This is a genomic window from Pseudomonas sp. 05L36 (assembly GCF_056398125.1).
On the sequence record NZ_JBFTOU010000030.1, the window covers coordinates 1 to 56,096 of the forward strand.

Below are 56,096 nucleotides of genomic sequence, written 5' to 3' on the forward strand. Positions count from 1 at the left end.
TTGGGCGTTGTATATTTTCATCTTATCGCCTGCTGCGTGGCAATCGGGCTGGTTTTGACCAGTGACATTGCAATGGTCAAGCAACTCCTGAAGGGCGATGCATCAGGTCACCATGATGACGCGCACATGGACAGTCTTCAAAAAACCGTATCGCTTGCACTTGTYGCGCTCTGGATTACAGGCATTGGTATTGTCGGGATCGATTATGCCGGCAAGGGGATGGAGTATTTCCTCAATCCAAAAWTRCAAGCCAAAATCGGCATCGTTGTRCTGTTGACCGTTAACGGCTTCGTGTTGCATCGCGCTGTATTGCCGGCGCTGAAAAAAGCCGGTTCGTTACTGARACTCTCCTTCAGCCTGCGCATGCTGGCGCTGTTCTCGGGGGCGTTCTCTGGCGTGTCGTGGTTCTATGCCGCCATGYTGGGYGTTGGTCGTCCGCTGGCCTGGAAGTACTCGCTGGTGGAGTTGCTGGCAGCCTATCCGGTGCTCATCGTCGCTGGGTTCGGGATGATGGTAYTGCTCACTGCCTGGGCCAAAAACAGAGACACCGAAGCGCACATGGAGCAAGGCACCAGGACTCCAGGAAACGCCGCCCTGGCTGGCTGGTAATTCCAGGTTGAACAAGGACGTTCAGCGCTAGCCAATGAATCCCGCTTTAACTGTTAATAAAGTCTCACTTGAGGATATCCAAATGAAATCCATGAAAGTTCTCTTCGTAGTCGCCACTCTGACCGCTTCTTCTCTGGCGATGGCCACAGGTGGCGGTGATCGGACCTTCGCACGCATGGAGTCGGCCCGGACAGTCTCGATGAAAGCCTTCCAGGTTGCCCAGAAACAGAAGGCTGAAGCCGCTGTAGCTGAAAGCAAAGCCAAGGCAGCCGACCGCACCAACAGCTGATCTGTGGTGCGGCCTCAAGCCTCGAATGCAGCACCCAAGCCAGCTGACCTTCACGACAGGGTCATAACGGCAAGGCAAGCCTTGCAGCTTGAAGAATGCCCGTATCGTGAGATACGGGCATTTTTTATGGGGCCAGTATTTTTCGCTCTTGACGCGTGACCGCCCGGGCTTTCCTGAAGAAAATACCGTAGACAATCGACAGCACCAGCAGAAACGGCACACCGAACACCAGGGTCATCTTGAAGGCTTCAGTGAAGTAGGTGGTGATCATCACCGCCCCCATCAGCACCAGCCCCAGCAATGTGCTGTAGGGAAACAGACGCATGCGGAACGACAGTTTGCGGTTGCCATTGCGTTCGTGAAAACGACGGAAACAGAAGTGCGTGAGGAAGATCATGAACCAGGTAAAGATCGCGCCGAACATCGAGATCGCCATCATCAGGGTGAACGAACTTTCCGGGTACAGGATGTTGAGCAACGTCGCCAGGGCGATACCTGAACTGGAGAGCAACAGCGCGTTCAACGGGATCCCGGTCTTGCTCAATACACCCATGGATTTTGGCGCGTAGCCGGCACGGGACAGGCTGAACATCATGCGCGTGGTGATGTACAGCTGACTGTTCATCGCCGACAACGCCGCAATCAGGATCACGAAATTCATCACGCCGGTGGCGCCGGGAATGCCGATGGCTTGCATCACCGTGACGAACGGACTCTGGGCATGGCCAGCCTGGACCCAAGGAACGATTGCCAGCATCAATGCCAGGGTCAGCAGGTAGAACACCACCAGGCGCACGATAGTCCCGCGAAAAGCTTTCTTCACCGCTTGTTCCGGGTCTTTTGCCTCTCCGGCAGCCACCGCGATCATCTCCACGCTCAGGTAGCTGAAGATCGACACGATCACCGCGATCCACATCCCTTGCAGTCCATTGGGGAAGAAGCCGCCGTGAGCGGTGTAATTGTGCACGCCGTAGTCCGGATTGCCGGAACCGAACACCACATACACCGCCAGGATGATGAAGCCGACAATCGCGCCGATCTTGATGGTCGAGAACCAGTATTCGAAAGTGCCGAAGGTCTTCACGCTGATGGCATTGAGCACGATCAGCACGCTGGAGAACGAGACGATCCATATCCACTCCGGCACGTTGGCAAACCAGTACTTCATGTACATCGCCACCGCCGTCACTTCCGTGCCCACCGCGAGCACAATCGCCGCCCAATAGGCATAGCGCACCAGGAACCCGGCCAGCGGGCTGACATAAAATTCGGCATAGGCACCGAACGAACCCGAGGTCGAATGGGCCACGGTCATTTCCGCCAGGCAGCCCATCAGCAGTAGCGTGATAATGGCGCCAATCCCATAGCTGAGCAACACGCTCGGCCCGGCATAACCGATGGCATAGGCGCTGCCCATGAACAGCCCGGTGCCGATTGCACCGCCAATGGCGATCATGCTCATCTGCCCCGACGTCAGCTGACGCCGCAGGCCGTGTTCACGGTTGGATATCGTTTCGAAACCGGAGTTATCGGTCATTTTTATGTCCTCTGGATTTTGTCTTTCTTGAAGAGCACGTCGTGGGTTTAACGGTGGGGATCAGCCACGCACAGCAGGACACGGATCAGAAAACACTCAGTGGATACTCGATGATCACCCGGACTTCGTTGTTGTCCGTGGTGTCGGCACGGGCGACCTGCGCGGTGGAACGCACACTGGCCTGACGCACGCGTATTGAAAGATCCCTGGCCTTGCCCGACTGCACGACATAGCGTGCCTCGAGGTCGCGCTCCCAGCGCTTGCCGTCATCGCCGTAACGTCCATAGGCACCATTGGGTCCGCCGTCGTAATGGCTGTCATCGATATGGTCACCACTGACGTAACGCGACATGAAGCTCAGGCCCGGCACGCCGAAAGGTGCCATGTCCAGGTCATAACGCAGTTGCCAGGAGCGTTCGTTGGGGGCGTTGAAGTCGAGGACCTGAATCGAGTTGGCGAGGAAAATCGAAGTGCCCGGTTGCTGATCGAACCCCAGGTAATCGAACGGCTCGTCGCCATCGACCCGCTGGTACGCCAGGGTCAACCGATGGGCACCGAATTTGTACGCGGAGGACAGCGACCAGGTGGTGTTGTCGATCTTGCCGGCCAGGCTCTGGCCGCTGTCGTTGGTGCGATAGAGATTGAAATCCAGGTTCAGCGACTGGCCTTCGCCAAGGGCAAAGGTGTAGTTGGTATTGGCGTAGTACTGGCGCCAGATGTCGGTGAACTGCGAACCGTACAGGCTGACACTCAGTTGATCGCTCAGGGCATAACTGCCGCCCAGATAATCGACGCTGCGGGTTTCCACGCCGGCGTACAGCGCTTTGAGCGCGCCATTGGCATTGGTCGAATTACTGTCGTTGCCAGCGGTGAAGTGACCGATGTCCAGTTGCAATGCCTTGAGTTCATTGCTGGTCAACTGAAAGCCGGTGGCAACACTGGTGAACAGTCGCGCATTGCCGGTGCCGAACACCGGGTTGAGCGGGGTCAGGTTGCCGTACTTGAGTTCGGTCTGCGAAATCCGTGCCTTCACCGCACCGCCCGCTTCGCAATACTCATCCTCAGGGCGGCCATCGGAATCGACCGGCAACAACCCCGTACCCGTGCGTCCCTTGCCACTGTCGAGCTTGAGGCCCAACTGCGCATAGGCATCGACCCCGAACCCCACCGTTCCCTGGGTGTAGCCGGAGCGGTAATCGAGCATGATCCCGTGGGCCCACTCGTCCCGATAGTTCTGACCGCCCGGGTTGTTGAGGTTATTGCGGTAGAAATAGAAGTTACGGTTGGTCAGGGTCAGGCTGCTGTCTTCGACAAATCCGTTGTCGGTTGCGGCACAGGCCATTTGGCCCAGGCAAATGGAGATGGCGAGCGGCAAGGCAGGCCAGAGGGACAGTTTCATTCTGCGTGCTCCTTATTATTGTGATTGCAGAACTGATGATTGGGCGAGAGAAACCCCGCCGCGGGGAAATTCCCGCAGCAGGAAACGGACGCCGCAGGGTTCAGGTCACGCTGTGACGAACCTGGAATTGCGCTTGCGACCAGGTGTTCTGGTCGAGGATCTCGCCGAGAATCTGTACCGCATCCCAGACTTCGGTGAAGGTCGTGTACAGCGGGGTGAAACCGAAACGCATGATGCGTGGCTCGCGGTAATCACCAATCACGCCACGCTCGATCAGGGCCTGGATCACCGCATAACCTTCGGGGTGTTCGAAGCTGACATGGCTGCCACGCCGGGCGTGCTCACGCGGCGTGATCAACTTCAGTTCATGAGCCGCGCAACGCTGCTCGACCAATTCGATGAACAAGTCGGTCAGGGCCAGGGATTTGCGGCGCAGGCTGGCCATGTCGGTCTGGGCGAACACGTCCAGGCCGCACTCGACCATCGCCAAAGAGGTAATCGGCTGGGTGCCGCACAGGTAGCGCGCGATGCCGCTGCTCGGCTCGTAATGCGACTCCATGGCGAACTGCCGCGAGTGGCCGAACCAGCCGGACAGTGGCTGCGGCACCAGATCGCACAACTGTGGCGAAACCCAGACAAAGGCCTGCGAGCCCGGCCCGCCATTGAGGTACTTGTAGGTGCAGCCGATGGCGTAATCGGCACCCGCCCGATGCAGGTCGACCGGTACCGCGCCCGCGGAATGGGCCAGGTCCCAGATCGCCAGCGCGCCACATTCGTGAGTCAGCGCGGTCAGGGCCTGCATATCGTGCATGTAGCCGGTCTTGTAATTGACGTGGGTGAGCATGACCACTGCCGTGTCCTGGTCAATCGCTTGCGGCAGCTCTTCAGGACTGTCCACCAGGCGCAGGGTGTAACCCTGTTGCAGCATTTGCGCGAGGCCTTCGGCGATGTACAGGTCGGTGGGGAAATTGCTCGATTCGCTAACAATCACTCGCCGCTGCGGCGACCTGGTGGCCTGTACGCGCAAAGCGGCGCTCAGCACTTTGAACAGGTTGATCGAAGTGGTATCGGTCACCACGACTTCACCCTCCCCCGCACCGATCAAGCCCGCCAGGCGGTTGCCCAGACGCTCGGACAGCTCGCGCCAGCCTGCGCTGTTCCAGCTGCGGATCAAGCCATTGCCCCACTCCTCGGCGACCACCGCTTGCGCCCGCGCCAATGCAGCGACCGGCCGCGCGCCCAGGGAATTGCCATCGAGATAAATAACGCCCTCGGGGAGCGCAAACTGCTGGCGCAGGGGTGCCAGCGCGTCCTGGGCATCAAGTGCCAGGCAACTGTTTCTTGTCGTCATCGGGTGTCCTGTTTTTTGTTATGCGACGCCATCCGGGCAGGTTGCATCAGCCGGTTCAGGCGCCCTGATTCAAGGCGCTTCACTTGCCTTTCGGTGGAGAGATAATGAACGAACCTTTGAAGAATTTTCGTGCAAAGTAACCGGTCATGTAGTAGTTATTTCGCAGAATATTCGAATCAAACCCCAATAAACGCGGATTTATTCAAACCATGAATCTTGACTCGACAGACCTGCGAATCCTGCATCAATTGCAACAGGATGGCCGCATCAGCAATCAGGAATTGGCGGAGAAAGTCGCCTTGTCACCGTCGGCTTGCCTGCGTCGTTTGCGCCTGCTGGAAAGCGAAGGAATCATCACCGGCTATCGCGCGGTGCTGAACGCCGAACGGCTGGGCATTGAACTGGAAGCCATCGTTCATGTGTCGCTGCGACAGGACGTCGAGGACTGGCACGAGACCTTCATCAAGAAGGTTCAGGAGTGGCCGGAAGTGGTCACCGCCTATGTGGTTACCGGGGCGAGCAACTATGTGTTGCGGGTTCAGGCCCGCAACCTCAAACACTTCTCGGATTTCATCGTCAATCACCTCAACCGTACCGCCGGCGTCACCGATATACGTTCGGAAATCGTCCTGCAGAAAATCAAGGAGCGCGAGCAATTGCTCGATCTGGTAGTACGCAAGTAAGGCCGGGGCGCCCTTCAGAGCCCGTGCTGGCGCCGGGCTTCGTTGCGCTGCAAGGTCATGCTCGGGGTTTCGTCGAACAGCTTGCGGTACTCGGTGGAAAACCGCCCCAGGTGCATGAACCCCCAGCCCATGGCGATCCCGGAAATATTGCGTGCCGAACCGTGTTCAAGAATCTCCTGGCGCACGGCGTTCAAGCGGTATTTTTTCAGGTAGACCATCGGCGACACGGCGAAGTACTTCTTGAACGCATCGAACAACTTGAAGCGCGAAACACCGGCTGCGGCCTCGATGTCCTCCAGGTGCAACGCTTCGCGGGCGTTGTCGTGGATGAACTGTCGAGCCCTGATCAGGTAGTGCGGCAACTTCACGCCCAGCACATCCCGCAGCTCCTGCGAATAGTTGTTGGGCTGGGCGAGGATCAAGCCTTTGATCAGCGAGCTTTCAATGTCCCGGGTGAAAGCCACCTGTTCGAAGAGTTCGCTGCTGCGCTCCAGTTCGTCGATGAAGTAACGCGCCATGCGCCACCACGATGCCGATGCGCCATCGATTGCATCCATGACCGGCTCAAAGCGCAGCGGTGCGTCCAGAGGACGTTGCAACATGCCCTCCAGCGCTTCGCTCATCGCCACTCGGGTAATCACCACCTGAACCTTGCGACAGTCACCGGAGATCGCCAGCAGCTGGTTTTCATTGGGCGACACGATGACCCCTTGATCGCGGTCGGACCTGAGCACGCTGCCATCCTTGCTCAGCTCCTGTTGGCCCACCAACGGCAGGCTCAGGCTGTAGCTGCTGAAGTGCTCGGCGTCTTCGATATCAATGGTGACATCGGTACCGTATTCGATAGTGCCCAGGGTGGTGGCCATCGATTTGAACATGTTGGCGTTGTGATGAAAGCGGATCCGTTCGGGGGTCGCGCTCACCAGTCGATGGGGTCCGCAGATACCGGACATCCAGTTTCTGGCGGCCTCGAGGTCATCGCTGTCGACACGAATGTCGCGAAACTGCGGATCCACTTTGCTGCTCATCACGGTGCACTCACAGGCAATTTTTTCGGCGCGCTCTGACGGCGCGTACCAGGCTGGAAAGGAGCAACTTCCACGCCATAAAACGCCGGCGGCCACTCAACGGATAGTGATCGGCAACTAAACGGATAAGGCATGGCTGGCGAAGCCGGAAAAACCCTCGATCCGCACTCGACGTAGTGCAAAACAGTATCCGATTGCCGCAATCAGGTGCAGCCGTTTATCACTTGGTGCGGAATTTGTGTCATCGCTGCCCAACCGACTGTTACCCGCCCCCCAATTTTACGGACTGCCTTCGCCAACTTATCGGATAGACCGCCACCCGCCCCGCTCCTCTAATGAGCGCACCGATTAGCCCAATAAAAAAGGTGCACACCATGAGTGGCGAAAAAAACGTCGAGCAGTGGAAAACGTTTATCGAAAGCTGCCTGGATTTCCGCCCGGCAGAAGGTGTATTCCGCATCGCCCGGGACATCTTCACCGAGCCGCAGTTGTTCGATCTGGAGATGGAACTGATCTTCGAAAAGAACTGGATCTACGCCTGCCACGAAAGCGAGCTGGCCAACAACCACGACTTCGTGACTATGCGCGCCGGCCGCCAGCCAATGATCATCACTCGCGACGGTGACGGTCAGCTCAATGCGCTGATCAATGCCTGCCAGCATCGCGGTACGACGCTGACCCGCGTCGGCAAGGGCAATCAGTCGACCTTCACCTGCCCGTTCCATGCCTGGTGCTACAAAAGCGATGGCCGCCTGGTCAAGGTCAAGGCACCGGGCGAGTATCCGGAAGGCTTCGACAAAGCCACACGCGGCCTGAAAAAGGCGCGTATCCAGAGCTACAAGGGTTTCGTTTTCATCAGCCTCGACGTCACCGCGGACAACAGCCTGGAAGACTTCCTCGGCGATGCCAAAGTGTTCTTCGACATGATGGTCGCCCAGTCGCCGACCGGTGAGCTGGAGGTACTGCCCGGCAAGTCGGCCTACACCTACGACGGCAACTGGAAACTGCAGAACGAAAACGGCCTCGATGGGTATCACGTCAGCACGGTCCACTACAACTACGTGGCCACGGTGCAGCACCGCCAGCAGGTCAACAGCGAGAACGGCACCGCCGCCAGCGGCACCCTCGACTACAGCAAGCTCGGCGCCGGTGATGCCAATACCGATGACGGCTGGTTCGCCTTCAACAATGGCCACAGCCTGCTGTTCAGCGACATGCCCAACCCGTCGGTGCGCTCCGGCTACGCGACGATCATGCCGCGCCTGATCGAAGAACACGGCCAGCAAAAGGCCGAGTGGATGATGCATCGCCTGCGTAACCTGAATATCTATCCGAGCCTGTTTTTCCTCGATCAGATCAGCTCGCAATTGCGCATCATCCGCCCGGTGGCATGGAACAAGACCGAAATCGTCAGCCAATGCATCGGCGTCAAGGGCGAGTCCGATGCCGATCGCGAAAACCGCATTCGCCAGTTCGAGGACTTCTTCAACGTCTCGGGCCTGGGCACACCGGATGACCTGGTGGAGTTCCGTGAAGCCCAGCGTGGTTTCCAGGCGCGCCTGGAGCGCTGGAGCGATATTTCCCGCGGCAGTCACCGCTGGGCCACTGGCGCCACGCCCAACAGCGAGGCGATCGGCATTGCCCCGGCCATGACCGGCACCGAATTCACCCACGAAGGGCTTTACGTCAACCAGCACCGCAACTGGCAGCAATTCCTGCTCGATGGCCTGGACGCGAAATCCCTGAAACTCCGTGAGGTGCAATGATGAATGCGCAATTGCAGTACCAGATCGAACAGTTTTTCTATCGCAAATCCGAACTGTGCGACGCTCAGGACTGGGATGCCTACATCCAGCTGTTCGCCGAGCACAGCGAGTTCCACGTGCCGCAATGGGACTCCGAACACGTCTACACCCGCGACCCCAAACGCGAAATGTCGCTGATCTATTACCCCAATCGTTCAGGCCTGGAAGACCGCGTGTTCCGCCTGCGCACCGGCAAGTCCGCGTCCTCGACGCCAATGCCGCGCACCTTGCATCAGATCAACAACGTGCGGATCGGCGAGCTTGCAAACGGCGAGCTGGAGGTGCGGCTGAACTGGCACACGTTGTACTACCGCCTGGCGACATCCGAGCAGTTTTTCGGCCGCGCGACCTATCACCTCACGCCACACGCCGATAGCTGGCTGATCACTCGCAAGCATGTGCTGCTGCTCAACGACACCATCAACTCGGTACTCGATTTCTACCACATCTGAATCCAAGGAGACCGGGGCATGAACCATAAGGTCGCGTTCAGCTTTGCCGACGGCAAAACGCTGTTCTTTCCCGTACAACCCAACGAAATCCTGCTCGACGCCGCCCTGCGCAATGGCATCAACATTCCCCTGGATTGCCGCGAAGGCGTCTGCGGAACCTGCCAGGGGCGTTGCGAGTCGGGCGATTACAGCCAGGACTATGTGGATGAGGAAGCCCTCTCCAGCCAGGACCTGCAACAACGCAAAATGCTTACCTGCCAGACACGGGTCAAATCCGACGCGGCGTTCTATTTCGACTTCGCCTCCAGCCTGTGCAATGCCGCCGGCCCCGACCGACTCACGGCAACGGTCAGCGACGTCAAACAAGTCTCGGCCAGTACCGCGATCCTGCATCTGGATCTGGGTCAGGTCGGGCAATCACTGGATTTCCTGCCGGGACAATACGCCCGGTTGCGGATCCCGGGCACCGAGAACAAGCGCTCTTATTCGTTCGCCAATCGGCCGAGCGCCAGCAATCAGCCGCAGTTTCTGATTCGCCTGCTTCCCGACGGGGTAATGAGCAACTACATCCGCGAACGCTGTCAGGTGGGCGACCAAATCGTTCTGGAGGCACCGCTGGGGGCTTTTTATCTGCGACACGTCGCCAGGCCGCTGATCCTGGTGGCCGGTGGCACCGGTCTTTCTGCATTGCTGGGCATGCTCGACGAGCTCGCCGAACGCGGCTGCGAGCAACCCGTGCATTTGTACTACGGTGTGCGCGATGCAACCGACCTGTGCGAGCAGGCGCGCATCCACGCGTATGCGCAACGCATCCCGGGGTTGCGCTACACCGAGGTGGTCAGCGAGCCGTCACCGCACTGGACCGGCAAGCGCGGCTACATTGCCGAGCACTTCGACGCCGCTGAACTGCGCGATGGCGAGGTTGATATGTACGTCTGCGGGCCACCGCCGATGGTTGAGTCGATCAAAACCTGGTTACAGGCCCAGGCACTGGACAGCGTGCACCTGTACTACGAAAAATTCACCGAGAGTAATGCCTGACATCGCTCACCCGAATGGGGCGCCGGAACCGAGCGCCGGAACCGGGAGCCAGGTTGGTGCCCGGCTCCGGCGTCCACTTCGGATCTGTTGAATGGGTTACCCGCGTTGCGACGTACTCAGCGGCCGCAGAATCGCCCTGACCGGACTGGCGTCCAGATGAGCAAAGCGCAGCGGCAAGGCGATCAATTCATAATCGCCTTCCGGGACATCGTCCAGCACGATGCCTTCAAGAATCGCCATGTGATGGCGGGCCACGGCACCGTGTGAATCCATGGTCCTGGATTGCTGGGGGTCCAGTGACGGCGTATCGATGCCAATCAACCGCACACCCAGGCTCGCCAGCAAGTCGATGGTTTCCCTGGCAACGGCCGTGAACCCTGAATCCCAGGCTGTCAGCGGCGCTTGTCGATAGGTGCGCAGCAGCACGCGCTCGGGCACGTCGTGCAAACGTCCTTGCAATTGCCCGGGCTGCACCAGTTCGCCGCTGTCCAGACAATGCAAAACGCGGCAAGGCCCGATATAGACGTCCAACGCCACATCGCCAATCGGCGCACCATCAGCGCTGTAATGCAGCGGTGCATCGACGTGGGCGCCGGTATGCGGCGACAGGGTGATGCGTCCGACATTCACCGGACACTCGGGACCGTAGGTCCAGACGCGTTCCTCCTGGAACGGCGTGTCACCCGGCCAGGTCGGCGTTTCGGTACTCAAGGGTGGACTGATGTCCCACAACGTTGTTTTTTTTGTCATCGCAATGCTCACCGGATTTACCGAGTGAAATGATACGAGCGACAGCGGTGAAGATTCGTGCAAAAACCTTGGGTAACCGTGTGGGCTTTCGCACAAACCGCCGTGGATGAGCGGGATTGCGGCAGGAAATTTCAACGCGTGTCGCTTTCACAAAGTTCGGTGCAGGGCTCTCTCAAACGCCATACCCGCCCTTCTTGTGGCGAACGACGATATGGATCAGCTCTCAGCGCAAATGCTGGAGTCCTGACTGGACTCAGCAGCCAGTTTCAATCGGTCCGCTTTACTGATGTATTTTGACTTGCTTTTCGGTGCCAATTTGGCACTGGCTTTTTTGGCGTTAGCCTTTAACAACTGGTTTATTTTTTTACGACGGTTCATGTTTTCCTACTCCTTTTGCAAGTGCTTGAATGATATCAGCTTAAAGTGCCTGGCCAGTTCCCTGTTCAGGTCCAGGCTGCGTGAAAACGCATGCACCGTTTTAAAGTCTGCGTTACTACATGAAATCTGTCAGCGTTTGGTCAGGCAGCCGAGCAATCGCGATCTGGGCAGCTTCAACAAGACTGAACTAGTTTTACCTGCAGGCTTCGAGTGCCTGGAGTTCTTCCTGCACCGGCATCGCAGTGAGTGGTGCGTAAGCCCATTTGTACGCGTAATGCTGTTCAGTTGAGGAAACTGTAGGAGCGAGCTTGCTCGCGATGGACTCAAGAGCGCCGCGTATAGCCAGTAAATACGCGTTATCGTTAACGACCATCGCGAGCAAGCTCGCTCCTACAGAGGACCACAATAGCGATCCACTGCCTGCCGGCAAGGAGTTGTGATGCGCGCCACAGCCTTTTCAATCGGTGGACCTGCCCCTTGGTTCCATTGCCGCACTCAACAAAGAGAGCGCTTTTGTTTCGACACTATTGCCGGTCGGTATGTCGTGCTTTGTTTTTTTGGTTCCGCGGCTGATCCCGCATCAATTAAAATTCTGGAGGGTGTTCGGGCCCATCGCCAGCGGTTCAATGACGATCACGTCTGCTTCTTTGGTGTTTCCGTAGATCCCGAGGATGAAAAGCTGAAGCGGGTAGAAAGTGCGATACCTGGCATGCGCTTCATCTGGGACTTCGATCGGTCAGTCAGTCAGCTCTACGGTACATTGCAGCCAGACGGCAGCATCAGGCAAATGACCTGCGTGCTGGATCCTGCGCTGCGTTTCCTGGCCATCATCCCGATAGAGGCACCGGTTGATAACCATATACCCTCGTTAATGCGCTTTCTGGATAGATTACCCGCACTGGCTGCGCCACATGCCGCCACACCACACGCCCCTGTCCTGGTGATTCCCCGTATATTTGAGCCCAAGCTGTGTAAAGCACTAATACGTTATTACGACGAACGTGGCGGAGAGGAATCCGGGTTTATGATGGAGCAGTCGGGTAAAACCGTCTACATCACCGACCATGGCCACAAGCAACGTCGTGACTGCGTTATTGAAGACAAGGCTCTATCCAAAGCATGCTCGCTGCGTATAGCCGACCGTTTGCTTCCAGAGCTACACAAAGCGTTCCAGTTCAATGCCACTCGAATGGAGCGCTATCTGGTGGCCTGCTACAACAGCGATGAAGGCGGGCATTTCCGGCCCCATAGGGATAACACCACGAAGGGTACAGCGCATCGCCGTTTTGCCGTTTCCCTGTTTCTTAATTCCGGAGAGTACGAAGGCGGTTTTCTGCATTTTCCAGAGTTTGGAAAAGCGCTTTACAGCGCTCCAACAGGAGGGGCTGTGGTGTTTTCGTGTTCACTTTTGCACGAAGCCACGCCTGTAACCCAAGGTCGCCGCTATATGTTTCTCCCGTTTCTATACGATGATGCCGCTCGCGTCATTCGAGAAGAGAATCTCCCATTTATTGGAAGCTGACTCGTGTGCAACACAACTCAGCTGTCATTACAGACGGCCTTGAATGCCAGCTCGTTGTCAGTGCAGTCGGTACATCGAGGGCGACCCGAGTATCGATCCGGAATTTGAGCGAAACCGGGGCGATGCATCAGGCAGAAATCGGCCATCAAGCGCCTTTCAAATCTCTCCACCTGAGGAGTGCATCAGGGTAACGGGTGCCCGCAAGTGCTAAGCACTTAGCTGCTTGATCCAGTCCAGGCTCGCAACGGTAGAGCCGCAAGGACGGTATTCACACCCGATCCATCCTGGGTAGCCACGCTGCTCCAGCGCTGCGAACAAGGCAGCAAAGTCGATGCTCCCCGTTCCCGGTTCGTGACGACCCGGACAGTCAGCAATTTGCACATGGACGGTTCGGTCATAAAATCGAGCCAGAACATCTGCTGCGTCTGCGGTCAAAAGCTGGGCATGGTAAAGATCGAGAATCAGCCCGACACTCGGGAAGGTCTCCAGCACCTGTTGCGCTCTGCTGAAGTCAGACATGTAATAGCCCGGCATCTCCTTCGAACTGATCACTTCGATAAGGGGCCGCAACCCCTGATCTTCGAAGTACTTGACTGCATACGCAAGGTTGCTCCCGAAGATAAGCGCAGCCTCATCCTGCGTCGTAACTCCAGACATGATGTGGACATCCGAACAAGCCAGCACCTTTGCATAACGGGCGGCCTGGACCAGGCCAGCGCGAAACTCTTCTTCCTTGCCTTGCAGGGCTGCAATGCCTTTGGTGACGCCCGCCGGTGCGGCGAACTGAATCAGAGGAAGAGCGTATTGAGCCAAGTGGTCGGCCAGGAGACTGGCGTCGAATTCATAGGGCGACGGAAACTCCACCGCCCGAAATCCAGCGGCGGCGGCGGCTTCGATGCGTTGCAGAAAAGGCAATTCATTGAATTGAAAACCGAGATGAGCATTGAACTTGAGCATTGGGTAAACATCCATCCTGGGAAGAAACGAAAAGCCTGGAACATCCTTTGTGGCTCCGACACTACACTATCGTAAGTGGTCCATACAGACAGACCAGAGCTAGCCAGTGCCTACCCTGCGTCGCTCATCATCGAAAACCGGGCGAAACAAATCAGATCGCAGATCTTCGACTGACTGGCTACCGCATTACATCGTGCGTCCACCAGCGGCCACTGGAAAACAGGGGCTTATCGCAATGCATTCCCACGAGAAATAGAAAACCGCGCAGCTTGTTGTCGATTTCACAGCGTCCGGTTCGACTATCTATCAGGGAATGGTCCCAAGGGATCGCAGATTTCCCTGCCTGAACTTTTTCATCCGGATGAATCAGGAGAAGAACATGCGCACACTCACCGTTGCCGCGTTCGTGAGTCTGGACGGCGTCATGCAAGCGCCCGGCGGGCCTGAAGAGGACACCAGTGGTGGATTCCGCTTCGGTGGCTGGATCGTCCCCTACGCCGACAAAACCACCGGTCAGGCCGTACAGGACCTGTTCTCCCAGCCGTTCGAGTTGCTGCTGGGACGTCGTACCTACGACATCTTCGCCGCCTATTGGCCACACATTCAGGCCGACTCCACCCACCACACCATTGCTGATCTATTCAACGGCGTACCCAAGCACGTGGCCACCCATAGCGCCGATTCGCTGGCCTGGCAGAACAGTCATGCGCTGCAGGGCAACCTGGTCGACGCGATCAGCGCGCTCAAGCGCCAGGACGGTCCTCAGCTACTGACCCAAGGCAGCGGCGAACTGGTGCGCCAACTGCTTGCCGCCGGCCTGGTGGACGAGTTGCGGCTGATGATTCATCCCATCCTGCTGGGGCGCGGCAAGCATTTGTTCGACGACAATGCACAAGCGTCGGCCTTCACCTTGCTGAACTCGATCAGCTCGCCCGGGGGCGTGCTGATCGCCCGTTACGTCCGCAGTGGCGAGGTGCGCACTGGCACATTCGAGGGCGTCAGGCAGCGATAGCCTGCGCCCCTGGCAAGCGGCTCAAAACCCTGTGCCCGCCTCGACACCAACGGCCCAGGTGAAATTAAGCCTGGGCTAAGGTTGCCTCTGTTAGTCTTCGACGCTTTTAAGTCGTCGAGCATTTCGAAGATGGATAGTGTCGATACAAACGCCAAGCCACCGTTCAGCATCGTTCTGGTTAATTACAAAACCCTTGATTTGACCAGGATCTGCCTTGACCTGTTGCGCGAGCCTGTACGCAAAGCCGCAATCCCGGTCTGGGTGGTGGATAACGGTTCGGCGGACGCCAGCGTCGAGTATTTGCGCTCACTCGACTGGATCAATCTGGTCGAACGGGATGCCCCGACCAAAGAGCCGGGCCACATCGCCCATGGCAAGGCGCTGGACATGGCACTGACCAGGGTTGATACCGACTATCTGTTCCTGATGCACACCGACACGTTTGTCTTCGATGCAAACGTCTTCGCGATGATGATGGACCACTGCACAAAAGATCGAAACGTCGCAGCGGTCGGTTGCACGGAACAACTCAACCGCGGACTGCCAAGGACCGTGTGGCGCTTCACTTCACGCCTGCTCAAGCACCATTACCGGCGCCTCAAGCAATCGCTCGGCCTGCGATCAAAAGAGCCAAAACCCTACAGGGAAACTTACTTGAAAAGCTTTTGCACGCTATGGAATTGCAGGCTGATGAAGCAGCAAGGTCTGCATTTTCAAATCGACGACCGTGTGCCCGGTTATGAGTTGCAAGACCGGGTGATCGGGCTTGGCTACAAGGTCGTGTTTCTGTCGCCCGGCAAAATCTTCAAGTACCTGGACCACGTCCAGGCCGGCACCGTTGCCGCTGCTGGCGGTTATGGCCAGGATCATCGACGGACCAAGATGTACCAGGACATTCTCAAGCGCTTCAGTGCCAACACCTAGATGCCTTGAACAAACCTGCGCCCCCAAAAAAGCCCACTGACCGTTGCCGGTTCAGTGGGCTTTTTTCTCATCAGGCTAACGCTGATTCACTGCTTCATGATGAACGTCGCCAGGCTCTTCAGGTCGTCCGAACTCAACTGCGCGAACGGTGGCATGGGCACATCCCCCCACTTGCCGCTACCGCCGTGCTGAATGCTCGACATTACCCGGGCCAGTGCCTGCGGGTCATTGGCATACTTGACCGCCACATCGCGATAGGCCGGGCCGACGACCTTGTGGTCGACCGCGTGACAGGACAGGCAGGCGTTGTCCTGGAGCAAGATCGAGGCGACTTTCGCTACCGACACCGTCGGTGGCTGATCCGTCGGCGGGTTCGAGGCCGCCTGAACATCGGCATCGCTCGCCTGGGCACTGCCGTAGGTCACTGCCAGATAGGCGCCGATCACCTTCACCTCCTGGTCGCTGATCGGCGCACCGTACACCTGCTGCATCTTGCCTGCTTCAGCAGTCCATTGCGCCAGGCTCATGCCAGGCGGCTGGAAGTTGATGTAATCGGCCGAATGGCAGATCGAACACTTCTGCTGCGCCAATGGGTAGCCCGGCAACGTACTGGGCTTGAGCGCCGCCGTTTCGGGCGGCAAGGTGATCGACAGTGGCGCTGCACCCGCCATGCTGGCCAGACCAACCTGAACCGCGCACAGCACGGTGCTCATGAGTTTCACAAGTTTCATGCAGTCCTCCTCAGGCGACGGTCACGTGGCTGGTTTCGACGACGTGGCGGCGGTAGCCACCGGGGTTCCAGTCCGCCTGCAGCGGCTGAGTCTCGCCCGCACTGTTGCTGGCCCGTACCATCAACTGCGTGGCGCCCTTGCTGGTAAAGGTGATCGGCAGTGTCCACTCACGGAAGGAGAAACGGCCAAGGTCCTGCCCAAGCGCAGCTTCGCGCCAGATTTTTCCGCCGTCGATCGACACCTCCACCTTGTTGACCCCAACGCCACCGTCGAACGCGATGCCCTTGAGCACCACGCTTTTGTTCAGCGGCAATACATCGCCGTGTTTAACGCTGGTGATGAAACTGCGCACCGGCAGCCTGGAAATCGGCCGGGTTTTCGCCGCCGTGGTGCCGGGGGCAATGCAGAAGCAATCGTTATCCGGAACCCGGTACGCCTTGGCCATGAAGAAACCGTCATAGGTATGGTCGATGACCTCGATCTCACTCAGGTGCTTGACCCAATACGTGCCGAAATAGCCCGGCACCACCAGACGAATCGGGTAACCGTTGAGAAATGGCAGGTCGGTGCCATTCATCGACCAGGCAATCATCGGCTCGCCGTCCATGGCATGGCTGATGTCCAGCGCCTTGATGAACTCCGGCGTGCTCGGCAGCACGGGTTTGTCGAGCCCACGGAAAGTCACTTGCGCGGCACCGGCTTTCACACCGGCCTTTTCCAATACCGCCTTGAGCGGCACCCCCACCCACCGCGCATTGCCCATCGAGCCATTGCCCAACTGGGCACCAAACACCCGCGGCATCGAGAAGCCACGGCTGTTACCCGAACATTGATTGACGGCCACCACTTCCACCGGTTCGGCGAGGGCCTTGAGCTCGGCAAGAGATAGCGACAGCGGCGTATCGACCGAACCCTTGATCGTCAGGCGGTAGCTGTCGGGATCGATGCTGGTTGGGAAACTGGCCAGGTGATAACGCACGAAAAAGGCGTCATTGGGCGTGATCGGCCCTTCGTTGAACACCGGGAACGGCGTCTCCAGGTGCGGCGGTCGAGTGGTCACCAGGGTCAACGGGCGTTTTTGCGGGTATTGCACCAACGGTCGTGGGCCAGCGGCAAAGGTCACTTCTTCAGCGTTTTCGTCTGCTGCCTTGGCGAGGTTTGCCAACGGCGAGGCCGCCAAAGCCAAAGTGAATGCATCGCGTAAAACCCGCCGGCGGCTCGGCTGGTTGCTGTCTACGAAACTGAACTTCATTCTGCGCTCTCTCTGATTGTTTTATTGAGATGCAACTGACAGTCCCCCATCAGAGTAGCGAGGCAGGACTTCATGTGCCAATGCGGTTTCGCTTTACGGTTCGAGGTCGGTAAACAAACCAGTATCGTCACGTGCAAGCGGGTTGCTTCACATTAAGCGTCAGTGACTTGGCAATTGATGACAGGGGCTGCCGAAGCGTGCGGCATAGAGAGCAATGCTGTTCAGTTAAGCGAATGTGGTCCTCTGTAGGAGCGAGCTTGCTCCGGGCGGCGTTCCGACGATGAACGTCAACGATGACGCTGCAAACCTGATACCCCGCGGGGTTCTCAGGTTCATCGCGAGCAAGCTCGCTCCTACAGGTATCGGTGTTCCCCGGGATTGCGTGAAAAACCCAAAAAAAGCCCACTGACCGTCGCCGGTTCAGTGGGCTTTTTCACATCAGGCTAAAACCGCCCTCGCCTGCTACTGCGGATCTACCTGATCCAGCACGCGGTTCACCGATAGTTCCGCCAAGGCAATCATCTGTTGAACCCCCAGTGCCAAATTGCATTTAGGGCCGGAGAGGATAAACGCCAGTTCACTGGCCATGACACTGGCCGAGGCAAGGGTTTCACAGGCGTGAACCAGGAGAGTTTCGTTGTTGACGTTGGGGGCGATGGTGAAGATGGGGTTGGGACGGCGGTCGGTCATTTGGGGCTTGCGAGATGAGGACTCGGAATCGGCGTCTATCTGCGCGTCCGTTTCAGGGGGATTCGGAGTTGGTTTTATCATTGTGAAGCTCCTATGAAGTGAGCCTCTCCCCATCCGCTACCACGCAAAATAGGGAGACGACTGTACACGGGGTGGTAGACCGGTCATAGGAACCCGGCAGGCCGAAGCCTCCCATGCACAGCCGCCACAAAGCAGCCAGCACAAAAAAACGCCCTGAGGCGTTCTGGGTCTATGAAGAAACCGGGCTACCACACCCGTTCGCTGAATTGGCAGCGACGGGCCAAGGTTAGCGAGGTGGGTTGTGAAGTGCAAGCCTAGTTAGCAGGTGAAAGACGCACAGCAAGAACGTAAGCCTAGCACCTCAGAGAAATCTTAAATTGATCCGAATTTGTTCTTTAGGCCGTAAATTTAGAACTCCGATCATTAGAATTAGCGATGGATGGATGTTTGTCTACAATCAGTTCAGCGACGTCCGAAAGCCTAGAAAAATCGATAAAAGGAAAGCCAAAATGCCGGATTGCAGGATTGCAGGATCACCTGTATCACCTTGTCAGACTCAAATAGATTTCACGAACGGATTATTCAGGTTGGTAATGGTTCTGTACCTTGGTTTCTTTCTACCTCTGACACCGCGAGACGCATAGAGGCAGGTACAGACACCTTCTATGTTTTGGACTCGAATGGTCAACGTGCAAATGTCGGAGTTGTTAAGCCTACTAACGGAACACCTTACTTGAGAACGTACGCTGATGGAGTGTGGACCGACAACCTACTAAGTCTAATTAGCTGCTGACAATTAACATACGAACAAAAAACCGACACAACAACAAAGATGCATCACCTGTATTACCTGACCAAGAACGGGGCACTTAAGACTTTAACAAATTACAGCAAAATACTCGATAGCTTCGCCAACTTATCCAAAGAGTAATAAGATCCAATTTTTTGAGAAATTTTGGCGAAGAAACCGAAAATCATGTTGAGTGATCGATCCAGAAGCCAGCCACACAACCCTTCTGTAAGGAGTTCGCATTGAATACTAACTCTCGAGCATGTATTGCTTACACAACTGCCTGTTTATCTGGCAATAACGCCTCATCCGTGTACGACTACTCAGAGTCTAGACACATAAATATTAGTGGCACCATCAATCAAACCAACATTAATATTTACGACCACGACAGGAACTGCTACATAACTGGAACCTCAAGCAGTCTATATGATTACGGCAACAGCGCTTACATCCAACTCAACCTTAATGGGACTCAATTCACAGGTTACGACTATCACACCAGCAGTTACTTTAACGGCAACATAAATGGACGTTCCATATCAATTTATGACTACGAAACCGCAACCTACTACAACTACAGCATTTAAACACCCACTATAAAAACAAAACCGAAAACGCGAAACAATATTGATTACCACCCTAAACTCTAAAAAACAGCCCCACCGGTGATACTTCTCGCTGACAATTTTACTGACACCAAACACAAAAAAACCCACTGACCGTCGCCGGTTCAGTGGGCTTTTTTTGATCCGGTCTCTAATTACAGAGCCATATCACTCGCAGCATTAGCCTTCGGAGCCTTCACAGCAGTATCGACAGTCACTGGCTTCACAGCCGGCGCGATCACCGCTGGTGGCGGAGTCAGCTGCAGCACCTTGGCGGTGTAGGCCCACTCTTCTGCAACTTTCTCAGGGCTGTTGTTCAGCTGAGTGCCGTAGCTCGGTACGATCTGGTGCAGCTTGGCCTGCCACTCAGGGGTCGCGACCTTGTCCTTGAACACTTTCTGCAGCACGCTCAGCATGATCGGTGCGGCAGTCGAAGCGCCTGGGGAGGCGCCCAGCAGGCCGGCGATGCTGCCGTCTTGCGAAGCGACGATTTCGGTGCCCAGTTTCAGCACGCCACCGGCGGCTTCATCACGCTTGATGATCTGCACGCGCTGGCCGGCTTGCCACAGGCGCCAGTCTTCAGCCTTGGCGTTCGGGAAGTATTCTTTCAGGGCGTTCATGCGGTCTTCATCCGACAGCATAAGCTGGCCTGCCAGGTATTCCACCAGCGGGTATTCCTTGATGCCGACCTTGGTCATTGGCCACACGTTGTGGGTGGTCGTGGTGGTCAGCAGGTCCAGGTACGAACCTTCTTTCAGGAACTTGGTGCTGAAGGTCGCGAACGGGCCAAACAGGATCACGCGCTTGCCGTCCAGCACGCGGGTGTCCAGGTGTGGAACCGACATCGGCGGTGCGCCCACCGAAGCCTTGCCGTAGGCCTTGGCCAGGTGTTGCTCGGCGATGGTCGGGTTCTCGGTCACGAGGAACGAGCCGCCTACCGGGAAGCCTGCGTATTCACGGGCTTCAGGAATGCCGGACTTCTGCAGCAGGTGCAGGGCACCGCCGCCGGCGCCGATGAACACGAACTTGGCGTCGGTTTCGGTCTTGCTGCCGTCTTTCAGGTTCTTGTAGCTGACGCGCCAGCTGCCGTCTTCGTTCCTGGTGATGTCCTGTACTTCGCTGGACAGCTTCAAGTCGAACTTCGGCGTGGTTTGCAGGTGCGCAACGAACTGACGGGTGATTTCGCCGAAGTTCATGTCGGTGCCGAGCGGGCTCCAGGTGGCCGCGATCTTCTGGTTCGGGTCACGCCCTTCCATCATCAGCGGCACCCACTGCTTGATCACAGCCGGGTCTTCGGAGTACTGCATGCCGGCGAACAGCGGGCTCGCTTGCAGGGCTTCGTAGCGCTTCTTCAGGAACTTGATGTTGTCATCGCCCCACACGAAGCTCATGTGCGGAGTGGAGTTGATGAACGAACGCGGGTTCTTCAGCACGCCTTGCTGAACCTGCCAGGCCCAGAACTGACGGGAGATCTGGAACGCTTCGTTGATTTCAACGGCCTTCGGGATCGAAACCTTGCCGTTCTCGTCTTCCGGGGTGTAGTTCAGCTCGGCCAGGGCGGAGTGACCGGTACCGGCGTTGTTCCAGCCGTTGGAGCTTTCCTGGGCGACGCCGTCGAGGCGCTCGACCATTTCCATCGACATGCCAGGTTCCAGCTCATTGAGCCACACACCCAGGGTCGCGCTCATGATGCCGCCGCCGATCAGCAGCACATCGACTTTCTTGGCCTCTTGCGCGTGGACGGATGACATCCCCATCGACAAAGCCAGCCCCAGCAGGGCCGTGTTCACTTTCTTAAACATCTGTAGCACCTATGATAAAACGCCATCCGCCCTTCCATCCTCATGCGCACAGCCCCGTGTTTCACGGCAGTCACGGGTGCGGCACTCAAGGATTGCAGGGTGGGCACACAAGGCCGATGAACCGCATCGACCCCACTTTAATGTCCCTTCTGAACTGACTTTTTATCGTTATTGGCTTCAGCTACTTGAGCGACAGTGATTCCGTCGGCACGTCTTGCGGACATGCAAACTGAATAGGTCAAACCAAGTTGGCGCGCAGAATATCACGACAAGGCTTACCCGCGCGTCTGTTCCCGACCGGTTAGTCCGGGCCCGGGCGCCCGGCCTTCTATACTCATCCTGTTTTTCTCACCGAGTGTGTGAGCAACAGCCATGAGTGATAGGAACAGCCATGAGCGAAAGGAGCAGTCATGAGCGACAAAGACGATCTGCGCAAGTACTCCTCTCAAGTGATCGACGGCGTGGAGGCCGCTCCGGCACGCGCCATGTTGCGGGCCGTGGGCTTTACCGATGCCGACTTCCAGAAGCCGCAGATCGGCATCGCCTCGACCTGGGCCATGGTCACGCCCTGCAACATGCACATCGACAAGCTGGCGCTGGAAGCCGAAAAAGGCGCGAATGCCGCGGGCGCCAAGGGCGTGATCTTCAACACCATTACCATTTCCGACGGCATCGCCAACGGCACCGAAGGCATGAAGTATTCGCTGGTGTCCCGCGAGGTGATCGCCGACTCCATCGAAGTGGTGGCCGGTTGCGAGGGTTTCGACGGCCTGGTGACCATCGGCGGCTGCGACAAGAACATGCCGGGCTGCCTGATCGGCATGGCGCGGCTCAATCGCCCGTCGATCTTTGTCTATGGCGGCACCATCCAGCCGGGCACCGGCCACACCGACATCATTTCCGTGTTCGAGGCCGTGGGCCAACACGCGCGGGGCGATATCAGCGAGATCCAGGTCAAGCAGATCGAGGAAGTGGCGATTCCCGGCCCCGGTTCCTGTGGCGGCATGTACACCGCCAACACCATGGCCTCGGCCATCGAAGCCTTGGGCATGAGTCTGCCCGGTTCCAGCTCTCAGGAGGCCATTGGTGGCGACAAGGCATCGGACAGTTTCCGCGCCGGTCAGCAGGTCATGGAGCTGCTCAAGCTCGACCTCAAGCCTCGCGACATCATGACCCGTAAAGCCTTCGAGAATGCCATTCGCGTGGTGATCGCCCTCGCCGGCTCGACCAATGCCGTGCTGCATCTGCTGGCCATGGCCAACGCGGTGGATGTGGAGCTGACCCTGGATGACTTCGTCGAACTGGGCAAGATTTCCCCGGTGGTCGCCGACCTGCGCCCCAGCGGCCAATACATGATGAGCGAACTGGTGGCCATCGGCGGCATTCAACCACTGATGAAACGCATGCTCGATGCCGGCATGCTGCACGGCGATGTGCTGACTGTCACCGGCCAGACCCTGGCGGAAAACCTCGCCAGCGTGCCCGACTACCCGGCCGGCCAGGACGTGATCCGGCCGTTCGACCAGCCGATCAAAAAGGATTCCCACCTGGTCATTCTGCGCGGCAACCTCTCGCCCGACGGCGCCGTGGCCAAGATCACCGGCAAGGAAGGCCTGCGCTTCGAAGGCACGGCCCGGGTCTATCACGGCGAGGAAGGTGCGCTGGCCGGCATCCTCAATGGCGAAGTGCAGCCCGGCGAAGTGGTCGTGATCCGCTATGAAGGCCCCAAGGGCGGGCCGGGCATGCGCGAAATGCTCTCGCCGACTTCGGCGGTCATGGGCAAGGGCCTCGGCAAGGAGGTGGCGCTGATCACCGATGGCCGTTTCTCCGGCGGCTCCCACGGTTTCGTGGTCGGTCACATCACGCCGGAAGCCTTTGAAGGCGGGCCGATTGCACTGGTCGAGAATGGCGACAGGATCATCATCGATGCAGAGACCCGGCAGATCACGGTGGATGTCTCCGATGCCATGCTGGCCGAGCGCAAGTCGCGCTGGGTGCGGCCGCCATCCAAGTACACGCGCGGGGTGTTGGCCAAGTATGCAAAGACGGTTTCCAGTGCTTCGGAGGGGGCTGTGACGGATAAGTATCTTTAGGCCGTGAGGACGGTGTTGTTGGATAGGACGCCATCGCGAGCAAGCTCGCTCCCACAGGAATCGAGGTCGTACACAAATGCTGCGTACACCTGATTCACTGTGGGAGCGAGCTTGCTCGCGATGGCGTCCTGTCTGGAAACAAACCGATCCACCCGATCACCTTGCTGTCGTCATCGAGTGTTTTTGCGCCATGCCGCGCAAAGACACCAGCAACAGACAGGCAAACGCCCCAACCACCGCGATGGCCATGTCCTTCTGCGAATCCCACGGATCGTTTTGCGCGCCGACGAAGGCGTTCGCCGTGTCATTGCCCAGAAAGGCCCCGCCGATCCACTCCACCAGTTCATACACGGCGGAGGTCGACAGCATGATGTTCAGGGTCACGAAAAACAGCCAGAAACCGCGCAGCGGCGTCAGGCGCCACAGGACTTCGCGCACCGGATAAGCCAGCAGCAGCCCGTAGCTGCAATGCACCAGTCGGTCGTAGTGATTGCGGTGAGCACCTGCCGCCCGGTCGAAACTGAAGCCCAACCACGCCGAAGACCAATGATCGTAAGGCACCAGGGAATAGGTGTAGTGGGCACCCAGTTCATGCACGCACAGAAACGCAAACACCAGCGTGATGGACGCCGCCGACAAGCGGAACCGACGGGAAACCGCGACCAACGTCCCCACCAGCAACAGCACCAGCAGGTTTTCCAGCGCCCAGTCCACCCGGCTGCGGGGGAAAAAACCCGACACCACGACAATCACCAGGAATACCAAGAGCAATGTCAGGTCGTGCCGTAAACGTTGGTTCGGCTGCATGACTGGAATACCTCGAAGTCAGGGCATCGCCCTTTTAACTTCGAGGCAAGGCCGCCGGGCAAGTTCGCTTTTTTCCGCCAATGCGTGCTAAGTTGTACGATGACTGATGAATATTCGCCCAGTCGTCGCGCTATCCCTACAACAACAAGGAAACACCCATGAAAAAAGCAAAAATGCTGATTGGTTTTCTGTGCCTGTTCAGCGGCTACGTCGCCGCCACCCAGGTTGCCGCGGACAAGGACGTGGCCCAGGCGGTCGACCACCTGACCCAGGCCATGTTGCACAAAGACATCCCGGAACTGAACGCCTTGACCGCCGAGAACCTGACCTACGGGCATTCCAGCGGCAAGATCCAGGACAAGCAGGCCTTCATCGCCGACATCGAAACCGGCAAAAGCGCCTTCAAGACCCTGGAGATGCAAAACCAGACCATAACCGTCTCGGGCGATGTCGCGCTGGTCCGTCACCACTTCTCGGCGCAAGCGCTCAAAGGTACTGAAGTGGTGCCCACCGAAATCGAAAACTTCCAGATCTGGCAAAAGCAGGACGGTAAATGGCTGTTGGTGGGACGGCAGGCGTTCAAGTTCTGATGCATTGCTAAAACCACCGCCGTACCTGTGGGAGCGAGCTTGCTCGCGATAGCGTCAGGCCAGTCGACATTGATGTTGAATGGACTACCGCCATCGCGAGCAAGCTCGCTCCTACAGGGGTTTTCGGGTGAATCAACTACCTTTCCACTCCCTGGGGCTCAGCCCGGTTTTACGCCGAAACGCCCGGGCCAGCGCCGAGGGACTTTCGTAACCGACCTCCTCGGCAATCAGCGCAATCGGCCGGCCCTCGCGCAGACGTTTCTGCGCCAGGCTGATGCGCCAGCTCACCAGGTAATCCACCGGCGTCTGCCCGACCACCTGGCGAAAGTGCTCGGCGAAACTGGCCCGCGACATGTTGGCGGCGACCGAAAGTTCGGCCACGCTCCAGGCCTTGGCCGGGGTTTCGTGCATCAGGCTCAGGGGCCGCGCCAGGCGCGCATCGGCGAGGCCGGCCATCATGCCCGGCTGCTGGCCAGTGGTGCTCAGGATGTGCCGCAATAACAGAATCACCAGCAGCTCGAACAGGCGATCCATTACCGCTTCGCGTCCGCACGTACCGTCAAACGCCTCATTGAACAGCCATTCCAGGGTCCCCGCCAGCGTCGGGATTTCATCGAGCTTGAGCACCAGGTAATCCGGCAGCGCCGCTGCCAGGGCATTGCCCGCACCGCCGTCGAAATCCAGGGTCGCGCACACCAGTTGCGTGCCGGACGCTTCAGACGCGAACAGGCGATGTCGATAGGGCCGGGGGAAAAAGATCAGGCTCGGTTCGGTCAATTGCAGATCCGGCTGATCGCCCATCTTGAGCAACAGTTCGCCAGCCTGAAGCAGGTGCAAGTGGCCGCTGGCCTGTTGGCCGTCGTAGGCGGCGGTGCCGCAAAACGTACCGCTGTGAAAGGTGCCGGCATTGACGCCGAAGTGCGTGAGCAACGTGGACAAGCGATCCATGACAGGGCTCCCGAAGGCGGATCTGGACGATCTGTCGCATATCCTCGACGATTTGCACCCAACAAGCCAAGCACTCTCCCTAACATCAGCTCCGTACCTAGCGCATACCGCGCTTCACACCACGGAGTATCACCATGACCCGCATTGCCCCGATCAACATCGAACACGCCACCGACACCACCCGCCCGCTGCTGGAAGGCGTGCAGAAGAAAATCGGTTTTCTGCCCAACCTGTTCAAGGTACTGGCCCACGCCCCGGCGGTACTGGCCTCGTACCTGCAAAACTCGGCCGCACTGGGCAAGACGTCCTTGAGCGCCACGGAAAAAGAAGCGGTGTTCCTCGCCACCTCGCAGGTCAACGGCTGCGACTACTGCCTGGCGGCCCACACGCTGTTTGCCGGCAAGGCCGGGCTATCAGGTCAGGACATCCTCAGTGCGCGTCAGGGTGAACTCAACGCTTATGCCACCCTCGCCCGCCAGGTCACCGAAAGCCGTGGCCACCTGACAGTCGAACAGATCGCCACTGCGCGTGCCGCCGGTATCGACGACGGCAAGATCATCGAAGTGATCGCCCACGTGGCTTCGCAGACACTGACCAACTACCTGAACAACACAGCGCTGACCGACATCGACTTCCCGGCCATCGATGCTTGAATGACTTGAACGACGGAGTACTCACCATGAACACCGTGACCTTGTACACCACCGACACCTGCCCTTACTGCCGCAACGCCAAGGCCTTGCTGGCGAACAAAGGCGTGGCGATGCAGGAGATCAATATTCAGCGCGAGCCAGGCAAATTCGAGGAAATGCTCAGCCGCAGCAACCGCCGCAGCGTGCCGCAGATTTTCATCGGCGACACGCACATCGGGGGCTTCGACGACCTGGCCAAACTGGATCGTCAGGGTGGGTTGATGTCGATGCTGGCCTGAGTTAGTCAGGTATTGGTTTTCCACCTGGTCCACTGCAAGACCCTGTGGGAGCGGGCTTGCTCCGGGCGGCGTTCCGACGAAGGCGGTGTGTCAGCGAAGTAAATATCAACTGACCCGACGCCTTCGCGAGCAAGCTCGCTCCTACAGAGATTGCTCAATCATCCTCATGCAACTTGATGCCGCGTTTATGCAACACATGGGGCACCACCAGCACCAGCAGCGTCAGGGCGAGGAAGAACGCCGAGATCGGTTGCGTGACGAACACCGTCCAGTCGCCCTGGCCGATGGACAAGGCGTTGCGCAGTTGTTTCTCGGCCATCGGCCCCAGCAGCATGCCGACGATCACCGGGGCGACGGGGAAGTCGAAACGGCGCATCAGCACCCCGCCCCAGCCAATCGCCAACATCAGGATCAGGTCGAAGGATGAGTGGCGCATGCCGTACACGCCGATGGTGGCGAATACCAGGATGCCGGCGTTCAGGTACGGCCGGGGGATTTGCAGCAGTTTGACCCACAGCCCCACCAGCGGCAGGTTCAACACCAGCAGGATCACGTTGCCGATGTACAGCGAGGCCACCAGCGTCCAGACCAGGTCGGCGGAGGTTTCGAACAGCATCGGCCCCGGTTGCAGGTTGTAGTTCTGGAACGCCGCCAGCAGGATCGCAGCGGTGGCGGACGTCGGGATGCCCAGGGTCAGCAACGGCACCAGCGATCCGGTCGCGCTGGCATTATTGGCCGCTTCCGGGCCGGCGACGCCTTCGATGGCGCCCTCGCCCTTGTTGGCGGAAAACTCCTTGGGATACTTGCTGAGTTTGCGTTCGGTGGAATAGGACAAAAAGGTCGGAATCTCGGCGCCACCGGCCGGAATCGAACCAAACGGAAAACCGATCAGGGTGCCGCGCAACCAGGCGGGGACTGAGCGTTTCCAGTCGGCGCGAGTCATCCACAGCGAGGTCAGTCGATGCCGCCCTTCATTTGACTCCGTTTGATAGAGCAAGCTGTACAACGCCTCGCCCACCGCGAACAAACCGACCGCCACCAGCACCACTTCGATACCGTCCACCAGTTCGGGAACGCCCAACGTGTAGCGGGCAATACCCGAGGTCGAATCCAGCCCGATCAAACCGATGGTCAGCCCGACGCCCAGCGAGGCAAACCCGCGCAGCATCGAGGCGCCGAGCACCGCCGACACGGTTGTGAACGACAACACCAGGATCGCGAAATACTCGGTCGGGCCGAAATTCAGTGCCAGCCTGGCCACGATGGGCGCAAACAGCGTCAGCAAAATCGTGGCGATGGTGCCGGCGACGAACGAGCCGATCGCCGCCGTTGCCAGCGCAGGTCCGGCCCGGCCGTTGCGCGCCATCAGGTTGCCTTCCAGGGCCGTGACCATCGACGACGACTCGCCGGGGGTGTTGAGCAGAATCGAAGTGGTGGAACCGCCGAACTGCGCGCCGTAGTAGATACCGGCGAACATGATCAAGGCGCCGGTGGGGTCGACCTTGGCGGTGATCGGCAACAACAGGGCCACTGTCAACGCCGGACCGATCCCCGGCAGCACGCCGATGGCGGTGCCGAGCAGGCAGCCGATGAACCCCCACATCAGATTGATCGGCGTCAACGCCGCGGCAAAACCCATCGCCAGGCTTGAAAGAATGTCCACGGTGTCGATCTCCTTTCAAAGCCAAATGTTGATCAGCGACGGCAGGGAAACCCCCAGCCCGGCGTTGAACAGCCAGTAGATCGGCAGGGTCAAGGCAATGCCGATGGCCAGGTCCCGCACGGGATGACGGCTGCCAAAACCCCGCGCCGAACAGGCAAACAGCAACCCGGCGGCCAGCACAAACCCGATCAGGTTGATCAGCACCGCCACCCCGACAAGACCCGCGGTCACCCAGGCCGCACCGGCTTTTCCACCCGGGACCGTCGGGGTGTCGTTATCCAGCTCGCGAAAGCCGCCACTGATGGCCTGATACCCCAGCAGCAGCCCCACTGCGCCCAGAAAGCCTGCCACGACATAGGGATAAACGTACGCCGGGAGGATGACAAAACCCATTTCAGGCGGAAAACGGTAGGCGCCAATCGCCAGCACGACGCTGATGGCGATCAGGCCGATGCCGACGGCCAATTGCGTCGGCACCACTGCGCGCAGTGTGGCCATTTCAAATCAGCCCGACCTTGACCAGCATGGCGTGCAACCGCACGTGTTCTTCCTCGACGAATTTGCCGAACTCATCGCCGGTCAGCACACTGGGCGTCCAGGCGTTGGTCTGGATATTGTCCTGCCAGACCTTGCTGTTGGTGGCGGCCACGACCGCGTCGATCACTTCCTTGCGCTGCTGCGGGGTGAGACCCGCTGCACCGTAAACGCCGCGCCAGTTGCCGATCGTCACGTCATAGCCGCTCTCCTTGAGGGTCGGTGCATCAATGCCGGGAACGCGCTCCGGCGCGCCGATGGCCAGGACACGGAACTGGCCGGTCTTGATGTATTGGCCCAGCTCGGCGTAACCGCCGGTGATCACCTTGAGCTGCCCGCCCAGCGCCTGGGCAACCACCTCGCCACCGCCACCAAAGGCCACGTAATTCACCTTGTTGACCGGCACGTCCAGCTTGCCCGCCAGCTCGGCGATGCCGATGTGATCCACCGAGCCCTTGGAACCGCCACCCCAGGTGATGCTCGTCGGATTGGCCTTGAAGGCCTTGATCAGGTCATCGAGGGTCTTGAACTCGGACTCCTTGCGCACGGCGATCACGTTGTACTCGGTGAACAGCCGGGCAATGGGCGTCACATCCTTCAGGCTGATCTGCGGTTTGTTCTGTTCGATGCCCGCGACCATGATCGCGCCGACCACCAACAAGGCGTTCGGGTCACCCTTGGTGCTGTTGGCAAATTGCGCCAGGCCCAGGGTCCCGCCGGCCCCGCCCTTGTTCTCGAAAGTGACGGCCTTGGCCGTATTGGCTTCGACCATGGCCTTGCCCAGCACCCGGGCGGTCTGGTCGTAACCACCGCCCACCGAGCCCGGGGCCATGAATTTCACGGTATCCAGCGCGAAGGCGGGTGCGACCAGCACGGCAGCGGTCAAACCAGCGGCCACGCAACGACTGAAACGATGGATCAAAGCGGACATGGGCATCTCCTGATTGCATTGTTTTTATAGGTGCCGTTTGCCCATCGACGTACTCGATGAACATGGGCCTGCGAACAAGCTTAGGCCATGGATCCGTGGGTTGATCTGTTTTAAAGCGCTGCAACACCTTGTAGGAGCGAGCTTGCTCGCGATGGACGCTAACGATTACGCGTGCTGTCTGAATAAACACAGTGCCTTTACGTCCTTCGCGAGCAAGCTCGCTCCTACAAGGGTTTGCGGTGTTCCAACCTGCGTTTGATTACAACTTTGTCATCAAGCTGTTGGTCGGCTGTCCGGATCGCCTCGTTAACCTGAACTCACTGTCAGGCCAACCACCGGCAGCCACCCTGCCCTTGTAGAGAGAGATTCGTCATGAAAATGTTGATCCTTGGATTTGCCGCCCTGCTCGCCACCGGTTCGGCGTTTGCCGCTAACCAGCCCACCTCATCGATCATTCACGACAACGACGGCTTCTATGTCCCGGTGGAGGTGGCCAAGGTCCTGTCGATGACCGACCTCAACGGCAATTGCGGCATCGTGCCAGCGCAGTTCAACTACCTCGACCACCAGGGTCGCGAGCACCAGCTGGACTACCAGGTCCAGGGCGTGGGCTGCATTGGTGAGAACTGAGCGGATGCCTGCCGTCACCGCTGATCGGGCTACACTTGCGCCACTGATGCGCCCCCGTAGCCCGACCGAAACAGGCAGGTCCCGATGAACATCCTCGTAGTCGAAGACGAACCCAAGGCCGGCAATTACCTGCTCAACGGCCTGCAGGAACTCGGATACACGGTGAGCCTGGCGCGGGACGGCGTCGACGGCTTGCACCTGGCCCTGGAACACGATTTCGATGTGATCGTGCTGGACGTCATGATGCCGAAGATGGATGGCTGGGAAGTCCTGCGCCGCCTGCGCAAGGAAGCCGACACGCCGGTGCTGTTCCTCACCGCCCGGGATGACATCGCCGACCGCATCAAAGGCCTGGAACTGGGCGCCGACGATTACCTGATCAAACCGTTTTCCTTCGCCGAACTGGTGGCACGCCTGCGCACCCTGACCCGGCGCGGCCCTACACGGGAAGAAGAACACCTGCACGTCGACGACCTGCAGATCGACGTGCTCAAGCGCCGCGTCAGCCGCGCCGGCAACCGCATCACCCTGACCAACAAGGAATTTGCCCTGCTGCACCTGTTCGCCAGCCATCAGGGCGAAGTACTGTCACGCTCGATGATCGCCTCCCGGGTCTGGGACATGAATTTCGACAGCGACACCAATGTCGTCGATGTCGCCGTGCGCCGCCTGCGCCTGAAAATCGACGATCCGTTCCCGCTCAAGTTGATCCACAGCGTGCGCGGCATCGGCTACCGCTTCGACACTCAACCCTGAATGCCCCCATGAATGCCATGACGCCGCTGCAATCCGCCTCCCGTCTCAGTCACTCCCTGACCCTGCGTCTGGCGCTGGTGTTCGCCCTGCTGGCGTTTGTCTCGCTGGCGCTGCTGGGTGTCGCGCTGTACCGCGACCTGGAGCGCGAGTTGATCCGCCGCGACGACATTGCCTTGATCACCCGCATCGACCAGTTGCGCACCTTCCTCAACGACAGCAATACCCTGGACCTGATCAAGGCCAAACCGGCGCTGTTCCAGAACATGATGGGCAACCGCGAGGCCCTGCTGACCATCGGCACCCCGGGCCAACCGCCGTTGCTGGTGGTCAACCCGGGCAACCTGACAATGCCGGTGCTGACCCCGGTGGCCATGGATCATCGGCTGACCCTGGACGACGTGCAGCATTTGCCCAACGTCAATGGCGTGCCGTTTTCCGCCTTGGCGGCGACCATCGACTCGGGTGATCTGGGCAGCCTGCAAGTGGTGACCGGGCGCTTGATGACCGAACGCACCGCCGTGCTCGCCGACTACCGGCTCAATGTGTACCTGTTCGCCAGCGTCGCGGCGATTCTGCTGGCGCTGTCCGGTTATGTGCTGGTGCATCGCGGCCTGTTGCCCGTGCGGCGCCTGGCCCGCCACACCCAGAGCATCGACGTCGGCAACCTCAACGAACGCCTCGACAACCAGGGCGCGCCGCTGGAACTGTTGCCGATGATCGACGCCTTCAACGCCATGCTCGACCGGCTGGACAAAGGCTTCATACAACTGGGCCAGGTGTCGACCGACATGGCCCACGAGCTGCGCACGCCGATCAACAACCTGCTCGGCGAAACCCAGGTGGCCTTGCAGCAGAATCGCAGCACCGACGCCTATCAACAGCTGTTGGCCTCCAATGTCGAAGAGCTCGAGCGCCTGGCGCGCATGCTCGACAACATGCTGTTTCTGGCCCGCACCGATCCGCGCAGTGCCTTGCGCCAGCGTCAGGAGCTGGATGCCGCCGACGAAATGCAACGCATGGCCGACTATTTCGAAGGCCCGGCAACCGACGTTGGCATCTGCATCAATGCCCGGGGCAACGGCCTGATCTGGGCCGAGCCCATGTTGCTGCGTCGTGCATTGGCCAACCTGTGCGCCAACGCCATCAAGTACGGCGCGCCGCATTCCGAGCTGTGCATCCACGCCAGCCCGACCGCCGACGGCATCCAGGTACAAGTGCGCAACCACGGCCCGACCATCCCGGCCCGGCATCTGCCACGGCTGTTCGAACGCTTCTACCGGGTCGATGAGTCCCGTGAACGCTCGGCCCAATCAAATGGCCTGGGCCTGTCGATCGTGGCGACGATCATGCAACTGCACAACGGTGCCTGCCACGTCAGCAGTGCCGACGGCATCACCTGCTTCGAACTGTTTTTCCCGGCGCGGCAACAGCATGAGTAACGCCTGAGCGAAAACCACCCGGGGCACTTGCGACAAAACAATGCTCGAGGGCGCGTGTCATGACCTAACCTCATTGGCTAAGTGACTAACAACCCGTCGAGCACGCCGATGTGCAATGTACTGAGGTCAATGATTTACGTCGCCTTCGCGCTTCTGACGGCCAGCCCGGGATGGCTGTTGGCGGCGTCCGACACCCTTGCCCCCGCCCCCGCAGCCCCGATCATCAGCATCGCCGACAGCGAATTACTGGGGGTGCAAAACCAGCTGAACAGCCTCAAGCAGCAGGTTTCCCAGGCCAGCAATTACACCCAGCTGGAAAGCTCACAGGACCTGGTGCAAGTACTCATTCAGGATATTGAACGCCTGTCCACATCGCTGCTGCCCGGGCAGGCGCAGTTGCAGGCGCAACTCAACGTGCTGGGGCCAGTGCTGCTCGACGAGAACGCACTGGTGACGTCGGCGATTACCACCCAACGAGACACCCTCAGCGAGCAAAAAAACAAGATCGATAGCCAACTCAAAACCCTGGCCGCGCTGAAAATAAGTGCCGCCGAGCTGATCACCCAGATTGGCAGTATTCGGCGCAGCCTGCTGGAAGCGGAAGTGACCCAGCAGACCAGCAGTATCCTGAACCCGGGTTTCTGGTCGCCATTGTTCGATTTTCCGATCGAGGACCGCCAACGTTTCAGCGCTCTCATCGAGCAACTCGAGGTCACGCACCGGGCTGCCTGGCAACCCGGACAACGCGGGATCACGGCCGCCCTGCTGATCCTGGCCTTGGCCATCTGGACCGTGGGGCGAAAGCTCGCCGGCCGGGCTCTGGCATGGTTGTGCATCCATCGAATGCCTGAAGGCCGGTTGCGGCGCAGCTCCCTTGCGCTGGCATCGGTAGTGGCAACGGTGCTGACCGCCGGCATCGCCCTGCAACTGCTGCATTTTGCCGGGACCCGCCAACTGCCCTACACCCCGCTGCTGGCCGACCTGGCGCAGTATCTGGAAAAGCTGGCCTATACCTGCGTGCTGATCACCGGATTGAGTCGCGCACTGTTGTCGACCAAACATCCCTCATGGCGCCTGCCCGATATTGCCGATCCGGTGGCGCTGGCGATGGAGCCCTATCCGAGGTTGCTGGCTAGCATGCTGCTGGTGCTGGTGACCCTGGTGCAGATGAGCAATGTCACCGGCATGAGCGCCGAAGTGGTGTTGTTCGGTCGGGGCATCGTGGCGTTGCTCGCGGCACTGGTGATCGGTGCGCTGCTGTTGCGCGTCAGCAAGACTCGCAGGGACCTGATAGTGGCCGGCGAGGCTCCCGAAGGCGTCACCACCTTCGCCGGCCTGATTTATGCGTTTACCGGCATTGCTGTGGTGGTGTCCCTGTTCGCCCTGGTGATCGGCTACGTGACGATGGCCCGCTTCATCACCTATGAATTGGTCTGGATATTCATCATCTTCGCCGGTTTCTACCTGCTCACACAGGTTTACCAGGACACCTGCGACTACGTTTTTTCGCCCCGGCAACCCGCCGGCAAGACCATCAAACAGCTGCTGGGCATCGGCAATCCGCGCCTGGAGCAGATCTGCACCGTGTTGTCCGGGGCAGGCCGCGCCATCCTCCTGCTGATCGGCATCATTGCCTTGTTTGTCGGCGGCGTGGGGACGACGCTCGGGCAACTGGTCACCGGCACCGTGGCCATACTCGGCGGCGAAGGGCTGCGCAAACTGAACATCGTCCCGGACAACCTGGTCAATGCCATCCTCGCCCTGGTGATCGGCATCTACCTGATTCGCTCATTACGGCGCTGGCTGGATAACGAGTTCCTGCCGAAAACCGAGATGGACCCGGGCATGTGCGCCTCGCTGAGCACCCTGTTCGCCAACATCGGCTACGTGTCCGTCGTCCTGCTCACGCTGGCGTCGCTGGGGATCAAGTGGACTAACCTCGCCTGGATCGTCAGTGCCCTGTCCGTGGGTATCGGCTTCGGCCTTCAGGAGATCGTGAAGAATTTCATCTCCGGCCTGATCCTGCTCACCGAGCGCCCGGTGAAAGTCGGCGACCTGATCAGCATCAGTGGCGTCGAAGGCGATATACGACGAATCAACGTGCGGGCCACGGAAATACAACTGGCCGACCGCTCGATCATGATCGTGCCCAACTCCCACCTGATTTCGCAGAACCTGCGCAACGTCACCCTCGGCGGCAGCGCCCAGGGCGTGGTGATACTCGAACTGATGTTCCCATTGGATATCGATCCGGAGCTGGTGCAAAACCTGCTGATGGACACCTACACCGAGCATGAATCCATTCTGGATAAACCAGCGCCATTTTTGCGTTTCAGTCAGCTGAAACCGGAAGGCATCACCTTGACCATCACCGGTTATGTCGGCAGCCCACGCACCGTTGGCGCGATCAAAAGCGAGCTGCTGTTTGAAATTCTCAAGCGGCTGGGTGCTGCGGGCATTGAACTGGCGAAACCGCCTGCCGTGTGATGCTCGTTCACACGCCAGACTTGAACGCCTTGTGCGACGACTGCACGGCGCGCTCGACGATTTCCATGGGGTGATTTCTGCCAACAGCCAGGACGTCGGTCGCCTCGGTCAGCCGATGGACAATGCCGAGGTGATGGACGCGTTGCACCAAGGCAAACCGCAGGTGTTTGTCGACGCCCGGCAGATCAAGGTCCTTGAGCCGCTGTCGCCGATTGCCGGCGCCGCGCCGTGAGGCGTGCTGATCGAAGCGGCGCGGGCCGGTGAAGCGGGCCGTGGTTTTGCCGTAGTCGCTGACGAGGTGCGCAGCCTGGCCGGACGCACCCAGACCTCGGCGCTGGAGATCCAGCAAATGATCGAGGAGCTGCAAGTGGGTGCGCGGGAATCGGTCACCACCATGACCGAGAGCCAGCGCCAGCGCCACAGCGAAGAAAGCGTCACCATCGCCAACCTCGCCGGCTCCCGCCTGGGCAGCGTGACCCAGTCCGTCGCCGCTGCTACCGAGGAACAGACCGCCATGGTCGAGGCGTTGAATGTCGATATCACACAGATCAACAGCCTGAACCAGCAAGGGGCGGAGAATCTGCAATCGACACTGCGGGCTTGTACCGAGCTGGGACGGCAGGCGGCGCGGTTGAATCAGTTGGTGGGTAGCTTTCGCATTTGAGATTGATGTTGCCTGATATTCCGCTTTCGTCAGAGCGGCGATGCGGCGATCCCGCGAAGGAGATCAACACAACATCAATACTCATACCCGCACACCCTTCGCTCTTCGCGGGCAGTTCACGTTCCTGCAAAGCCGAGGAAATATTCGGAGGTCTTTAAGTTATTTATTTTATTTCAAATCAACTCAAATTCGATCCGAGCATTATTTATACATCCTTATTATACAGAAAACATTTATCACTATTCCTTGGTTGTTTTTTCAATCATGAAGCAAGTTAATAGCGGGCACATTTTTTCGTGAAGGATCACAGTATGAAAATTCCAATCTCCATCATCGGCGCAGGTCATTGCGGCTCTGCACTTGCAGCGGATTTATTAAGTCGCGGTATCGACGCTCTATTGTTTGCCCATTATCAGCACAGTGACAATCTTGATACTATCCGTATGGCGGGACACCTGAAGACAACACTGGCAGCCAACGGCCATGTTCATCCGCGGTTAAGTACTTCAATTGCCGAAGTGTTGGAATTTTCCAGATACATCATAATTACGGTTCCCGCTTATGGGCACGACACCATCATTGATGAGCTTGCAAAATTCGACCTGCGCGATCACGTCATCATCTGCATCACCGGAAACTTCTTCAGCCTGGCGGCACGTCGATATCTGAACGCCAAAGCCCTCGTCGAAACCAGCACTTCTCCCTATGCCTCCCGCAACGAGGATGGAAAAGTCCGAATAACCGGGATTAAAAAGTTGCTTCCGATAGCGTCAATACCGGTCAACTTGACGTCCGACATTCGTGCCGATATCGAAGCGATTTTTCCTATGCCGCTGGATTGGCGTGAAAATGTGCTTGAAATCGGCTTGTCCTGTGTGACCGGGGTCATTCACCCGGTGCCGGCACTGATGAATGCCGGATGGATCGAAACCACTAGCGGAGATTTCTACTTCTATAAAGAAGGCATGTCGTCCTCTGTTTGCCGGGTAATCGACCAGCTCGACCAGGAGCGGCAGAGTATCGCTCGCGGCTTCGGACTGAAAACCAGTTCGGTGGTGGACATCATCAATGGTTTTTATGGTCACTCCTTTTTCAGCTTCACCGAATTTGCCAGGAATTCTCCCGAGCACAACGTGATGCGCATGGCGCCGGAGCATATGCGTCACCGGTTCGTTTCCCAGGATGTACCCTACGTTCTCGTTCCGTGGTTCCAGCTTGGACAACGGATTGGCATCGAGTGCTCGACGATTGGCTCGATCATAAAACTGGCATCTGTTGTGAACAACACCGACTATCTCGCCGTCGGCCGAAATCTCCATTCTTTGGGCCTGGAAACCGAGTCAAAAAAGGAGATTCTCGAAATTGTCGGCGCTGTGAAATCTCTTCCTGAAACGGTAATTGATTCCACCTGTTGAGTCAGCGGAACCAGGGAGGGCACATGTGATGCCGAAAACTGCAAGCACCTATGGGGCGTCTTCGGCATTAGTCAGGCAGGCCATTCTCTTCAGATTGATTTCCGCACTGCTGATAGCAACGATGTATGGCCTCATAAAGGGCATGGGCGCAAGCTATCCGATCGGCCAGATTATTTTTGTACGAAATCTGTTTGCACTGATTCCGATTATCGGGTTGGTCTGCTATCTGGGTGAGTGGAAGACGCTCCGCATAAAGGAGCCGGGGGCACATGCCCTTCGGTCGATTTTCGGCACAGCCTCGCAGTTTTTCAGCTTTGCGGCAGTGGGAATGTTGCCGTTGGCGACAGCCACTGCCCTTAATAACACTGCCCCCCTGTTCATTGGTCTGTTTGCGATTGTGTTTCTGAAGGAACCGGCCAATACCGGTAAATGGTTGGCGCTTCTGCTCGGTTTCGTTGGGGCGTACCTCATCGTCTTGCCCGATATGACGTGGCGCGTGGAGACCGGTGTCCTGGTGGCGTTGCTAGGGGCGATTGCTACCGCTGCGGCGCTGATCTCCATCCGTTCAATGCCAGGCACCGAGAGCGGGACAGCCATTGCTTTCTATTTCACGCTGTTCGGCACATTTGTGGGAGCGGTCTCGCTGCTGTTCGATGGGGTAACCCCGCCGATGCGGGATCTTCCCGCGCTGGTGGCCATCGGTTTGCTGGGAGGTGTGGCGCAAGTCCTGTTGACCTTCGCCTATCAGAATGCCCCGGCATCAGTGATAGCACCCTTCGAGTATGCCACCCTGATCTTCGCAACCCTGATCAGCTTTCTATTCTGGAACGAATGTCCAGGGATCAACGAGCTTTTGGGAATCGCAGTGATTATCGGTGCTACCACCCTCCTGACGCTGAACAACAGGCGGCGGGGTTGAATCAACTGGTGGGTAATTTTCCAACGGTTCCTGGGTAGCTTGGGACATGCTGTTGATCCTTGAAAAAGTGATGAGAATTCAGATATAGCCAGGGAACGGCGGCACACCGAGGAACACCGAGCCGGCACCGTCGTACAGTCCTTCGCTGAGGAAGGCGTGCTGGGTCACCACCATCGAGTCGCGCAGGTAGCGTTGCAGCGGATGGCGCAGGTAAATGGCAGTGGTGCCGGCCAGGCTGTAGGCGTAACGGTGCTCGGTCCCGAGGAGAAGACCATCTATAGCGCCGACATCTGGTACTCCCGCGGTAGCCGCGGTAGCCGCACCGACGTGCTGACAGCGTGGGACAGCTCGACCCTGTCACCCGCCTGGGAAGTGCTGATCCCGAACAAGCGTGCCGAATTGTTGACCCAGCGTTACTCGCTCTAGCCAAGCGGTGACGACAAGTTCGTCTACGTCTACAACTTCACCCCGTCGACCTCGGTCACCGTGGTCGATACCCAGGCCAAGGCCGTGCCACGGAAATCGCCATCCCCGGTCGCGTGCTCAACTACCCGATCGGCAACCGCCGCTTCGCCTCGCTGTGCGGCGACGGCAGCCTGCAGGTGGTGACCCTCAACGATCAGGGCCAGGAAACCGCGCGCAGCCGCACACCGTTCTTTGATCCGAACGCGGAAAAACTGGTAGAGCGCGCCGTCAACGTCGGCGACACCTACTACTTCACCACCACGACCGGTACCGTACGCCCGGTGGATTTTGCCGGTGATGCACCGAAGATCCTGCCGTCCTGATCACTGGTTTCCGACGAAGACAAAATGGCCGGTTGGGCACCGGGCAACTGGCGGACTTGCTCAACTGGCTGATGAGTGAAGACGGCATGGCAGGCAAAAGCGTGCCGGCCGACTATCAGCCTTACACCGCCGAAGAAGTCACGGCGTTACGCGCCAGGACCATACTCAACCTGCCCGGCACCCGTGGCGAGTTGATCAAGGCCATGCGCGCCCAGGGCATCGGGATTGATGACGGGATGAGTTATTGAGAACAACGTGCTCCACGTTCGACCGTTTGGACGATGGACGCACTGACGGCAAATAAGTAACGTAATCGGCGCTGCATTCGAACTCAGAACATTGGAAAAGGGAGTTTGCATCGTGACCGAAGAGACAAAAACCAAAGGACCGGCTTCGTACTTCCCGTCAATTGAAAAAAAGTACGCTCAGCCGATCACCCATTGGCTGGATCTGCTTAAAACCGTCGGCGACAAGAAACACATGGAGATGGTGGCCTGGCTCAAAACCGAACACGGAATGGGTCATGGCCACGCTAACGCGTTGGTTGCCTATCATTTGGCAGCCACCAAAAGCGACTAGCCACGCGCAGTCGGTGGTGCCGGGTAAAAACCGGTTCCACCGTTAACCTTCTGTTGCCCTATCCTTTCATCCAAGCCATCACGCCGGACATCGACCATGTCAGCCCCCGAATCCACCCTCCTCGACAGCTGGCACCACAACGCCCTGGCCTGGATCGACGCCATCCGCAGCGGCACCATTGAAAGCCGCCTCAAGGTCACCGACCAGGCCATTCTGCTGGCGGTGCTGGGTCGTCAGCCCGAGCGTGTGCTCGACCTGGGTTGCGGCGAAGGCTGGTTGTTGCGCGCGCTGGCTGAACGGGCCATTGACGCGGTGGGTGTGGATGGCGACGTGACGCTGGTGGAGGCTGCGCGCGCGGCGTGCTCGTCGCCGGTGCATGTGGCGAGCTATGAAGCGTTGGCCAAAGCGAAAATCGATATCGGCCGCGACTACAACCTGATCTGCGCCAACTTCGCCCTGCTGCATCAGGACATCATTCCCCTGCTCGCCGCCATGAACCTCCTGCTCGCCCCGGGTGGTGCACTGGTGATCCAGACGTTGCATCCATGGGCAGCTGCGGCAGGCGATTATCAGGATGGTTGGCGGGAAGAGACCTTCGCCGGGTTCAAGGGGCAGTGGCAGCCCATGCCGTGGTATTTCCGCACCCTGTCCAGCTGGCTCAATGCGCTGGACATGGCGGGTTTTGCGCTAGCCGGCTTGCAAGAGCCGCAGCACCCGCAAAGCCCTGTGCCGCAGTCGTTGCTGTTGGTGGCCGAGCCGCGGCGGTGATTGGCTTTCAATGCCTGCATACAGGTGCTGACTGCCATGCAACCCTGTGGGAGCGAGCCTGCTCGCGATGAGGCCGGCACATTCAACATCGATGTCGCCTGACACTCCGCCATCGCGAGCAGGCTCGCTCCTACAGGGCTCAGCGGTGCACCCAATACAGCGTCAGGCCCACTCTTTACGCAGCTGGCGCGCCGCATTGACCATGTGCACCAGCGCCGCTTCGGTTTCCGGCCAGCCGCGGGTCTTCAGGCCGCAGTCCGGGTTGACCCACAGGCGGTCGGCGGGAATACGCTTGGCGGCCTTGCGCAGCAGGTTGGCCATTTCCGCGGAGTCCGGCACCCGTGGCGAGTGGATGTCATACACGCCCGGGCCGATTTCGTTGGGGTAAGCGAAGGCTTCGAACGCACCCAGCAGTTCCATGTCCGAGCGCGAGGTTTCGATGGTGATCACGTCGGCATCCATGGCGGCGATGGACTCGATCACATCATTGAATTCGCTGTAGCACATGTGGGTGTGGATCTGGGTTTCGTCACGCACGCCGCAGGCGCACAGGCGGAACACTTCGGTCGCCCAGTCCAGGTAGTGCTGCCACTGCGCCCGGCGCAACGGCAAGCCTTCGCGGAACGCGGCTTCGTCGATCTGCACGATCTTGATCCCGGCGGCTTCCAGGTCCACCACTTCGTCGCGAATCGCCAGGGCCAGTTGGCGGGCCTGCACTTCGCGGCTCACGTCTTCGCGCGGGAACGACCACATCAGCATGGTCACAGGACCTGTCAGCATGCCCTTCATCACTTTGTCGGTGAGGCCTTGGGCGTAGCGGATCCACTCCACGGTCATGGCGTTCGGACGGCTCAGGTCGCCGAAGATCACCGCCGGTTTCACACAGCGCGAACCGTAGCTCTGGACCCAACCGAAACGGGTGAACACGTAGCCGTCGAGTTGCTCGGCGAAGTACTCGACCATGTCGTTACGCTCGGCTTCACCGTGCACCAGCACGTCCAGGCCCAGGTGTTCCTGCACTTGCACGGCGTGACGGATCTCGCTGTGCATCGCTTCGGTGTATTCGGCTTCGGTCAGCTTGCCTTGCTTGAACGACTGGCGAGCCAGACGGATCGACGCGGTTTGCGGGAACGAACCGATGGTGGTGGTCGGGAACAGCGGCAGGTTCAAACCGGCGCGTTGCTTCTCGATACGCTGGGCAAACAGCGAATGACGCTGGCTGTGCTTGGCGGTGATCGCGGCAACGCGTGCCTGCACGGCCGGTTTGTGGATGCGCGGCGACGCAGCACGGCTGGCCTGCACGGCACGGCTTCGAGTCAGCGCGTCAAGCACCTTCGGCGCTTCCGGTTCTTTCACCGCCTGAGCCAGCACCGCAACTTCTTCACACTTCTGCACGGCAAACGCCAGCCAGCTTTTCAGTTCGGCATCGAGCTTGTCTTCACGCCCCAGGTCAACCGGGCTGTGCAGCAGCGAGCAGGATGGCGCAACCCACAGGCGATCACCCAGACGCTCGTGAGCATACTGCAACGTGGCCAGGGCGTTTTCCAGGTCGCAGCGCCAGACGTTGCGGCCGTTGACCACGCCCAGCGACAGCACTTTGTAGGCCGGCAGACGGTCGAGGATGGTCGGGAACTGCTCAGGTGCGCGCACCAGATCGATGTGCAGACCGTCCACCGGCAGGTTGGCGGCCAGGCCCAGGTTCTCTTCCAGACCGCCGAAGTAAGTGGCGACCAGCTTCTTCAGCGGGTCGCGCTGAATCAGGTTGTAGGCGCGCTCAAAGGCGTTTTTCCAGTCCTGCGGCAGATCGAGGACCAGGATCGGCTCGTCGATTTGTACCCATTCAACGCCTTGTGCCGCGAGGCGCTGGAAGATTTGACCGTACAACGGCAGCAGACGATCCAGCAGCTCCAGCTTGTCGAATTCGGCGCCCTTGACCTTGCCCAGCCACAGGTAAGTCAACGGGCCGATGATCACCGGCTTGACGTGGTGCCCCAGTGCGCGGGCCTCTTCGACTTCTTCGAACAGCTGATCCCAGCCGAGCTGGAATTGTTGATCGGCGCTGAATTCAGGCACGAGGTAGTGATAGTTGGTGTCGAACCACTTGGTCATTTCCTGGGCATGCGCGCCGCCGCAGCAGCTGTCGCTCACACCGCGCGCCATGCCGAACAGGGTTTGCAGGCTGGCCTTGCCATCGTGCGGGCGGAAGCGCTCAGGGATCACACCGAACATCAGCGAGTGGGTCAGAACCTGGTCGTACCAGGCAAAATCACCGACCGGCAACAGCTCGATCCCGGCCTTTTTCTGCAAGTCCCAGTGGGTCTTGCGCAGGTCGCGGCCCACGGTGCGCAGACCGGCTTCGTCGAGCTCGCCCTTCCAGAACGCCTCTTGAGCCTTTTTCAGTTCGCGGTCGCGACCAATGCGCGGAAATCCAAGGGAATGGGCCAATGCCATGACAATAAAACTCCATCTGGTTAATGGAGCCATTGTCAGTAGTTGAGCCTTGGTGAGACAAACTCATTTAAATCTTGATGATCACGAGTTTTTTTCATGGAGAGGATGTGGCGAGGGAACTTGCTCCCTCACCACAAATCTCGCCAGTTCGGGAACTGACTGTTGCAGATCAGCTCCCGCCCATCAGATTTCCCAGATCAGGTTGACCGCCGCATAACGCCCCGGCTGAGTCAGACGATCAAGACCTGCCGCATTTTCGTCGCGGCCCTGCACGTCCCCCCAGTTCCAGTACTTCTTGTCGGTCACGTTGAACAGACCGCCATTGACCGACACTTCCTGGGTCACCTGCCACCAGGCCGTCAGGTCGAGTGTGCCGTAGCCCGGTGTTTCGAACTGACGGTTGATCAGAAGATCGGCATCGCCGCTGTGGTCGACGCGGTCCTTGGCCTGAACCAGAGTCCACATGACCTGGCCGCCGTAAACGCCGCTCGGTGCATCGTAGGCCAGGCCCATGACGGCCTTGAGCGGGTCGACACTGTTGAGCGCCTCGCCGGTGTCTTCGTCCTTGCCACGGGCATAGGCAATCGAGCCCAGCGCGCGGGTGCCGGCCGGCATGAAGGCATCCAGCTTGACGTCACCCTTGGCTTCGGCACCACGAATGGTGACCTTGCTCAGGTTGCGCGACTGGAAGGTCAGCGGGATGTCGCTGGTCGGATCAACAAAGCCGACCGTGTCGATGAAGTCCTTGTACTTGTTGTAGAACAGCGCAATACCAAAGCTGCCCAGGTCGTAGCGACCACGCAGACCGGTCTCGAAGCTGTCGCTGGTTTCCGCCTTGAGGTTCGGGTTGCCGATTTGCTTGTAGCCAATCTGTGGGTTGCTGAACTCACCGAACATGTTGACCGGGTTAGGTGCGCGGAAACCGGCGGCGTACTGGCCGTACAGGCTTTCGTGCTCGGTCAGCTGATAGGTCATGCCGAATTTCGGCGAGATGTGATCGTCGATGATGCGCGACGGATCGGTTTCCGACGGCAGGCCATTGAGGTACTCCTGAGTGACGTGCGGGGTCTGGCGGTAGTAGTCGTAGCGCAGGCCCGGCAACAGGGTCCAGCGGCCGATCTCGATGCTGTCCTGCACGAACAGGCCCAGGGATTCGCTGGTCGGATCCGGGAAGTCGCTGACCGGGAAATTCTCCGAGGCCGGCACGGTAGCGCCGGTGTCCAGGCGAACCTCTTTACCGGTACGCAGATTGCTCGAGTCGATGCGCTTGACTTCACCACCGTAGATCAAATGGTGCCTGGTGTCGGCAATCGCGAATTGCTTGTCGAGCTGGGCATTCAGGCTCCACAAGCGTTCATCGTAAGACGACTGGCGGGTGCGCACGCGGTTGACCCCCGAGGCGGTCTGACGCTGCTGGAAGGTATCCTGGTCGTTGCTGCTTTCCTGATAGTTCAGCTGCCATTGCAGCTTGTCGGCCATCGCGCTGTCCAGGCTCAGGGTGTGCGCCAGGCTGTAGCGGGTACGGTCGATGCTGTCTTTGGAAGTGGAGCCGAGAATCGCCGGGCTCATGCCCGTGGCGCGGGGAACGATGTCGCTCAGCAGGTTGCTGTCGGCGTCGTCCTGATAACGCTCGTAAGTGAATTGCAGGCGGTCGCCTTCAGCGTAGTCCCAGCCCAGTTTGGCCAGCACGTTTTCGGTGGTGTAGTCGAGCGGGTTGGCTTCTTCACGGTTGACGCCGACACCACCGACGCTGCCTGCGGTATCCGTGGACTGACCGTCACGGCGACCCAGGTGCAACAGGCCATCGACGGTGCCGGTGCGGCCGGCGAAGGTGGCGCTGCGCTGCCAACTGTCATCGCTGCCGTCATAACCGGTCTTCAAGCGTGCGTAGGCGTCGTCGCCGTCTTCGAGGTAGTCAGCGGCGTCCTTGGTCAGGTAGCTGACCGCACCACCGATGGCGTCGCTGCCGTACAGCGAAGACGCCGGGCCGCGGATGATTTCCACCTGCTCGATGGTATCGAGGTCGACGTAGTTGCTGCGCACGTCCTGGAACGGGCTGAAGGCGTTGCTTTGCGGCACGCGCACGCCGTCGACCTGGGTCAGAACCCGGTTGCCGTCGATACCGCGGATGTTCGCCCCGGACAGACCGAAACGGCTGCCGGTGCCGCTCACCGAAACGCCCGGCTCATAACGCACCAGATCCTTGAGGTCCTTGTCGTTCTGCTGATCGATTTCACGCTCGCTGTGCACCGACACGGTACTCGGCACCTGCAGCAGGGTCTGCTCGGTGCGGGTGGCGGTCACGCTGACGGTATCGAACTGAGTAACGGGTTCGGCGGCAAAAACCAGCGAAGGTGAGAGCAGCAGCAAGGCGAGCCAGGGACGCATGGCGAATGGCGGGCGGATCGACATCTGACTTTTACTCCTGAGAGTCTGACAGCGGTCACGTGCATGCAGGGTGCTGAAGGGGATCTGCATGGGTGACGGCAACTGTCCGGCGTGTGTTTGATTTTTTGTGAACAAAGCGCTCGGCCCTTTCTCTTGAAGGGATGTATACAAAAACGCTTTTCGGCAGCGGCGGCGAAGATAACCAGCTTGACTTGTAAATGCAAATTATTATCATGTACATTATATTTTAAATCTGGAACGAGTGTGCATGAAGCACTTCTGGGGTTGTCTGGGGTTATCGATTGCGCTGCATTTGAGCGCCGGATGGCTCGTTCGCGAGATTCAGGCCGCGCCTGAACCTTTGGCCTTTCAGCCGCCGATGGCCATTCAACTGGTCACCCTGGCGCCGATTGCGGTGCCCGCCCCTGCCCCACCGCAGCCCGTCCGCGCGCCCGCGTCAACGTCAACATCAGCGCCAGCACCAACGCCGGTGAAGGAACCGGCGACAACAAAGGCTGAACCCGCAACGCCCGCGCCAACACTGGTCAAGCCACTGCCGGTCAGCACCCAGCCGTCCATCGTCAAGGCTGCGAGCAAACCGCAACCGGCTCCCAAATCCCAGACCGATCCACGTCGCGCCGAACCGCTTGAGTTGCCGGCCACCGTGGCGAAAAACCCACCGGCACCGGCAGCGCCCCCCGCCGCCGTACCCGCACAGAACACCCATCCGGCCACGCCGGTCGCTGCTGCCCCGGCCCCCATACTCTCTCCGGTGGTCAGCCTGCGCCCGACCTTCGTCACCCCGCCCCCCGCGCCTCGCTACCCCACCACTGCACGCCGCCGAAACCAGCAGGGCGTGGTGCGGGTCGAGGTGCGCCTGGATGAACGCGGCCAGCAACTCAAGCTGACGCTGGTGCGTTCTTCCGGGGTGGAAAGCCTTGACCAGGCTGCACTCGAAGCCGTCACCACCTGGCGTTTTCGCCCCGAAATTGTCGACGGCCGGGCCGTGCCCAGCCGCGTAGAGATACCAATAGAATTCGCCCTCACGGCGAACCGTTGACCCTGAAGGAGCTTCACATGACCGCACAAACGTCCGCCCTGCCAACCAGCCCGGCCCTGTACCAGACCTGGCAACAGCTACGCGCCGAACAACCCGGCCTGCGCGCCCGCGACGCCGCCGCAAGACTGGGCGTCAGCGAGGCCGAGCTGACCGCCAGCCGCCTGGACACCGACACCGTGCGCCTGCGGCCGGAGTGGAAAGAGCTGCTGCCAGCCCTCGGCGAACTGGGCACCATCATGGCCCTGACCCGCAACGAACATTGCGTACACGAACGCAAGGGCGTGTACAGCGAAGTGACGGTGATGGGCAGCGGTCAGATGGGCATGGTGCTGTCGCCGGACATCGACTTGCGCCTGTTCCTCAGCGGCTGGGCCAGCGTGTTCGCCGTCGATGAGACCACCGCGCGCGGTCCGCAGCGCAGCATCCAGGTGTTCGACCGTCAGGGCCTGGCCGTGCACAAGGTCTACCTGACCGCCACCAGCTTCGATGCCGCCTGGGCGCCGTTGGTCGAGCGTATGCGCGCCGAAGAACAAACGGCCGAACTGAACCTGCAACCGCTGCCGCAAGCCAAGGCACCGCGTGCCGATGGCGAAGTCGATGTAGACACCCTGCGTAGCGAATGGTCGCAGCTCAAGGACACCCACGACTTCTTCTTGCTGCTCAAGCGTAATGACGTGGCGCGCACCCAGGCCTTGCGCCTGGCCGGTCACGAGTGGGCCGAACCTCTGGCCACCGTCGAGCTGACCCGCGTCATTGAAGAAGCGGGCAAGCGTGAAGTGCCGATCATGGTGTTCGTGGGCAACAAGCACTGCATCCAGATTCACTCCGGCCCCGTCAGCAACCTGCGCTGGATGGACACCTGGTTCAACGTGCTCGACCCGATGTTCAACCTGCACTTGAAAACCACTGGCGTGACCGAACTGTGGCGTGTGCGCAAGCCGAGCGTCGATGGCATCATCACCAGCTACGAAGGTTTCGATGCCGAAGGCGAGCTGGTCATCCAGTTGTTCGGCGTGCGCAAGCCAGGCATCCCTGAGCGTGACGACTGGCGTGCCCTGGCTGAAACCGCCACCCCTCTGATCGGCTAAGGAATAGTTCCGATGCGTATGAAAACACTGCTGGCCTGTGCCAGCGTGCTCGTCAGCCAGATGGCCGTCGCCGATGCCCTGCCCCAGCGCTGGGTCAGTGCCGGCGGTGCGTTCAGCGAATGGGTGGTTGCCCTGGGCGGCGAAAGCAAACTGGTGGGTGTCGACAGCACCAGCCAGTACCCGCAATCGCTGCACCGCCTGCCGGGCGTCGGCTACCAGCGCGCGCTGGCGGCCGAAGGGATCCTGGCCCTGAAGCCGGACATTCTGGTGGGCAGCAACGAAATGGGCCCGCCACCGGTGCTCGAGCAACTCAAGGCGGCCGGCGTGCGCATTGAATTGCTGTCGGCCAAGGCCGACGTGCCAGCCCTGCAACACAACCTGACCGAGCTGGGGCAACTGCTGGGTAAGGAAACTGAGGCGCAAGCGCTGATGGGCGGTTACCTCAAGCGCCTGCAAACCCAGGCCGATTGGGTCAAGCTGGCGCAGCAACAGCAACCGGCTCCCCGGGTGCTGATGCTGCTCAGCCACTCCGGTGGCAACCTGCAAATGGCGGGCAAAGACACCCTGGCCGCCTGGATGATTCAACAGGCCGGTGGCAAAAGCCTGGGTGAGCACAACGGCTACAAACCGGTCTCCAGTGAAGCCATGCTGAGCCTGGACCCGCAAGTAATCATCTTTGCCGGTGGTCGTCTGGAGGGTGATGCGGCGCGTAAAGCCTTGCTGGAACAGAACCCGATCCTGGCGCAAACCCAGGCCGGTCGAAATGGCCGGGTGGTGGTGATCGACCCGACGCTTCTGGTCGGAGGCCTTGGCCCGCGTGTACCGGATGCACTGACGCGTCTTTACACGGCGTTCTACCCGGACGCCAAAGCGCAGACTGCCGGGACCAACCCATGACGGCCATTTTTCGGCCGCGTCCGACGTTGATCTTTTTGCTGCTGTTGCTGGTGCTGGTGTTCTGGTTGTCCCTGGCTCTCGGACCGGTCAGCCTGCCGCTGGGCGATACCTTGCTGGCCGGGATGCGTCTGCTGGGGTTGCCGCTTGACGGTGGCGATACACAGCAGGCGGAGTTGATCCTCGGTCAGATTCGTCTGCCGCGCAGTCTGCTCGGTATCGCCGTCGGTTCGATACTGGCGCTGTCCGGCGTGGCAATGCAGGGGTTGTTCCGCAACCCCTTGGCGGACCCGGGTCTGGTCGGTGTTTCCGGTGGCGCGGCACTCGGTGCCGCGCTCGCCATCGTCGGCGGCAGCCTGCTCGGCGGCATGCCAGCGGCCATCGAACCTTATCTGCTGTCGGTCAGCGCCTTCGCCGGTGGCTTGATCGTCACGGCGGTGGTGTATCGCTTTGGTCGCCGCAACGGGCAAACCGACGTTGCCACCATGCTCTTGGCGGGAGTGGCGATGACGGCCATGGCCGGTGCCGGCGTGGGGCTGTTCACCTACCTGGCCGATGACGCGACCTTGCGCACCTTGACGTTCTGGAACCTGGGCAGCCTCAACGGTGCCAGCTACCTGCGCTTGTGGCCGTTGCTGATCGTCACCCTGGGCGTGGCGCTGTGGTTGCCCCGTCGGGCGGCGGCGCTCAATGCCATGCTGCTGGGTGAGTCGGAAGCCCGTCACCTGGGCTTCGACATCGAGCGGATCAAGCTTGAGCTGGTGCTGTGCACGGCGCTCGGCGTCGGTGCGGCCGTCGCGGCGGCCGGCCTGATCGGCTTTATCGGCCTGGTGGTACCGCATCTGATGCGTCTGCTGGTCGGCCCGGATCACCGGGTGTTGCTGCCCGCGTCGTTACTGGCCGGTGCCAGCCTGCTGTTGTTGGCTGATCTGGCGGCGCGCCTGCTGTTGGCGCCAGCCGAATTACCCATCGGTATCGTGACTGCACTGATCGGCGCTCCGTTCTTTCTTTATCTGCTGGTACGAGGGCGTTCCTGATGCTGCGGGCAAACAACTTGCTGGTACGCCGTGGCAACCGCACGGTACTGGCGAACATCGATATCGAGTTGCGCCCCGGTGAAGTACTGGGGGTGCTGGGGCCCAATGGCGCTGGCAAAAGCACCCTGCTCGCCGCTTTGTGCGGCGAACTGGCGAGCAGCGAAGGCAGGGTCAGCCTCGACGAGCGTCCGCTCGCCGACTGGCCGGGTCAGGAGCGGGCCAGACGCCTGGCCGTGCTGCCGCAGAGTTCGAGCCTGAACTTTGCGTTCTCGGTCAATGAAGTCGTGGGCATGGGTCGCTTGCCTCACGCCAGCGGCCGCGTGCGCGATGCCGAAATCGTCGCCGAAGCGCTTAAAGCGGCCGATGCGCTTCATCTGGCCGGACGCAGTTACCTGGCCCTGTCCGGCGGTGAACGCCAGCGCGTGCATCTGGCGCGGGTGCTCGCTCAACTGTGGCCGGGTGCCGAAGGGCAAACCCTGCTGCTCGATGAACCGACGTCGATGCTCGATCCGCTGCACCAGCACACCATTTTGCAAGCCGTGCGTGATTTCGCCGAGCGCGGGGCGGCGGTGCTGGTGATTCTGCACGACCTCAACCTGGCCGCACGTTACTGCGATCAACTACTGTTGTTGCAACAGGGCCTGCCCCACGCCTACGGTCCACCGGCCGAGGTGCTGACCGCCGAAGCGCTGGCGGCGGTCTATGGGTTGGAGGTGCTGATCCACCAGCATCCGGAACGCGGCCATCCGTTGATCATCGCGCGCTGATACCGCCCCCCTCCTCTGTCATCGAGGGGGCACCTGTCCAATAAGGAAAACCGATGCGCTTTGTATTGCTCTGTGCATTCAGCCTGTTGGCTGCCTGCCAAACCCATCAAGTTACACCACTGCCGGCGTCGATCGCCCCGCAAGGGCGTGATCACACTGACTTCGGGGTCATCCGTGAACTCGCCACGGGCCGCACGCTGACGCCGCAAGAACTGGTCCAACGCCTGGCCGCTGCCCCAAGTGTTTTGGTCGGAGAGCAGCACGACAACCCGGACCACCACGCCCTGCAACTGTGGTTGCTGCGCGAACTGGCGGCACAACGCGCCCAGGGCAGTCTGCTGATGGAAATGCTCAATCCCGATCAACAGGCCAGGGTCGATGCCGCCCAAGCCGCGACCCGCGCCGGACAGCCACCGGCCGATGCGTTCACGGCGCTGGCCTGGCAGGCCAATTGGGACTGGAGTGTTTATGGCGCACTGGTCACCTACGCGCTACGACAACCGTATCCGCTGCTGGCGGCGAACCTGGACCGCGCGCAGATCATGCAGATCTACAAACAGCGCCCGGTACTCACGGGGCAAGCGTCTACCACCCAACAGGTGCAGGCGACCTTGCTGGACGACATCCGCGAATCCCATTGTGGTCTGCTGCCCGAAGCACAGATGCCGGCGATGCTCGCGGTGCAGCAACAGCGTGACCGGCACATGGCGGAGCGCCTGATGGCCGCGCCTCTGCCGGCGTTGCTGCTGGCCGGCGCCTTCCACGTGCGCAAGGACCTGGGGGTGCCATTGCACTTGAAAGACCTCGGTGCCGGTGAAGGGAATGCAGTGCTGATCCTGGCCGAAGCGGGCAAGACCGTGACTGCCGAGAGTGCGGATTACGTGTGGTACACCGCCGCACAACCGGAAGAGGATCATTGCGCGCAGCTGCGTCGTTAATCCCCCCTACAAAATCATCAAGCCCCGTTCCGGCGCGACACTATGTCACGCCTCTGTGTCGGTCCAATGGTCGTATCCGCCCCTCCGGCACCGACACAGTTTGTTAACATCCCCACGATTTTTTCGTCTGTACAGTCATCACGCTGTCATTTCAGCCTGTTCAACAGGATGCTTTTTCAATGAGTACTGTGTATACCCGCCGAACGGTCCTGCAAGGCATGGGCCTGTTGAGCCTGGGCCTGCTCGCCGGTTGCGACGACAGCAGCAAGCTGTCGTTCAAGTACGGCAAAGACCTCAGCGACAAGATCATGGGGCGTAACTTCAAGCTCAAGAACGCTCAGGGCGAAACCCGGATGCTGGGCAGCTATCGCGGCCTGATGCCGATGGTGTTCTTCGGGTTCACCCAGTGCCCGGCCGTGTGCCCGACCACCCTGGCCCGCGCGGCCCAGGCCAAAAAGCTGATGGGTCGCGATGGCGAAAGGCTGCAGGTGATCTTCATCACCCTGGACCCTGAGCGCGACACGCCAGAGATGATCGATAAATACGTAAAAGCCTTCGACCCGAGTTTTGAAGCGCTGTACGGCACCCTGGAAGAAACCGCTGCCACCGCCAAGGAATTTGGCGTGTTTTTTGAAAAAGTCCCGAGCGGCGATACCTATACCCTCTCCCATACCGCGACCAGCTATGTCTTCGACTCCCGGGGCACTCTGCGCCTGGGACTGTCCACGTCCCTGACGGCCCAAGAGTGCGCAGAAGACCTGCTCACCGTGATGGAGGTTTGCTGAAATGAATGCCCCGCAGGCTAAAAACCGTTTCGCACAACGCTGCAAGCAACTGGCGCTGGGCTTGTCCCTGGTCGGCCTGGCCTTTCAGGCGTCGGCACAAACCGAGGTAGAAGACGCCTGGGTCCGCGCCACCGTGGCCGGCCAGCCGTCGAGCGGTGCCTTCATGACCGTCACCGCGAGCAGCGACAGCAAACTGCTGAGCGTGCAAACGCCGGTTGCCGGGCTTGTGCAGATCCATGAAATGAGCATGAAAGACGACGTGATGAAAATGCAGCAGGTGGGCGCCGTCGCACTGCCCGCCGGTAAAGCGGTGAGCTTCGATCCCCACGGCTACCACATCATGCTCATGAACCTGACGGGCCAGATCAAGGAAGGCGACAAGGTGCCGCTGACCCTGACCGTGGAAGACTCCAGGGGTGAGAAAGAGTCGATTCAGGTTGAAGCCGTTGCCAAGGCGATTGGCACTATGGATCACAGCTCGATGATGCATGATCACAGCAAGATGAATTGATTTTCCCGTAGTATTGCAACACCAAAAAGATCGCAGCCTGCGGCAGCTCCTACGAAATCGGTGTAGGAGCTGCCGCAGGCTGCGATCTTTTTTTGATCAAGATCTTTTCATGTCAACTCAAACCAGCTTGAGTACGACGTTGATGTTGTTGCGCGTGGCTTTCGAGTACGGGCAGTACTGGTGCCCGGTGTCGACGATTTTCTGCGCGGTTTCGCGATCCAGCCCTGGCAGGCTGACATTGAGCCGTGCCTGGAGCAGGTAGCCGCCTTCATTGGTGCCCAGGTCGACTTCGGCATCGACGGCCACATCCTTGGGCAACGCTACTTTCATTTCCCTGGCCGCAACCTGCATGGCGCCGATAAAACAGGCTGACCATCCGGCAGAGAACAGTTGCTCAGGGTTAGTACCGCCACCGCCCGCACCTGGCGATGACAGCTGCACATCGAGGATTCCGTCGGAGCTGCGGGAGGCGCCGTCACGCCCGCCGGTGGTGTGGGTTTTGGCGGTGTACAACACTTTATCGATCTGGTTCATGGTGACCTCCTGATTAAGTTGTAAAAAACCGGTTTTAACACCCCATCGGGTCGCTGGGATGGTCAATCAATATAGACGTCACACGCCCACACCGTGGTCGATCCGACCAGCGCCCGTTTCTTGTTTATTTACGCGCCAACTTGTACCTGACGCAGTCCTCATAAAAGCTCTGCCGTACAGCAGTCGGTTTGAATCGCGACGGACTGTCATAAGTTTGCTCTGTAATGCCAAGTGCCATCATGCGCATCCAGGTTTTGGCGAACTTGTAGACCTGGATTTTCTGGCGCGCAGCATACAAAGAAACGCCTGCAAGCTTGAGTTCCTGTGCCCTTGCAGCGGTGCCCGCACCCCAACTGCACATGTACTGATCATTGCTGGCCAGCTCTTTGGCTTGAGCCGAATTGGCTACACCCGCAACTACCAGCGGGATTAACGCGATCCATATCTTGCGCATCTTGACCTATTTAACTGGCTGAAAATGAACTAATTTTGCTGAGGATTTGTAAACTTGGGGGCCAGCATCGTGCCTTTTCTGCAAATTAAAGCGAAAACGAGATGGGCAATGTCATTTCTTGCGAGTTTTCAATCCTTTGCTATAGCTAAGACTCTCAATCGCCAACTAAGTGAGGCAACGGAATGTCAGTCGCAAAGAAAATGAGTGTGGGGCAACTGACAATGTTGACTGCCGTCAACATGTTGGGCTCCGGCATTGTGCTTCTACCGACGAAACTCGCGGAAGTCGGTGCAATTTCGATCCTCTCCTGGCTGGTGACTGCCACCGGCTCCCTCGCTCTGGCCTACGCGTTTGCGCGATGCGGGATGCTCAGCCGCAAGACCGGCGGCATGGGCGGTTATGCCGAATACACGTTCGGTAAAGCGGGTAACTACATCACCAACTACACCTATGGTCTGTCGCTGTTGATTGCCAACGTGGCGATCAGTATTACTGCGGTTGGTTATATCCAGGTGTTGTTCGGGATAAAACTCGATTCGCTGCAAGTAGGTCTGGCGACTATTGCTCTGTTGTGGATCACCACCTTCGCCAACTTTGGCGGCGCCAGCATAACCGGCCGGATCGGTGCGATCACGGTCTGGGGTGTGATTGCCCCGGTGGTGCTGGTATCCACGGTGGGCTGGTTCTGGTTCGACAGCAGCGTCTACGCCGCAGGCTGGAACCCCCACGACAAAGGCTGGTTCGAAGCGGCAGGCGCCTCGGTGGCGATCACCCTGTGGGCCTTCCTCGGCCTGGAATCGGCTTGCGCCAACACCGACGCGGTGGAAAACCCTGAGCGCAACGTACCGATTGCCGTGCTGGGCGGCACCCTGGGTGCGGCGGTGATCTACATCGTCTCCACCAACGTCATCTTCGGTATCGTCGGCAACGAAGAACTGGTCGCGTCCACCGCACCGTTCGGCCTGGTGTTTGCCAAGATGTTCACCCCGATGGTCGGCGACATCGTGATGGCGGCCATGGTACTCGCCTGCATCGGCTCGCTGCTGGGTTGGCAGTTCACCATCGCCCAGGTGTACAAAAGCTCGGCGGACACCGGTTACTTCCTGTCGATCTTCGCCAAGGCCAACAAGGCGGGAACGCCGATTGTCGGCATGCTGGTACTGCTCGCCGCACAGACCGCGCTGGCCCTGCTCACCATCAGTCCAGACCTGAGCAAACAGTTCGATACCCTGGTCAACCTCGCAGTGGTGACCAACCTGGTGCCTTACATCCTGTCCATGGCCGCGCTGATGACCATGCAGAAAGTCTCCAACGTGCCAGAAGGCAAGGCACTGGCGACCAACGTCATTGCCCTGATCGCGGCGGCCTACAGCTATCTGGCGCTGTACAGCTCCGGCGAGCAGGCCCTGATGCTGGGCGGCGTGGCCACGATCTTCGGTTACACCCTGTTCGGCTTCGTCAACAACCGCCTGATCCGCCTCGAAGCTCTCAACAACAGCGTACCGACGCAAACCGTCAGCGCGCAGCACCTCACTGCCGAGCCAGTGCCGGTGAATAATCTGAATACAGCCACTATGGAGGTTCAAGCATGACGGAATATAAACACTCGCTGGGCATGCTGGCGCTACTGGTCAGCAGTCCGCCGGACAAGCGAACGGTGTTCGGCCGCGCCCTGGACCAACTGGTCCACGACGTAGAGGGACGTGGTGTCAGTGTTCTGGCCTCGGAAAGCCTCACCGATGCCGCCTCGATCCTGCGCTCTGACCCGGCTATTCAATGCGTGCTGATCCGATGGGAAATGGACACCAGCGAAGGCCATGCCGACTGCACCAAATTGCTGGTCAAGCTGCGTGAGCGCAACACCCGGGTGCCGGTGTTCCTGATCAGCGACCGTACCACCGCGTCGACCATTCCGTTATTGGTCATGCAACACGCCGACGACTTCATCTGGCTGCCCGAGGACACCTCCCGTTTCCTCAGCGGGCGCATCCTGGCGGCCATCGAACGCTATCGCCAGGCTGCCCTGCCGCCGATGTTCGGCGCGCTGGTGAAGTTTGCCCGCAACTATGAATACTCGTGGCACACCCCAGGGCATGCCGGTGGCACGGCATTCCTGAAGAGCACCGCAGGCCGGGCCTTCTACGAGTTCTTCGGCGAAAACCTGCTGCGTTCCGACCTGTCGATCTCGGTCGGCGAACTCGGTTCGCTGCTCGATCACAGCGGCCCCATCGGCCAGGGCGAACGTTATGCCGCCAAGGTTTTCGGCGCGCACCGCACGTATTACGTGACCAACGGTTCGTCGATGTCCAACCGCGTCATCCTCATGGCCAGCGTCACGCGCAACCAGATCGCCCTGTGCGACCGCAATTGCCACAAGTCCGCCGAGCATGCGATGACTCTGTCCGGGGCGATTCCGACCTACCTGGTGCCGACCCGCAACCGCTACGGCATCATCGGCCCGATCCTGCCGCAGACCCTGAGCGCCGAAGGCGTGAAAGCCGCCATCGCCAACAACCCGCTGGTCAAGGCAGGCATCGACCCGACGCCGGTGCACGCCATTGTCACCAACTCCACCTACGACGGCCTGACCTACAACGTCACCCGCGTCGAAGAGCT

General features: G+C 59.5%; 53 protein-coding genes and 4 pseudogenes (1 of these 57 running past the window's edge). 36 read left to right on the top strand and 21 right to left on the bottom strand.

All coding sequences use genetic code 11. The features are described 5' to 3' along the window. Window positions 1–609 (top strand): hypothetical protein (locus tag AC1DKH_RS25335; RefSeq protein ID WP_477799641.1); only part of this gene is annotated, 609 nt, incomplete at its 5' end. Window positions 610–691: 82 nt separating this feature from the next. Beyond that, window positions 692–898 (top strand): co-regulatory protein PtrA N-terminal domain-containing protein, encoded by a 207-nt coding sequence (locus tag AC1DKH_RS25340; protein ID WP_477765321.1) that lies wholly within the window; start codon window positions 692–694, stop codon window positions 896–898. 124 nt (window positions 899–1,022) lie between these two features. Here AC1DKH_RS25340 and AC1DKH_RS25345 read toward each other — a convergent pair whose 3' ends face one another. The 3 genes from AC1DKH_RS25345 to kynU all read right to left on the bottom strand — a co-directional run bounded on the left by AC1DKH_RS25345 (window position 1,023) and on the right by kynU (window position 5,185). Further along, complete coding sequence (locus AC1DKH_RS25345; RefSeq protein ID WP_477799642.1) at window positions 1,023–2,435, bottom strand: amino acid permease; 1,413 nt, start codon at window positions 2,433–2,435, stop codon at window positions 1,023–1,025. An 85-nt stretch (window positions 2,436–2,520) separates the two neighbouring features. Then, window positions 2,521–3,834, bottom strand: a complete 1,314-nt coding sequence (locus AC1DKH_RS25350) for an OprD family porin (RefSeq protein WP_477799643.1) — start codon at window positions 3,832–3,834, stop codon at window positions 2,521–2,523. Window positions 3,835–3,934: 100 nt separating this feature from the next. Next, window positions 3,935–5,185 (bottom strand): kynureninase, encoded by a 1,251-nt coding sequence (gene kynU, locus AC1DKH_RS25355; RefSeq protein WP_477799644.1) that lies wholly within the window; start codon window positions 5,183–5,185, stop codon window positions 3,935–3,937. Between the two features lie 209 nt (window positions 5,186–5,394). Here kynU and AC1DKH_RS25360 point away from each other — a divergent pair, with 209 nt between their 5' ends. Then, window positions 5,395–5,868 carry an Lrp/AsnC family transcriptional regulator gene (locus AC1DKH_RS25360; protein WP_477788747.1) on the top strand — a complete coding sequence of 158 codons (474 nt, stop codon included), beginning with the start codon at window positions 5,395–5,397 and terminating at the stop codon, window positions 5,866–5,868. A gap of 14 nt (window positions 5,869–5,882) precedes the next feature. On the opposite strand, the gene AC1DKH_RS25365 is transcribed toward AC1DKH_RS25360, so the two are convergent. Next, a complete protein-coding gene (locus tag AC1DKH_RS25365; RefSeq protein WP_477799645.1) occupies window positions 5,883–6,896 on the bottom strand; it encodes an AraC family transcriptional regulator in 1,014 nt (337 codons plus the stop codon). A 374-nt stretch (window positions 6,897–7,270) separates the two neighbouring features. On the opposite strand from AC1DKH_RS25365, the gene antA reads away from it, so the two are divergent. Genes antA through antC form a run of 3 tightly spaced genes read left to right on the top strand, consistent with a single transcriptional unit; the run spans window position 7,271 to window position 10,194 of the window. Continuing rightward, window positions 7,271–8,662 carry an anthranilate 1,2-dioxygenase large subunit gene (antA, locus tag AC1DKH_RS25370; RefSeq protein ID WP_477799646.1) on the top strand — a complete coding sequence of 464 codons (1,392 nt, stop codon included), beginning with the start codon at window positions 7,271–7,273 and terminating at the stop codon, window positions 8,660–8,662. Further along, window positions 8,662–9,153: an anthranilate 1,2-dioxygenase small subunit gene (gene antB / locus AC1DKH_RS25375; protein ID WP_477765316.1), complete on the top strand. Its 492-nt coding sequence runs from the start codon at window positions 8,662–8,664 to the stop codon at window positions 9,151–9,153. Before antA ends, antB begins: the two co-directional genes overlap by 1 nt. Before the next feature lie 18 nt (window positions 9,154–9,171). Beyond that, entirely contained in the window at window positions 9,172–10,194 is a 1,023-nt protein-coding gene (antC, locus tag AC1DKH_RS25380; RefSeq protein ID WP_477799647.1) for an anthranilate 1,2-dioxygenase electron transfer component AntC, read from the top strand. Window positions 10,195–10,290: 96 nt separating this feature from the next. On the opposite strand, the gene kynB is transcribed toward antC, so the two are convergent. Both kynB and AC1DKH_RS25390 read right to left on the bottom strand, forming a co-directional pair. Then, complete coding sequence (gene kynB / locus AC1DKH_RS25385) at window positions 10,291–10,944, bottom strand: arylformamidase (protein ID WP_477755813.1); 654 nt, start codon at window positions 10,942–10,944, stop codon at window positions 10,291–10,293. Window positions 10,945–11,160: 216 nt separating this feature from the next. Beyond that, entirely contained in the window at window positions 11,161–11,322 is a 162-nt protein-coding gene (locus tag AC1DKH_RS25390) for a DUF2986 domain-containing protein (RefSeq protein ID WP_108218102.1), read from the bottom strand. A gap of 439 nt (window positions 11,323–11,761) precedes the next feature. Here AC1DKH_RS25390 and AC1DKH_RS25395 point away from each other — a divergent pair, with 439 nt between their 5' ends. Next, window positions 11,762–12,844, top strand: a complete 1,083-nt coding sequence (locus AC1DKH_RS25395; protein WP_477799648.1) for a 2OG-Fe(II) oxygenase — start codon at window positions 11,762–11,764, stop codon at window positions 12,842–12,844. A gap of 207 nt (window positions 12,845–13,051) precedes the next feature. Here AC1DKH_RS25395 and AC1DKH_RS25400 read toward each other — a convergent pair whose 3' ends face one another. Then, window positions 13,052–13,801: a hydroxypyruvate isomerase family protein gene (locus tag AC1DKH_RS25400; RefSeq protein WP_477799649.1), complete on the bottom strand. Its 750-nt coding sequence runs from the start codon at window positions 13,799–13,801 to the stop codon at window positions 13,052–13,054. A 379-nt stretch (window positions 13,802–14,180) separates the two neighbouring features. Between AC1DKH_RS25400 and AC1DKH_RS25405 the strand changes: the two genes are divergently transcribed. Beyond that, a complete protein-coding gene (locus AC1DKH_RS25405) occupies window positions 14,181–14,813 on the top strand; it encodes a dihydrofolate reductase family protein (RefSeq protein ID WP_477799650.1) in 633 nt (210 codons plus the stop codon). Between the two features lie 129 nt (window positions 14,814–14,942). Beyond that, window positions 14,943–15,737, top strand: a complete 795-nt coding sequence (locus AC1DKH_RS25410) for a glycosyltransferase family 2 protein (protein WP_477799651.1) — start codon at window positions 14,943–14,945, stop codon at window positions 15,735–15,737. A gap of 86 nt (window positions 15,738–15,823) precedes the next feature. Here the strand turns inward: AC1DKH_RS25410 and sorB are convergent, their stop codons facing one another. The 3 genes from sorB to AC1DKH_RS25425 form a co-directional block, all read right to left on the bottom strand. Then, a complete protein-coding gene (sorB, locus tag AC1DKH_RS25415; protein ID WP_477799652.1) occupies window positions 15,824–16,468 on the bottom strand; it encodes a SorB family sulfite dehydrogenase c-type cytochrome subunit in 645 nt (214 codons plus the stop codon). A 10-nt stretch (window positions 16,469–16,478) separates the two neighbouring features. Further along, a complete protein-coding gene (sorA, locus tag AC1DKH_RS25420) occupies window positions 16,479–17,720 on the bottom strand; it encodes a SorA family sulfite dehydrogenase catalytic subunit (protein WP_477799653.1) in 1,242 nt (413 codons plus the stop codon). A 462-nt stretch (window positions 17,721–18,182) separates the two neighbouring features. Continuing rightward, the gene (locus AC1DKH_RS25425; protein WP_477765311.1) at window positions 18,183–18,491 is read right to left on the bottom strand and encodes a DUF6124 family protein; all 309 of its coding nucleotides are present in this window, start codon (window positions 18,489–18,491) and stop codon (window positions 18,183–18,185) included. A gap of 457 nt (window positions 18,492–18,948) precedes the next feature. On the opposite strand from AC1DKH_RS25425, the gene AC1DKH_RS25430 reads away from it, so the two are divergent. Beyond that, a complete protein-coding gene (locus tag AC1DKH_RS25430; protein WP_477799654.1) occupies window positions 18,949–19,224 on the top strand; it encodes a DUF3892 domain-containing protein in 276 nt (91 codons plus the stop codon). A gap of 760 nt (window positions 19,225–19,984) precedes the next feature. On the opposite strand, the gene mqo is transcribed toward AC1DKH_RS25430, so the two are convergent. Next, a complete protein-coding gene (gene mqo / locus AC1DKH_RS25435) occupies window positions 19,985–21,631 on the bottom strand; it encodes a malate dehydrogenase (quinone) (RefSeq protein WP_477799655.1) in 1,647 nt (548 codons plus the stop codon). Between the two features lie 410 nt (window positions 21,632–22,041). On the opposite strand from mqo, the gene ilvD reads away from it, so the two are divergent. Next, complete coding sequence (gene ilvD / locus AC1DKH_RS25440; RefSeq protein WP_477799656.1) at window positions 22,042–23,724, top strand: dihydroxy-acid dehydratase; 1,683 nt, start codon at window positions 22,042–22,044, stop codon at window positions 23,722–23,724. Window positions 23,725–23,880: 156 nt separating this feature from the next. Here the strand turns inward: ilvD and AC1DKH_RS25445 are convergent, their stop codons facing one another. Next, window positions 23,881–24,531: a DUF2238 domain-containing protein gene (locus AC1DKH_RS25445; RefSeq protein WP_477799657.1), complete on the bottom strand. Its 651-nt coding sequence runs from the start codon at window positions 24,529–24,531 to the stop codon at window positions 23,881–23,883. A gap of 158 nt (window positions 24,532–24,689) precedes the next feature. Here AC1DKH_RS25445 and AC1DKH_RS25450 point away from each other — a divergent pair, with 158 nt between their 5' ends. Further along, on the top strand, window positions 24,690–25,121 hold the full coding sequence (locus tag AC1DKH_RS25450; protein ID WP_477755620.1) for a nuclear transport factor 2 family protein: 432 nt from the start codon (window positions 24,690–24,692) through the stop codon (window positions 25,119–25,121). Window positions 25,122–25,253: 132 nt separating this feature from the next. Here the strand turns inward: AC1DKH_RS25450 and AC1DKH_RS25455 are convergent, their stop codons facing one another. After that, window positions 25,254–26,069, bottom strand: a complete 816-nt coding sequence (locus tag AC1DKH_RS25455) for a helix-turn-helix domain-containing protein (protein ID WP_477799658.1) — start codon at window positions 26,067–26,069, stop codon at window positions 25,254–25,256. Window positions 26,070–26,203: 134 nt separating this feature from the next. On the opposite strand from AC1DKH_RS25455, the gene AC1DKH_RS25460 reads away from it, so the two are divergent. Both AC1DKH_RS25460 and grxC read left to right on the top strand, forming a co-directional pair. Next, window positions 26,204–26,722 carry a carboxymuconolactone decarboxylase family protein gene (locus AC1DKH_RS25460; protein ID WP_477799659.1) on the top strand — a complete coding sequence of 173 codons (519 nt, stop codon included), beginning with the start codon at window positions 26,204–26,206 and terminating at the stop codon, window positions 26,720–26,722. A gap of 26 nt (window positions 26,723–26,748) precedes the next feature. Next, window positions 26,749–27,000, top strand: a complete 252-nt coding sequence (grxC, locus tag AC1DKH_RS25465; protein ID WP_477755623.1) for a glutaredoxin 3 — start codon at window positions 26,749–26,751, stop codon at window positions 26,998–27,000. Between the two features lie 154 nt (window positions 27,001–27,154). Here grxC and AC1DKH_RS25470 read toward each other — a convergent pair whose 3' ends face one another. The 3 genes from AC1DKH_RS25470 to AC1DKH_RS25480 are packed head-to-tail and all read right to left on the bottom strand — an operon-like array spanning window position 27,155 to window position 30,128. Next, entirely contained in the window at window positions 27,155–28,663 is a 1,509-nt protein-coding gene (locus AC1DKH_RS25470) for a tripartite tricarboxylate transporter permease (protein ID WP_477755624.1), read from the bottom strand. Window positions 28,664–28,678: 15 nt separating this feature from the next. Continuing rightward, window positions 28,679–29,161, bottom strand: coding sequence for a tripartite tricarboxylate transporter TctB family protein (locus AC1DKH_RS25475; RefSeq protein ID WP_477755625.1), 483 nt, complete (start codon window positions 29,159–29,161; stop codon window positions 28,679–28,681). A gap of 1 nt (window position 29,162) precedes the next feature. Next, window positions 29,163–30,128: a Bug family tripartite tricarboxylate transporter substrate binding protein gene (locus AC1DKH_RS25480; RefSeq protein ID WP_477788671.1), complete on the bottom strand. Its 966-nt coding sequence runs from the start codon at window positions 30,126–30,128 to the stop codon at window positions 29,163–29,165. A 372-nt stretch (window positions 30,129–30,500) separates the two neighbouring features. Here AC1DKH_RS25480 and AC1DKH_RS25485 point away from each other — a divergent pair, with 372 nt between their 5' ends. The 8 genes and pseudogenes from AC1DKH_RS25485 to AC1DKH_RS25520 all read left to right on the top strand — a co-directional run bounded on the left by AC1DKH_RS25485 (window position 30,501) and on the right by AC1DKH_RS25520 (window position 38,438). Continuing rightward, complete coding sequence (locus AC1DKH_RS25485; RefSeq protein WP_477799660.1) at window positions 30,501–30,758, top strand: DUF2790 domain-containing protein; 258 nt, start codon at window positions 30,501–30,503, stop codon at window positions 30,756–30,758. Window positions 30,759–30,842: 84 nt separating this feature from the next. Next, window positions 30,843–31,514, top strand: a complete 672-nt coding sequence (locus AC1DKH_RS25490) for a heavy metal response regulator transcription factor (RefSeq protein ID WP_477755628.1) — start codon at window positions 30,843–30,845, stop codon at window positions 31,512–31,514. An 8-nt stretch (window positions 31,515–31,522) separates the two neighbouring features. Beyond that, window positions 31,523–32,953, top strand: a complete 1,431-nt coding sequence (locus tag AC1DKH_RS25495; protein ID WP_477799661.1) for a heavy metal sensor histidine kinase — start codon at window positions 31,523–31,525, stop codon at window positions 32,951–32,953. Window positions 32,954–33,061: 108 nt separating this feature from the next. Next, window positions 33,062–35,440: a DUF3772 domain-containing protein gene (locus tag AC1DKH_RS25500; protein ID WP_477799662.1), complete on the top strand. Its 2,379-nt coding sequence runs from the start codon at window positions 33,062–33,064 to the stop codon at window positions 35,438–35,440. Between the two features lie 31 nt (window positions 35,441–35,471). After that, entirely contained in the window at window positions 35,472–35,672 is a 201-nt protein-coding gene (locus AC1DKH_RS25505; protein WP_477799663.1) for a hypothetical protein, read from the top strand. A gap of 9 nt (window positions 35,673–35,681) precedes the next feature. Beyond that, window positions 35,682–36,104: pseudogene (locus tag AC1DKH_RS25510) on the top strand (methyl-accepting chemotaxis protein); the annotation flags it as partial. Between the two features lie 311 nt (window positions 36,105–36,415). After that, entirely contained in the window at window positions 36,416–37,519 is a 1,104-nt protein-coding gene (locus AC1DKH_RS25515) for an NAD/NADP octopine/nopaline dehydrogenase family protein (protein WP_477799664.1), read from the top strand. 28 nt (window positions 37,520–37,547) lie between these two features. Then, window positions 37,548–38,438: a DMT family transporter gene (locus AC1DKH_RS25520; RefSeq protein ID WP_477799665.1), complete on the top strand. Its 891-nt coding sequence runs from the start codon at window positions 37,548–37,550 to the stop codon at window positions 38,436–38,438. A gap of 78 nt (window positions 38,439–38,516) precedes the next feature. Here AC1DKH_RS25520 and AC1DKH_RS25525 read toward each other — a convergent pair. Continuing rightward, a pseudogene (locus tag AC1DKH_RS25525) lies at window positions 38,517–38,681 on the bottom strand (flavin-dependent monooxygenase); the annotation flags it as partial. 24 nt (window positions 38,682–38,705) lie between these two features. Between AC1DKH_RS25525 and AC1DKH_RS25530 the strand changes: the two are divergent. From AC1DKH_RS25530 to AC1DKH_RS25545, 4 genes and pseudogenes are all read left to right on the top strand, one after another. Further along, a pseudogene (locus AC1DKH_RS25530) lies at window positions 38,706–39,223 on the top strand (amine dehydrogenase large subunit); the annotation flags it as partial. A gap of 35 nt (window positions 39,224–39,258) precedes the next feature. After that, window positions 39,259–39,474 (top strand): annotated as a pseudogene (locus AC1DKH_RS25535) (cytochrome C); the annotation flags it as partial. Between the two features lie 112 nt (window positions 39,475–39,586). Beyond that, window positions 39,587–39,805, top strand: coding sequence for a DUF4287 domain-containing protein (locus AC1DKH_RS25540; protein ID WP_477799666.1), 219 nt, complete (start codon window positions 39,587–39,589; stop codon window positions 39,803–39,805). A gap of 96 nt (window positions 39,806–39,901) precedes the next feature. Then, window positions 39,902–40,573, top strand: a complete 672-nt coding sequence (locus tag AC1DKH_RS25545) for a class I SAM-dependent methyltransferase (RefSeq protein ID WP_477799667.1) — start codon at window positions 39,902–39,904, stop codon at window positions 40,571–40,573. A gap of 162 nt (window positions 40,574–40,735) precedes the next feature. Here AC1DKH_RS25545 and metE read toward each other — a convergent pair whose 3' ends face one another. Both metE and AC1DKH_RS25555 read right to left on the bottom strand, forming a co-directional pair. Continuing rightward, window positions 40,736–43,024, bottom strand: coding sequence for a 5-methyltetrahydropteroyltriglutamate--homocysteine S-methyltransferase (gene metE / locus AC1DKH_RS25550; RefSeq protein ID WP_477799668.1), 2,289 nt, complete (start codon window positions 43,022–43,024; stop codon window positions 40,736–40,738). Window positions 43,025–43,207: 183 nt separating this feature from the next. Further along, on the bottom strand, window positions 43,208–45,436 hold the full coding sequence (locus AC1DKH_RS25555; protein ID WP_477799669.1) for a TonB-dependent hemoglobin/transferrin/lactoferrin family receptor: 2,229 nt from the start codon (window positions 45,434–45,436) through the stop codon (window positions 43,208–43,210). A gap of 244 nt (window positions 45,437–45,680) precedes the next feature. On the opposite strand from AC1DKH_RS25555, the gene AC1DKH_RS25560 reads away from it, so the two are divergent. The 8 genes from AC1DKH_RS25560 (at window position 45,681) to AC1DKH_RS25595 (ending at window position 52,492) form a co-directional block, all read left to right on the top strand. Further along, on the top strand, window positions 45,681–46,472 hold the full coding sequence (locus AC1DKH_RS25560; protein ID WP_477799670.1) for an energy transducer TonB: 792 nt from the start codon (window positions 45,681–45,683) through the stop codon (window positions 46,470–46,472). 17 nt (window positions 46,473–46,489) lie between these two features. Then, window positions 46,490–47,560, top strand: a complete 1,071-nt coding sequence (locus AC1DKH_RS25565; RefSeq protein WP_477799671.1) for a hemin-degrading factor — start codon at window positions 46,490–46,492, stop codon at window positions 47,558–47,560. A gap of 12 nt (window positions 47,561–47,572) precedes the next feature. Then, window positions 47,573–48,457 carry a heme/hemin ABC transporter substrate-binding protein gene (locus AC1DKH_RS25570; RefSeq protein ID WP_477799672.1) on the top strand — a complete coding sequence of 295 codons (885 nt, stop codon included), beginning with the start codon at window positions 47,573–47,575 and terminating at the stop codon, window positions 48,455–48,457. A gap of 50 nt (window positions 48,458–48,507) precedes the next feature. Next, window positions 48,508–49,491: a FecCD family ABC transporter permease gene (locus AC1DKH_RS25575; RefSeq protein ID WP_477799694.1), complete on the top strand. Its 984-nt coding sequence runs from the start codon at window positions 48,508–48,510 to the stop codon at window positions 49,489–49,491. After that, a complete protein-coding gene (locus AC1DKH_RS25580; RefSeq protein ID WP_477799673.1) occupies window positions 49,491–50,258 on the top strand; it encodes a heme ABC transporter ATP-binding protein in 768 nt (255 codons plus the stop codon). Before AC1DKH_RS25575 ends, AC1DKH_RS25580 begins: the two co-directional genes overlap by 1 nt. A 53-nt stretch (window positions 50,259–50,311) precedes the next feature. Beyond that, window positions 50,312–51,196 (top strand): ChaN family lipoprotein, encoded by an 885-nt coding sequence (locus AC1DKH_RS25585; RefSeq protein ID WP_477799674.1) that lies wholly within the window; start codon window positions 50,312–50,314, stop codon window positions 51,194–51,196. Between the two features lie 179 nt (window positions 51,197–51,375). Further along, entirely contained in the window at window positions 51,376–51,981 is a 606-nt protein-coding gene (locus tag AC1DKH_RS25590; protein WP_477752760.1) for an SCO family protein, read from the top strand. A 1-nt stretch (window position 51,982) separates the two neighbouring features. Next, a complete protein-coding gene (locus AC1DKH_RS25595; protein WP_477799675.1) occupies window positions 51,983–52,492 on the top strand; it encodes a copper chaperone PCu(A)C in 510 nt (169 codons plus the stop codon). 117 nt (window positions 52,493–52,609) lie between these two features. Here AC1DKH_RS25595 and AC1DKH_RS25600 read toward each other — a convergent pair whose 3' ends face one another. Further along, a complete protein-coding gene (locus AC1DKH_RS25600) occupies window positions 52,610–53,026 on the bottom strand; it encodes an organic hydroperoxide resistance protein (protein WP_477799676.1) in 417 nt (138 codons plus the stop codon). A gap of 124 nt (window positions 53,027–53,150) precedes the next feature. Further along, window positions 53,151–53,480: a hypothetical protein gene (locus tag AC1DKH_RS25605; protein ID WP_477752762.1), complete on the bottom strand. Its 330-nt coding sequence runs from the start codon at window positions 53,478–53,480 to the stop codon at window positions 53,151–53,153. Between the two features lie 182 nt (window positions 53,481–53,662). Between AC1DKH_RS25605 and potE the strand changes: the two genes are divergently transcribed. Next, on the top strand, window positions 53,663–55,072 hold the full coding sequence (gene potE, locus AC1DKH_RS25610; RefSeq protein WP_115947497.1) for a putrescine-ornithine antiporter: 1,410 nt from the start codon (window positions 53,663–53,665) through the stop codon (window positions 55,070–55,072). After that, window positions 55,069–56,096, top strand: the 5' end (the start) of a protein-coding gene (locus tag AC1DKH_RS25615) for an Orn/Lys/Arg family decarboxylase (protein ID WP_477752764.1). 1,258 nt of this gene lie beyond the right edge of the window; 1,028 of the gene's 2,286 nt are visible here — the first part of the coding sequence; its start codon is at window positions 55,069–55,071; its stop codon lies beyond the right edge, outside the window. Before potE ends, AC1DKH_RS25615 begins: the two co-directional genes overlap by 4 nt.

Excerpts from the sequence above, each read along its gene's own strand:
- AC1DKH_RS25340 (WP_477765321.1), top strand. The coding sequence starts at position 692 with ATGAAATCCATGAAAGTTCTCTTCGTAGTCGCCACTCTGACCGCTTCT.
- AC1DKH_RS25345 (WP_477799642.1), bottom strand. The coding sequence starts at position 2,435 with ATGACCGATAACTCCGGTTTCGAAACGATATCCAACCGTGAACACGGC.
- AC1DKH_RS25350 (WP_477799643.1), bottom strand. The coding sequence starts at position 3,834 with ATGAAACTGTCCCTCTGGCCTGCCTTGCCGCTCGCCATCTCCATTTGC.
- kynU (WP_477799644.1), bottom strand. The coding sequence starts at position 5,185 with ATGACGACAAGAAACAGTTGCCTGGCACTTGATGCCCAGGACGCGCTG.
- AC1DKH_RS25360 (WP_477788747.1), top strand. The coding sequence starts at position 5,395 with ATGAATCTTGACTCGACAGACCTGCGAATCCTGCATCAATTGCAACAG.
- AC1DKH_RS25365 (WP_477799645.1), bottom strand. The coding sequence starts at position 6,896 with ATGAGCAGCAAAGTGGATCCGCAGTTTCGCGACATTCGTGTCGACAGC.
- antA (WP_477799646.1), top strand. The coding sequence starts at position 7,271 with ATGAGTGGCGAAAAAAACGTCGAGCAGTGGAAAACGTTTATCGAAAGC.
- antB (WP_477765316.1), top strand. The coding sequence starts at position 8,662 with ATGAATGCGCAATTGCAGTACCAGATCGAACAGTTTTTCTATCGCAAA.
- antC (WP_477799647.1), top strand. The coding sequence starts at position 9,172 with ATGAACCATAAGGTCGCGTTCAGCTTTGCCGACGGCAAAACGCTGTTC.
- kynB (WP_477755813.1), bottom strand. The coding sequence starts at position 10,944 with ATGACAAAAAAAACAACGTTGTGGGACATCAGTCCACCCTTGAGTACC.
- AC1DKH_RS25390 (WP_108218102.1), bottom strand. The coding sequence starts at position 11,322 with ATGAACCGTCGTAAAAAAATAAACCAGTTGTTAAAGGCTAACGCCAAA.
- AC1DKH_RS25395 (WP_477799648.1), top strand. The coding sequence starts at position 11,762 with ATGCGCGCCACAGCCTTTTCAATCGGTGGACCTGCCCCTTGGTTCCAT.
- AC1DKH_RS25400 (WP_477799649.1), bottom strand. The coding sequence starts at position 13,801 with ATGCTCAAGTTCAATGCTCATCTCGGTTTTCAATTCAATGAATTGCCT.
- AC1DKH_RS25405 (WP_477799650.1), top strand. The coding sequence starts at position 14,181 with ATGCGCACACTCACCGTTGCCGCGTTCGTGAGTCTGGACGGCGTCATG.
- AC1DKH_RS25410 (WP_477799651.1), top strand. The coding sequence starts at position 14,943 with ATGGATAGTGTCGATACAAACGCCAAGCCACCGTTCAGCATCGTTCTG.
- sorB (WP_477799652.1), bottom strand. The coding sequence starts at position 16,468 with ATGAAACTTGTGAAACTCATGAGCACCGTGCTGTGCGCGGTTCAGGTT.
- sorA (WP_477799653.1), bottom strand. The coding sequence starts at position 17,720 with ATGAAGTTCAGTTTCGTAGACAGCAACCAGCCGAGCCGCCGGCGGGTT.
- AC1DKH_RS25425 (WP_477765311.1), bottom strand. The coding sequence starts at position 18,491 with ATGATAAAACCAACTCCGAATCCCCCTGAAACGGACGCGCAGATAGAC.
- mqo (WP_477799655.1), bottom strand. The coding sequence starts at position 21,631 with ATGTTTAAGAAAGTGAACACGGCCCTGCTGGGGCTGGCTTTGTCGATG.
- ilvD (WP_477799656.1), top strand. The coding sequence starts at position 22,042 with ATGAGCGACAAAGACGATCTGCGCAAGTACTCCTCTCAAGTGATCGAC.
- AC1DKH_RS25445 (WP_477799657.1), bottom strand. The coding sequence starts at position 24,531 with ATGCAGCCGAACCAACGTTTACGGCACGACCTGACATTGCTCTTGGTA.
- AC1DKH_RS25450 (WP_477755620.1), top strand. The coding sequence starts at position 24,690 with ATGAAAAAAGCAAAAATGCTGATTGGTTTTCTGTGCCTGTTCAGCGGC.
- AC1DKH_RS25455 (WP_477799658.1), bottom strand. The coding sequence starts at position 26,069 with ATGGATCGCTTGTCCACGTTGCTCACGCACTTCGGCGTCAATGCCGGC.
- AC1DKH_RS25460 (WP_477799659.1), top strand. The coding sequence starts at position 26,204 with ATGACCCGCATTGCCCCGATCAACATCGAACACGCCACCGACACCACC.
- grxC (WP_477755623.1), top strand. The coding sequence starts at position 26,749 with ATGAACACCGTGACCTTGTACACCACCGACACCTGCCCTTACTGCCGC.
- AC1DKH_RS25475 (WP_477755625.1), bottom strand. The coding sequence starts at position 29,161 with ATGGCCACACTGCGCGCAGTGGTGCCGACGCAATTGGCCGTCGGCATC.
- AC1DKH_RS25480 (WP_477788671.1), bottom strand. The coding sequence starts at position 30,128 with ATGTCCGCTTTGATCCATCGTTTCAGTCGTTGCGTGGCCGCTGGTTTG.
- AC1DKH_RS25485 (WP_477799660.1), top strand. The coding sequence starts at position 30,501 with ATGAAAATGTTGATCCTTGGATTTGCCGCCCTGCTCGCCACCGGTTCG.
- AC1DKH_RS25490 (WP_477755628.1), top strand. The coding sequence starts at position 30,843 with ATGAACATCCTCGTAGTCGAAGACGAACCCAAGGCCGGCAATTACCTG.
- AC1DKH_RS25495 (WP_477799661.1), top strand. The coding sequence starts at position 31,523 with ATGAATGCCATGACGCCGCTGCAATCCGCCTCCCGTCTCAGTCACTCC.
- AC1DKH_RS25500 (WP_477799662.1), top strand. The coding sequence starts at position 33,062 with ATGTGCAATGTACTGAGGTCAATGATTTACGTCGCCTTCGCGCTTCTG.
- AC1DKH_RS25515 (WP_477799664.1), top strand. The coding sequence starts at position 36,416 with ATGAAAATTCCAATCTCCATCATCGGCGCAGGTCATTGCGGCTCTGCA.
- AC1DKH_RS25520 (WP_477799665.1), top strand. The coding sequence starts at position 37,548 with ATGCCGAAAACTGCAAGCACCTATGGGGCGTCTTCGGCATTAGTCAGG.
- AC1DKH_RS25545 (WP_477799667.1), top strand. The coding sequence starts at position 39,902 with ATGTCAGCCCCCGAATCCACCCTCCTCGACAGCTGGCACCACAACGCC.
- metE (WP_477799668.1), bottom strand. The coding sequence starts at position 43,024 with ATGGCATTGGCCCATTCCCTTGGATTTCCGCGCATTGGTCGCGACCGC.
- AC1DKH_RS25555 (WP_477799669.1), bottom strand. The coding sequence starts at position 45,436 with ATGTCGATCCGCCCGCCATTCGCCATGCGTCCCTGGCTCGCCTTGCTG.
- AC1DKH_RS25560 (WP_477799670.1), top strand. The coding sequence starts at position 45,681 with ATGAAGCACTTCTGGGGTTGTCTGGGGTTATCGATTGCGCTGCATTTG.
- AC1DKH_RS25565 (WP_477799671.1), top strand. The coding sequence starts at position 46,490 with ATGACCGCACAAACGTCCGCCCTGCCAACCAGCCCGGCCCTGTACCAG.
- AC1DKH_RS25570 (WP_477799672.1), top strand. The coding sequence starts at position 47,573 with ATGCGTATGAAAACACTGCTGGCCTGTGCCAGCGTGCTCGTCAGCCAG.
- AC1DKH_RS25580 (WP_477799673.1), top strand. The coding sequence starts at position 49,491 with ATGCTGCGGGCAAACAACTTGCTGGTACGCCGTGGCAACCGCACGGTA.
- AC1DKH_RS25585 (WP_477799674.1), top strand. The coding sequence starts at position 50,312 with ATGCGCTTTGTATTGCTCTGTGCATTCAGCCTGTTGGCTGCCTGCCAA.
- AC1DKH_RS25590 (WP_477752760.1), top strand. The coding sequence starts at position 51,376 with ATGAGTACTGTGTATACCCGCCGAACGGTCCTGCAAGGCATGGGCCTG.
- AC1DKH_RS25595 (WP_477799675.1), top strand. The coding sequence starts at position 51,983 with ATGAATGCCCCGCAGGCTAAAAACCGTTTCGCACAACGCTGCAAGCAA.
- AC1DKH_RS25600 (WP_477799676.1), bottom strand. The coding sequence starts at position 53,026 with ATGAACCAGATCGATAAAGTGTTGTACACCGCCAAAACCCACACCACC.
- AC1DKH_RS25605 (WP_477752762.1), bottom strand. The coding sequence starts at position 53,480 with ATGCGCAAGATATGGATCGCGTTAATCCCGCTGGTAGTTGCGGGTGTA.
- potE (WP_115947497.1), top strand. The coding sequence starts at position 53,663 with ATGTCAGTCGCAAAGAAAATGAGTGTGGGGCAACTGACAATGTTGACT.